This is a genomic window from Variovorax sp. RO1 (assembly GCF_002849325.1).
Classification (GTDB): domain Bacteria; phylum Pseudomonadota; class Gammaproteobacteria; order Burkholderiales; family Burkholderiaceae_C; genus Variovorax.
In genome coordinates this window covers 225,883-280,633 of record NZ_PKMT01000006.1, presented here as the reverse complement: position 1 = coordinate 280,633, position 54,751 = coordinate 225,883, and the positions used below count along the sequence as shown (strand labels likewise).

The 54,751-nt window shown below is 68.6% G+C and carries 55 protein-coding genes, 1 tRNA gene and 1 riboswitch (2 of these 57 running past the window's edge); of the genes, 18 read left to right on the top strand and 38 right to left on the bottom strand.

Annotation, left to right across the window (positions count from 1 at the left end; all coding sequences use genetic code 11):
- The 6 genes from rimO to CY658_RS26380 form a co-directional block, all read right to left on the bottom strand.
- Nucleotides 1–583: the start of a 30S ribosomal protein S12 methylthiotransferase RimO gene (gene rimO, locus CY658_RS26405; RefSeq protein ID WP_101493007.1), read on the bottom strand. Its footprint begins 824 nt before the window's first position; 583 of the gene's 1,407 nt are visible here — the first part of the coding sequence; it begins with the start codon at nucleotides 581–583; its stop codon lies beyond the left edge, outside the window.
- Between the two features lie 82 nt (nucleotides 584–665).
- Entirely contained in the window at nucleotides 666–1,226 is a 561-nt protein-coding gene (gene phaR, locus CY658_RS26400) for a polyhydroxyalkanoate synthesis repressor PhaR (protein ID WP_101493006.1), read from the bottom strand.
- A gap of 69 nt (nucleotides 1,227–1,295) precedes the next feature.
- The gene (locus CY658_RS26395) at nucleotides 1,296–1,619 is read right to left on the bottom strand and encodes a hypothetical protein (protein ID WP_257884998.1); all 324 of its coding nucleotides are present in this window, start codon (nucleotides 1,617–1,619) and stop codon (nucleotides 1,296–1,298) included.
- A gap of 266 nt (nucleotides 1,620–1,885) precedes the next feature.
- A tRNA-Val gene (locus CY658_RS26390) sits at nucleotides 1,886–1,962 on the bottom strand.
- A gap of 38 nt (nucleotides 1,963–2,000) precedes the next feature.
- The gene (locus CY658_RS26385) at nucleotides 2,001–4,190 is read right to left on the bottom strand and encodes a RelA/SpoT family protein (RefSeq protein ID WP_257885002.1); all 2,190 of its coding nucleotides are present in this window, start codon (nucleotides 4,188–4,190) and stop codon (nucleotides 2,001–2,003) included.
- 58 nt (nucleotides 4,191–4,248) lie between these two features.
- Nucleotides 4,249–5,202: an alpha/beta fold hydrolase gene (locus CY658_RS26380; RefSeq protein WP_257884997.1), complete on the bottom strand. Its 954-nt coding sequence runs from the start codon at nucleotides 5,200–5,202 to the stop codon at nucleotides 4,249–4,251.
- Nucleotides 5,203–5,270: 68 nt separating this feature from the next.
- Here CY658_RS26380 and CY658_RS26375 point away from each other — a divergent pair, with 68 nt between their 5' ends.
- On the top strand, nucleotides 5,271–6,041 hold the full coding sequence (locus CY658_RS26375) for a 3-hydroxybutyrate dehydrogenase (protein WP_101493095.1): 771 nt from the start codon (nucleotides 5,271–5,273) through the stop codon (nucleotides 6,039–6,041).
- 65 nt (nucleotides 6,042–6,106) lie between these two features.
- Here CY658_RS26375 and CY658_RS26370 read toward each other — a convergent pair whose 3' ends face one another.
- Nucleotides 6,107–6,739 carry an SIMPL domain-containing protein gene (locus CY658_RS26370; RefSeq protein ID WP_257884996.1) on the bottom strand — a complete coding sequence of 211 codons (633 nt, stop codon included), beginning with the start codon at nucleotides 6,737–6,739 and terminating at the stop codon, nucleotides 6,107–6,109.
- On the opposite strand from CY658_RS26370, the gene CY658_RS33080 reads away from it, so the two are divergent.
- Nucleotides 6,738–6,875: a hypothetical protein gene (locus tag CY658_RS33080; RefSeq protein WP_225617024.1), complete on the top strand. Its 138-nt coding sequence runs from the start codon at nucleotides 6,738–6,740 to the stop codon at nucleotides 6,873–6,875. The two genes, CY658_RS26370 and CY658_RS33080, sit on opposite strands and share 2 nt — an antisense overlap.
- Here CY658_RS33080 and CY658_RS26365 read toward each other — a convergent pair.
- On the bottom strand, nucleotides 6,869–7,252 hold the full coding sequence (locus tag CY658_RS26365; RefSeq protein WP_257884995.1) for a hypothetical protein: 384 nt from the start codon (nucleotides 7,250–7,252) through the stop codon (nucleotides 6,869–6,871). The two genes, CY658_RS33080 and CY658_RS26365, sit on opposite strands and share 7 nt — an antisense overlap.
- Nucleotides 7,253–7,401: 149 nt before the next feature.
- Here CY658_RS26365 and ompR point away from each other — a divergent pair, with 149 nt between their 5' ends.
- On the top strand, nucleotides 7,402–8,133 hold the full coding sequence (gene ompR / locus CY658_RS26360; RefSeq protein ID WP_007837017.1) for an osmolarity response regulator transcription factor OmpR: 732 nt from the start codon (nucleotides 7,402–7,404) through the stop codon (nucleotides 8,131–8,133).
- Between the two features lie 77 nt (nucleotides 8,134–8,210).
- Entirely contained in the window at nucleotides 8,211–9,632 is a 1,422-nt protein-coding gene (locus tag CY658_RS26355) for a sensor histidine kinase (RefSeq protein ID WP_101493001.1), read from the top strand.
- A 12-nt stretch (nucleotides 9,633–9,644) separates the two neighbouring features.
- Here CY658_RS26355 and ispF read toward each other — a convergent pair whose 3' ends face one another.
- Complete coding sequence (gene ispF, locus CY658_RS26350) at nucleotides 9,645–10,136, bottom strand: 2-C-methyl-D-erythritol 2,4-cyclodiphosphate synthase (RefSeq protein WP_070060518.1); 492 nt, start codon at nucleotides 10,134–10,136, stop codon at nucleotides 9,645–9,647.
- Nucleotides 10,133–10,846 (bottom strand): 2-C-methyl-D-erythritol 4-phosphate cytidylyltransferase, encoded by a 714-nt coding sequence (gene ispD / locus CY658_RS26345; protein WP_101493000.1) that lies wholly within the window; start codon nucleotides 10,844–10,846, stop codon nucleotides 10,133–10,135. The genes ispF and ispD overlap by 4 nt, the downstream gene beginning before the upstream one ends.
- 118 nt (nucleotides 10,847–10,964) lie before the next feature.
- On the opposite strand from ispD, the gene mfd reads away from it, so the two are divergent.
- From mfd to CY658_RS26330, 3 genes are read left to right on the top strand one after another with little or no spacing between them, the layout of a single operon-like run.
- Complete coding sequence (gene mfd, locus CY658_RS26340; protein ID WP_101492999.1) at nucleotides 10,965–14,447, top strand: transcription-repair coupling factor; 3,483 nt, start codon at nucleotides 10,965–10,967, stop codon at nucleotides 14,445–14,447.
- A complete protein-coding gene (gene serB, locus CY658_RS26335; protein ID WP_101492998.1) occupies nucleotides 14,444–15,154 on the top strand; it encodes a phosphoserine phosphatase SerB in 711 nt (236 codons plus the stop codon). Before mfd ends, serB begins: the two co-directional genes overlap by 4 nt.
- Nucleotides 15,151–16,230: an Ldh family oxidoreductase gene (locus CY658_RS26330; RefSeq protein WP_101492997.1), complete on the top strand. Its 1,080-nt coding sequence runs from the start codon at nucleotides 15,151–15,153 to the stop codon at nucleotides 16,228–16,230. The genes serB and CY658_RS26330 overlap by 4 nt, the downstream gene beginning before the upstream one ends.
- A 6-nt stretch (nucleotides 16,231–16,236) precedes the next feature.
- On the opposite strand, the gene CY658_RS26325 is transcribed toward CY658_RS26330, so the two are convergent.
- Nucleotides 16,237–16,563 (bottom strand): DUF6172 family protein, encoded by a 327-nt coding sequence (locus CY658_RS26325; protein WP_101492996.1) that lies wholly within the window; start codon nucleotides 16,561–16,563, stop codon nucleotides 16,237–16,239.
- A gap of 111 nt (nucleotides 16,564–16,674) precedes the next feature.
- On the opposite strand from CY658_RS26325, the gene CY658_RS26320 reads away from it, so the two are divergent.
- Nucleotides 16,675–16,902 (top strand): hypothetical protein, encoded by a 228-nt coding sequence (locus tag CY658_RS26320; RefSeq protein ID WP_056581383.1) that lies wholly within the window; start codon nucleotides 16,675–16,677, stop codon nucleotides 16,900–16,902.
- A 10-nt stretch (nucleotides 16,903–16,912) separates the two neighbouring features.
- Here CY658_RS26320 and CY658_RS26315 read toward each other — a convergent pair whose 3' ends face one another.
- Entirely contained in the window at nucleotides 16,913–18,100 is a 1,188-nt protein-coding gene (locus tag CY658_RS26315; protein ID WP_101492995.1) for an aminotransferase-like domain-containing protein, read from the bottom strand.
- Nucleotides 18,101–18,231: 131 nt separating this feature from the next.
- Between CY658_RS26315 and CY658_RS26310 the strand changes: the two genes are divergently transcribed.
- The 4 genes from CY658_RS26310 to CY658_RS26295 are packed head-to-tail and all read left to right on the top strand — an operon-like array spanning nucleotide 18,232 to nucleotide 21,346.
- The gene (locus CY658_RS26310; protein WP_101492994.1) at nucleotides 18,232–18,495 is read left to right on the top strand and encodes a helix-turn-helix domain-containing protein; all 264 of its coding nucleotides are present in this window, start codon (nucleotides 18,232–18,234) and stop codon (nucleotides 18,493–18,495) included.
- Complete coding sequence (locus tag CY658_RS26305; protein ID WP_101492993.1) at nucleotides 18,489–19,826, top strand: type II toxin-antitoxin system HipA family toxin; 1,338 nt, start codon at nucleotides 18,489–18,491, stop codon at nucleotides 19,824–19,826. The genes CY658_RS26310 and CY658_RS26305 overlap by 7 nt, the downstream gene beginning before the upstream one ends.
- A complete protein-coding gene (gene nth / locus CY658_RS26300; protein ID WP_101492992.1) occupies nucleotides 19,823–20,470 on the top strand; it encodes an endonuclease III in 648 nt (215 codons plus the stop codon). Before CY658_RS26305 ends, nth begins: the two co-directional genes overlap by 4 nt.
- 21 nt (nucleotides 20,471–20,491) lie before the next feature.
- Nucleotides 20,492–21,346, top strand: coding sequence for an Ivy family c-type lysozyme inhibitor (locus tag CY658_RS26295; protein ID WP_101492991.1), 855 nt, complete (start codon nucleotides 20,492–20,494; stop codon nucleotides 21,344–21,346).
- A 10-nt stretch (nucleotides 21,347–21,356) separates the two neighbouring features.
- On the opposite strand, the gene CY658_RS26290 is transcribed toward CY658_RS26295, so the two are convergent.
- Genes CY658_RS26290 through CY658_RS26275 form a run of 4 tightly spaced genes read right to left on the bottom strand, consistent with a single transcriptional unit; the run spans nucleotide 21,357 to nucleotide 25,220 of the window.
- Nucleotides 21,357–21,926 (bottom strand): histidine phosphatase family protein, encoded by a 570-nt coding sequence (locus CY658_RS26290; protein ID WP_101492990.1) that lies wholly within the window; start codon nucleotides 21,924–21,926, stop codon nucleotides 21,357–21,359.
- Entirely contained in the window at nucleotides 21,923–22,717 is a 795-nt protein-coding gene (locus CY658_RS26285) for an adenosylcobinamide-GDP ribazoletransferase (protein ID WP_101492989.1), read from the bottom strand. The genes CY658_RS26290 and CY658_RS26285 overlap by 4 nt, the downstream gene beginning before the upstream one ends.
- Nucleotides 22,714–23,757, bottom strand: coding sequence for a nicotinate-nucleotide--dimethylbenzimidazole phosphoribosyltransferase (cobT, locus tag CY658_RS26280; protein ID WP_101492988.1), 1,044 nt, complete (start codon nucleotides 23,755–23,757; stop codon nucleotides 22,714–22,716). Before cobT ends, CY658_RS26285 begins: the two co-directional genes overlap by 4 nt.
- Nucleotides 23,754–25,220, bottom strand: coding sequence for a cobyric acid synthase (locus tag CY658_RS26275; protein WP_101492987.1), 1,467 nt, complete (start codon nucleotides 25,218–25,220; stop codon nucleotides 23,754–23,756). Before CY658_RS26275 ends, cobT begins: the two co-directional genes overlap by 4 nt.
- Before the next feature lie 92 nt (nucleotides 25,221–25,312).
- Between CY658_RS26275 and CY658_RS26270 the strand changes: the two genes are divergently transcribed.
- Entirely contained in the window at nucleotides 25,313–25,543 is a 231-nt protein-coding gene (locus CY658_RS26270; RefSeq protein ID WP_101492986.1) for a hypothetical protein, read from the top strand.
- A 10-nt stretch (nucleotides 25,544–25,553) separates the two neighbouring features.
- Here CY658_RS26270 and CY658_RS26265 read toward each other — a convergent pair whose 3' ends face one another.
- Nucleotides 25,554–26,543 carry a tripartite tricarboxylate transporter substrate-binding protein gene (locus CY658_RS26265; RefSeq protein ID WP_101492985.1) on the bottom strand — a complete coding sequence of 330 codons (990 nt, stop codon included), beginning with the start codon at nucleotides 26,541–26,543 and terminating at the stop codon, nucleotides 25,554–25,556.
- Between the two features lie 134 nt (nucleotides 26,544–26,677).
- Between CY658_RS26265 and CY658_RS26260 the strand changes: the two genes are divergently transcribed.
- Nucleotides 26,678–27,223, top strand: coding sequence for a MarR family winged helix-turn-helix transcriptional regulator (locus CY658_RS26260; protein ID WP_101492984.1), 546 nt, complete (start codon nucleotides 26,678–26,680; stop codon nucleotides 27,221–27,223).
- Between the two features lie 16 nt (nucleotides 27,224–27,239).
- Here the strand turns inward: CY658_RS26260 and CY658_RS26255 are convergent, their stop codons facing one another.
- The 4 genes from CY658_RS26255 to CY658_RS26240 all read right to left on the bottom strand — a co-directional run bounded on the left by CY658_RS26255 (nucleotide 27,240) and on the right by CY658_RS26240 (nucleotide 34,362).
- Nucleotides 27,240–28,733, bottom strand: coding sequence for an efflux transporter outer membrane subunit (locus tag CY658_RS26255; RefSeq protein ID WP_101492983.1), 1,494 nt, complete (start codon nucleotides 28,731–28,733; stop codon nucleotides 27,240–27,242).
- A 25-nt stretch (nucleotides 28,734–28,758) separates the two neighbouring features.
- Entirely contained in the window at nucleotides 28,759–32,031 is a 3,273-nt protein-coding gene (locus CY658_RS26250) for an efflux RND transporter permease subunit (protein WP_101492982.1), read from the bottom strand.
- A gap of 40 nt (nucleotides 32,032–32,071) precedes the next feature.
- Complete coding sequence (locus tag CY658_RS26245; protein WP_101492981.1) at nucleotides 32,072–33,325, bottom strand: efflux RND transporter periplasmic adaptor subunit; 1,254 nt, start codon at nucleotides 33,323–33,325, stop codon at nucleotides 32,072–32,074.
- Nucleotides 33,326–33,480: 155 nt separating this feature from the next.
- Nucleotides 33,481–34,362 carry an alpha/beta hydrolase gene (locus CY658_RS26240; RefSeq protein ID WP_101492980.1) on the bottom strand — a complete coding sequence of 294 codons (882 nt, stop codon included), beginning with the start codon at nucleotides 34,360–34,362 and terminating at the stop codon, nucleotides 33,481–33,483.
- Between the two features lie 181 nt (nucleotides 34,363–34,543).
- Between CY658_RS26240 and CY658_RS26235 the strand changes: the two genes are divergently transcribed.
- Nucleotides 34,544–35,458 carry a LysR family transcriptional regulator gene (locus CY658_RS26235; RefSeq protein ID WP_101492979.1) on the top strand — a complete coding sequence of 305 codons (915 nt, stop codon included), beginning with the start codon at nucleotides 34,544–34,546 and terminating at the stop codon, nucleotides 35,456–35,458.
- Nucleotides 35,459–35,477: 19 nt separating this feature from the next.
- On the opposite strand, the gene CY658_RS26230 is transcribed toward CY658_RS26235, so the two are convergent.
- The 17 genes from CY658_RS26230 to CY658_RS26150 all read right to left on the bottom strand — a co-directional run bounded on the left by CY658_RS26230 (nucleotide 35,478) and on the right by CY658_RS26150 (nucleotide 52,816).
- Nucleotides 35,478–36,104 (bottom strand): FMN-binding negative transcriptional regulator, encoded by a 627-nt coding sequence (locus tag CY658_RS26230; RefSeq protein WP_101492978.1) that lies wholly within the window; start codon nucleotides 36,102–36,104, stop codon nucleotides 35,478–35,480.
- Nucleotides 36,105–36,188: 84 nt separating this feature from the next.
- A complete protein-coding gene (locus CY658_RS26225; protein WP_101492977.1) occupies nucleotides 36,189–36,653 on the bottom strand; it encodes an OsmC family protein in 465 nt (154 codons plus the stop codon).
- 43 nt (nucleotides 36,654–36,696) lie between these two features.
- A complete protein-coding gene (locus CY658_RS26220) occupies nucleotides 36,697–37,425 on the bottom strand; it encodes an LrgB family protein (protein WP_101492976.1) in 729 nt (242 codons plus the stop codon).
- The gene (locus CY658_RS26215; protein ID WP_099796764.1) at nucleotides 37,422–37,775 is read right to left on the bottom strand and encodes a CidA/LrgA family protein; all 354 of its coding nucleotides are present in this window, start codon (nucleotides 37,773–37,775) and stop codon (nucleotides 37,422–37,424) included. The genes CY658_RS26220 and CY658_RS26215 overlap by 4 nt, the downstream gene beginning before the upstream one ends.
- 53 nt (nucleotides 37,776–37,828) lie before the next feature.
- Nucleotides 37,829–38,839, bottom strand: a complete 1,011-nt coding sequence (locus CY658_RS26210; RefSeq protein ID WP_101492975.1) for an aminotransferase class I/II-fold pyridoxal phosphate-dependent enzyme — start codon at nucleotides 38,837–38,839, stop codon at nucleotides 37,829–37,831.
- The gene (cbiB, locus tag CY658_RS26205; RefSeq protein WP_101492974.1) at nucleotides 38,836–39,816 is read right to left on the bottom strand and encodes an adenosylcobinamide-phosphate synthase CbiB; all 981 of its coding nucleotides are present in this window, start codon (nucleotides 39,814–39,816) and stop codon (nucleotides 38,836–38,838) included. Before cbiB ends, CY658_RS26210 begins: the two co-directional genes overlap by 4 nt.
- An 18-nt stretch (nucleotides 39,817–39,834) precedes the next feature.
- Entirely contained in the window at nucleotides 39,835–43,779 is a 3,945-nt protein-coding gene (gene cobN / locus CY658_RS26200; protein ID WP_101492973.1) for a cobaltochelatase subunit CobN, read from the bottom strand.
- A 53-nt stretch (nucleotides 43,780–43,832) separates the two neighbouring features.
- Nucleotides 43,833–44,186: a DUF2149 domain-containing protein gene (locus tag CY658_RS26195; protein ID WP_101492972.1), complete on the bottom strand. Its 354-nt coding sequence runs from the start codon at nucleotides 44,184–44,186 to the stop codon at nucleotides 43,833–43,835.
- Nucleotides 44,183–44,656: a MotA/TolQ/ExbB proton channel family protein gene (locus CY658_RS26190; protein ID WP_101492971.1), complete on the bottom strand. Its 474-nt coding sequence runs from the start codon at nucleotides 44,654–44,656 to the stop codon at nucleotides 44,183–44,185. Before CY658_RS26190 ends, CY658_RS26195 begins: the two co-directional genes overlap by 4 nt.
- Entirely contained in the window at nucleotides 44,656–45,354 is a 699-nt protein-coding gene (gene bluB, locus CY658_RS26185) for a 5,6-dimethylbenzimidazole synthase (RefSeq protein ID WP_101492970.1), read from the bottom strand. The genes CY658_RS26190 and bluB overlap by 1 nt, the downstream gene beginning before the upstream one ends.
- A gap of 5 nt (nucleotides 45,355–45,359) precedes the next feature.
- The gene (gene cobO / locus CY658_RS26180) at nucleotides 45,360–45,929 is read right to left on the bottom strand and encodes a cob(I)yrinic acid a,c-diamide adenosyltransferase (RefSeq protein WP_101492969.1); all 570 of its coding nucleotides are present in this window, start codon (nucleotides 45,927–45,929) and stop codon (nucleotides 45,360–45,362) included.
- A 320-nt stretch (nucleotides 45,930–46,249) separates the two neighbouring features.
- Nucleotides 46,250–47,032, bottom strand: coding sequence for an ABC transporter ATP-binding protein (locus CY658_RS26175; protein WP_101492968.1), 783 nt, complete (start codon nucleotides 47,030–47,032; stop codon nucleotides 46,250–46,252).
- Nucleotides 47,029–48,039: a FecCD family ABC transporter permease gene (locus CY658_RS26170; RefSeq protein WP_101493093.1), complete on the bottom strand. Its 1,011-nt coding sequence runs from the start codon at nucleotides 48,037–48,039 to the stop codon at nucleotides 47,029–47,031. Before CY658_RS26170 ends, CY658_RS26175 begins: the two co-directional genes overlap by 4 nt.
- Nucleotides 48,040–48,044: 5 nt before the next feature.
- Nucleotides 48,045–48,926 (bottom strand): ABC transporter substrate-binding protein, encoded by an 882-nt coding sequence (locus tag CY658_RS26165; RefSeq protein WP_101492967.1) that lies wholly within the window; start codon nucleotides 48,924–48,926, stop codon nucleotides 48,045–48,047.
- On the bottom strand, nucleotides 48,923–49,504 hold the full coding sequence (locus CY658_RS26160; RefSeq protein ID WP_101492966.1) for a bifunctional adenosylcobinamide kinase/adenosylcobinamide-phosphate guanylyltransferase: 582 nt from the start codon (nucleotides 49,502–49,504) through the stop codon (nucleotides 48,923–48,925). Before CY658_RS26160 ends, CY658_RS26165 begins: the two co-directional genes overlap by 4 nt.
- The gene (locus CY658_RS26155; RefSeq protein ID WP_101492965.1) at nucleotides 49,491–50,891 is read right to left on the bottom strand and encodes a cobyrinate a,c-diamide synthase; all 1,401 of its coding nucleotides are present in this window, start codon (nucleotides 50,889–50,891) and stop codon (nucleotides 49,491–49,493) included. The genes CY658_RS26160 and CY658_RS26155 overlap by 14 nt, the downstream gene beginning before the upstream one ends.
- Nucleotides 50,876–52,816, bottom strand: a complete 1,941-nt coding sequence (locus CY658_RS26150) for a TonB-dependent receptor domain-containing protein (protein WP_101492964.1) — start codon at nucleotides 52,814–52,816, stop codon at nucleotides 50,876–50,878. Before CY658_RS26150 ends, CY658_RS26155 begins: the two co-directional genes overlap by 16 nt.
- 72 nt (nucleotides 52,817–52,888) lie before the next feature.
- Nucleotides 52,889–53,128: riboswitch (cobalamin riboswitch) on the bottom strand.
- A 132-nt stretch (nucleotides 53,129–53,260) separates the two neighbouring features.
- On the opposite strand from CY658_RS26150, the gene CY658_RS26145 reads away from it, so the two are divergent.
- From CY658_RS26145 to CY658_RS26135, 3 genes are all read left to right on the top strand, one after another.
- Entirely contained in the window at nucleotides 53,261–53,488 is a 228-nt protein-coding gene (locus CY658_RS26145; protein WP_101492963.1) for a DUF904 domain-containing protein, read from the top strand.
- Nucleotides 53,485–53,832 (top strand): cell division protein ZapA, encoded by a 348-nt coding sequence (locus CY658_RS26140; RefSeq protein WP_101492962.1) that lies wholly within the window; start codon nucleotides 53,485–53,487, stop codon nucleotides 53,830–53,832. Before CY658_RS26145 ends, CY658_RS26140 begins: the two co-directional genes overlap by 4 nt.
- Nucleotides 53,833–54,121: 289 nt before the next feature.
- On the top strand, nucleotides 54,122–54,751 hold the 5' portion of the coding sequence (locus CY658_RS26135) for a sulfite exporter TauE/SafE family protein (protein WP_101492961.1). Its footprint extends 198 nt past the window's final position; 630 of the gene's 828 nt are visible here — the first part of the coding sequence; its start codon is at nucleotides 54,122–54,124; its stop codon lies off the right edge, out of view.

Genomic DNA, 54,751 nt, shown 5'->3' with positions numbered 1-54,751 from the left:
TGGCTTCGCTGAGCACATCGCCCACCGGACGCGAGACCAGGTCGCCGCGCATCGAGGGAATGATGCAGAAGGTGCAGCGATGGTTGCAGCCTTCGCTGATCTTCAGATAGGCGTAGTGCCGCGGCGTCAGCTTGAGGCCTGCGACACCGAAGGTGTTCGGCACGAGATCGATGAATGGGTCGTGCGGCTTCGGCAGGTTGGCGTGCACGGCATCCATCACCTCCTGCGTGGCATGGGGGCCGGTGACGGCCAGCACGCTGGGGTGCATTTGGCGCACCAGGTTGCCACCCTGGTCGCCGGTCTTGGCACCCAGGCAACCGGTGACGATCACACGGCCGTTCTCGGCGAGTGCTTCGCCGATGGTGTCCAGGCTTTCCTTCACGGCATCGTCGATGAAGCCGCAGGTGTTGACGATCACGAGGTCGGCGCCCTCGAAAGTCTTGGAGGTTTGATACCCCTCGGCACTCAGCTGGGTCAGGATCAATTCGGAATCGGTCAAAGCCTTGGGGCAACCAAGGCTGACGAAGCCGACCTTGGGGGCGGTCGGCGTGACAGTACGTTCAGGGGAGGCAACTTCGCTCATAGGCCTCTATTGTCCCAGCTATCGGTGACAGCGGGGCATTCATCGGGCAGTCGCCCCATTCGGGCGAGCCGCCGCGCGGCACTCAGGGGCGTTTGATGCCAAAGGCGCCCAGCACCTGCTCGGTGTTTTTCTGCATCTGCTCCTGCATCTGCAGGAAGACGTTCTTCGATTGCTCGACGTAGTTGCCCATCAGCCCCTGAATCATTGGCGACTGCATGGTCATGAAACGCGACCACATCTCGGGCGTCAGGCCCTCGGCCTTCTCGGTGAGCTGGGCCTGCATCTCGGTCATGGCCTGGATGTTCTTCTCGAGGTAGGGGCCCATGTAGCCCTGCATGGCCTGCCCGTAGAAACGGATGATGTTGGCCAGCACCTGCTCGGTGAACATCGGCGCGCCACCCGCCTCTTCTTCCAGAATGATCTGCAGCAGGATGGTGCGCGTGAGGTCGTCGCCGGTCTTGGCGTCGCGCACCACGAACTGCGCGTTCTGGATGACCAACTGCTTGACCTCGGTCAGCGTGATGTACGTGGATGTCTCCGTGTCGTAGAGCCGTCGGTTGGGGTACTTCTTGATCACACGCTGGACCGGCTTCACCCCGGACTTCTTGCTCTGCACTACAGACTCCTTCACATGGACGCCCATGTCATCGGATGATTCTAGGGAGCGGTTTTGCTGCATCGCGACAAGGTTTACCCTGACCGTGATTTTTCTTCACGCGTCCTGCGCGGTCGCGTACTCGGCGCCACACGCATGACACGCAGCCGTTTCAGGACGCTCCGCAGCGGACAGACGAAAACGCAGCGGAATTTTCTGCCCGTAGACAACCCAGCACCGAGGACAGTGCTCCTGCCCCACCGTCGGAAGATAGGCACGTGCGCGCTGCTCGGCGCGCTCTTCGGTCACCGGCATGCCCTGTCGTTGTGCGCGCGCTACTTCACGTGCGGCCATGGTGTCGGCGCGGCCAGCGGCAAGGTCATTGATGCCGTAAACCGCGCGTGCAAATTCGAGAGGGGCTTGCTTGAGCAATGCGGCCACGCGGTGGTCGGCGTGCGCCCGATCAACAGGCGTTGATCGCGTATTCATCAGATCGCTTATCAAGGAAATTCGAGAAGGTTGGCAGACCGCTCAAGGTAGCACAACCAGATGGCTCAGGCGCTTTGCCAGCACCGCGCGAAGGGGCGTCCGTAAAAGCGGTTTTTGCTTGCGCCGATCACTCATGACGCCCCGGCTGATCCAGAGACAAACACGTCGTCCAAACGACGAACGGGTTGCAGCGAAATCGCTGCAACCCGTGTTTGTTTTGGTAGGCGCGATTGGATTCGAACCAACGACCCCCACCATGTCAAGGTGGTGCTCTAACCAACTGAGCTACGCGCCTAAGAGAAGCATCGAGTATAGCAGGAGAAATGGCCCTTTTCAGCGCCGGCGTGCAGATCGCACGCCAGCCACTGCAGTCACCACGCCCAACACTTGCGTCAGGCGCGCGGCATCGGCGATTTCCACGGTGAAGGTCATCCACGCCGTGCCCTTGATCGACTGCGTCTGCACGCCGATCACGTTCATCTTCTCGCGCGCAAAGACATCAGAGATATCGCGCAGCAGGCCCTGACGGTCGGCCGCTTCCACGGCCACGTCGACCGCATAGACCGGCGCATCGGCGCCCTTCTTCGGCACGCCCCATTCGACATCGATCACGCGTTCGCCATCCTTTGTGGCCATCGTGCGGAAGTTGCTGCAATCCGCGCGATGCACGCTGACACCATGGCCGCGCGTGACGAAGCCGCGGATCGCATCCGGCGGCGCCGGCTTGCAGCACTTGGCGAGCTGCGTCATCAGCGACGACACACCTACCACGAGCACGCCGCCCTTGCCCGACTTCTCACTGCCACGCGCCTTCTTGATCTGCACGCCGTCGTCGGGATTCAGCGCCGGCTCGGGTGGACGCAGCAGCGTCTCGATGTTGCGCAACGAGAACTCGTCCTTGCCGACCACCTCGAACAGATGGTCCGCCGACTTGAAGCCGAGCTGCGAAGCCAGGTCTTCGAGCCGCATGGCCGTCTTGCCTTCACGCTGCAGCAGCTTCTCGACGGCCTCGCGTCCGCGCGCCACGGTCTCGTGCGTGATCTGCGCGTTGAACCAGGCACGCACCTTGGCACGCGCGCGATGGCTTGCGAGATAACCCAGCTCCGCATTCAGCCAGTCACGTGACGGACCGCCTTCCTTGGCCGCCATGATCTCGACGGTCTGCCCATTCGACAGCGGCGTGTTGAGCGGCACCATCGCGCCATCGACACGCGCACCGCGGCAGCGATGTCCCAGCGTCGTATGCACCGTGTAGGCGAAGTCGACCGGCGTCGCGCCCTGCGGCAACTCGACGATGGCGGCATCGGGCGTGAGCACATAGATGCGGTCGTCGAACAGGCCCTGCCCCTGCAGTCCGCCCGACAGGTCGCGCTCCCAGGCCAGCAGCTGGCGCAGCACGGCGATCTTGGCGTCGTACTCGCCGCTCGCCCAAACACCCGCGTAGCCCTTGTGACCCGCTTCCTTGTAGGCCCAGTGCGCGGCCACGCCATGCTCGGCATGGTCGTGCATTTCCTCGGTGCGGATCTGGATCTCGATCGGCTTGCCCACCTTGCCGTCGACGATCTCGCGCACCACCGTGTGCAGCGACTGGTAGCCGTTCGGCTTGGGTCGCGCGATGTAGTCGTCGAACTCTTCGTCGATGGGCTGGAAGTGCGAGTGCACCCAGGCCAGCGCGGCATAGCAGTCCTTCACGTCCTGCACCACCACACGCAGCGCAAGGATGTCGAAGACCTGCTCGAAGTCGAGCGACTTGCCGCGCATCTTCTTGACGATGCTGTAGATGTTCTTCGGCCGCCCCTGCACCGTGGCCTTGACGCCCTCGGCCTGCAGTTCGTGCTCCAGCTGCGAGCGCAACTGCTCGACGTGGCCTTCGCGCTCGATGCGCTTCTCGTCGAGCAGTCGCGCAATCAGCTTGTAGGTATCGGGTTCGAGAAAGCGGAACGAGAGGTCTTCGATCTCCCACTTCACCTGCCAGATGCCCAGCCGGTTCGCGAGCGGCGCAAACACCTGCAGCGACTCGCGCGCCACGCTCTCGGGCGCGGGCTGCTTGCTGGCCGCCGCGTGCCGCAGCGTCTGCAGGCGCGAGGCCAGCCGCAGCATCACGACACGCAGGTCACGCGAGAACGCGAGCAGCATCTTGCGCACGTTCTCGGTCTGTGCGCCGGCGCCTTCGGCGTGGTGCCCTTGCGAGGCCGTGCGCGCCTGCTCCTGCACGCGCACGAGCTTGGTGGTCTCGACCGCGAGCGCCGCGAAGTTGTCACCGAAGACCTTGGCGATCACTTCCTGCGGGCGGTTCAGGTGCTGGCACGAATACACGAGGTAGCTCGCGGCCTGCATCGCCTCGGAGCCGCCCATCTTCGCGACGATGGCGGCCACCGCATCGGCATGCGCCAACGTGTTCTCGCCGGTGTCGAGTTTTTCATCGGCGATCAGCGGCTCGGCAAACGCGCGGGCGCGTGCCAGCATGTTCTCCATGACCGGCGAGCGGTCGGCCGTGGCGGCCGACAGCGGGTAATCGACCATGACGCCATCGGACACAGGTGCCGTCTGAAGGTTCGCAGACTCTCGCTTCACGATGCCCTCAATCGAACAGGAAATTCGTGACGACGGCGACCTGTACGGGATCGACAAAAGTCGGTGCGTGGCCCACGCCCTCGAACTCGACGAGCGTGGCGCGCGGGCCGCGTTGCGTCATCGCCGCCGCCGTCTCGGGCGACAGAAGGTCGGACACCGCGCCGCGCGTGAGCAGCGTGCGCGCCTCGATGGCGTCGTACAGGCTCCACATCACCGCCCCGCCCTGCGCCGCGATTTCGGGCGTGATGGCGCGCAACGGCACGCCGATGGCCGGGTCGTAATGCAGCACCCACGCGCCCTCGCCGGTCGCGCTGGCACTGGCCGTCTTGGCGGCACCGTCGGCGCTGCGTTCGGACGCCGGCACCACCATGTGCTGCGAGAGCGCGCGCCACTGATCGGGCGTGTGCGGCCCGAAGGTGGTCGACAGGGCCCACATCGCATCGGCCGCAGCCTGCACGCTCGAAAACTGACCGCTCTTTCCCACATACGCGCCGATGCGCTGGATGGCAGCAGGCTCGACCGTGGGGCCGACATCGTTCGCGACGAAGCGGCGAATGGGCCGGGGCAGCGGCAGCTCCTTGTGGCCGGCCAGCACGAAGCCGATCAGCCCGCCCATGCTGGTGCCGACGTAGTCGAGCGTGTCGATCGGCTGTTCGCCGTGCAGCTGCGCGATCAGCGCCACCATGTCCGCGGCATACACCGGCACTTGATAGAAAGCGGGGTCGCGCAGCCAGTCGCTGCGCCCGCGCCCGACAACGTCGGGGCAGACCACGCGCACATCGCCGCCCGCGCGCGCCACGATGGCTTGTGCGAGAACATCGAAATCGCGCCCCTGCCGGGTCAGTCCGTGCACGCAGACCACGACGTGCGCGCTGTGCGCGTCGCCCCATTGCCAATAGGCCATGCGATGACCGCCCTGGGCGTCGTTGCAGGCCACGTCGTGAAGGGTCGGTTCTGTCATGGAAACGGAGGGGTTCAGGTGCGGATAATGGTCTCGTTGCATCCTAATTCATCCGGAGATTGATCTTCATGCTCAAAGGCAAAACCGCGCTTGTCACGGGGTCCACCAGTGGCATTGGCTTCGCCATCGCCAAGGCGCTGGCCCAACAGGGCGCACACATCGTGCTCAACGGCTTCGGCGACGCCGAAACCCCCAAGGCCCAGATCGAGGCGCTCGGCGTGCGCGCCGAGTACCACGGGGCCGACATGAGCAAGCCCGACCAGATCGAGGACATGATGAAGTTCGCCGCGTCGAAGTTCGGCCGCGTCGACATCCTCGTGAACAACGCCGGCATCCAGCACGTCGCCAAGGTCGAAGACTTCCCGACCGAACGTTGGGACGCGATCATCGCCATCAACCTCACGAGCGCCTTCCACACGACGCGCCTGGCGATTCCCGCGATGCGCGAGGCCAACTGGGGCCGCATCATCAACGTCGCATCGGCGCACGGGCTCGTGGCCTCGGCGCAGAAGTCGGCCTATGTCGCGGCCAAGCACGGCATCGTGGGGCTGACCAAGTCGGTGGCGCTCGAAACCGCCACCACCGGCGTCACCTGCAACGCGATCTGCCCGGGCTGGGTGCTCACGGCACTGGTGCAAAAGCAGATCGACGACCGCGCGGCACGCGAAGGCATTTCGGCCCTCCAGGCGCAGAACGAATTGCTGGGGGAAAAGCAGCCCTCGCTGCAGTTCACGACGGTCGAGCAACTGGGCGGGCTGGCCGTCTTCCTGAGCTCTCCCGCAGCCGATCAGGTGCGGGGCGTCGCCTGGGCCATGGATGGCGGGTGGACGGCTCAGTAAATAAATAGAGAGATCCGAAAAACGCCGGCGGCATTCGCCCGCCGGCGCCGTGCTCTTTTTTCTTCTTACTTGAGCTGCACCGAGCCGGAAACGTTCACGACCACGCTGGTCTTGCCCGCCTCCACCGGCACGGCCGAATCGGCGGCCGAGAACGATTTGGCCTGCATGGCCATCACGCGCGGGCGGATCGGACCGCTGTCGTTCGCGTTCACCGACACCTCGCGCAGCGTGTAGCCGCCGAAGCCGAAGCCCTTGGCCAGCTCGCCGGCCTTCTGCTTGAAGTTGTCGATGGCGATGTTCTGCGCCTCGGTCTCGGTCTTGGCGCGCTGTTCGCGGCTCAGGCCGAAGCCGACGTTGCCCACGCTGAGCGTGCTGATGCGCCCGGCCGTCTGGGTGATGCGCGCGAAGTCGCGGCCTTCGAGCACGAGTTCGGTCGAACCCTGCCAGCCGTTGATCTTGCCGTCCTTGGTGTAGCGCGGCGAAAGGCTGAAGTTGCCCGTGCGCACATCGAGCTGGCCCGGCTGCGCATTCTTCTTGGCTTCGGCCAGCGCGGCGTCAAGCGCGGTCTTGAGCTGGGTCTGCACGGTGCCCGCCTCGGCGGCATCGCGCGTGGTCACGAGGGTCATGCTCAGCAGGTCTTGCTGAACTTCGACGGTGCCGGAGGCCGACAGCTGGAGCACGTTTTGTGGAGCAGGCATGACGGCATTCTGGGCCAAGGCGGCGCCGGCAAAGGTCAGCGCGGCGCAGGCCGCGATCAATCGAACAGTCTTCAAGACAGATTTCTCCCTGGTGGATGCGAGGAAAAGCCCTCGCCTGCGCCCTCTTCTTCAGTGACGCAGGCTGCGCGGCGCGGTTTGCGGACTGGCAACGGGCTGCGGTACCGGCACGATGCGCTCGGCAGGCTGTGATTCTGCCGAATTCAGCAGGACGCCCGTTCCTGCGGGCACCCACTGTCCCCGGACCTGCTGGCGCAATTCGAACAGTTCGCCCGCCGTGAGACGGCGTCCGGCCAGCGCTTCGCCGCGGCGCTGCTCTTCCCGCTGGGCCGCCCGGTGCGCGGCCACGGCGTCGCGCACTTCGCTGCGGCGCCCTTCACTGACCCGTAAAAACCCTTCGGAAACGGCGGACGTCGCACCACAAGCGCAAGCGCAAAAAAGCAGAGGCAAGGCGAAAAAAGAAGGTCTCATCGAGCAATCGTCATAAGGCAGCACGGACTGTGCCACCGCTGGGCAAAGCCCGGATGACCAGAGCGCGAGCGCCCGCAAGTTGTGTAACTTAGTGTCAACCACTACGGAATTCGGCAGCAATGGGGTCCTAACGCCTTCAGAATCGGCGCTGTTACAAATTCAACGTTGTAGAAATGACTCAAGTTCCCGCTCGCACCGACAAGATCGTGATCGTCGACGACGACGCCCGCATCCGCGACCTCCTGCGCCGCTACCTGACACAGGAAGGATTCGAAGTGATCGTGGCCGAGGACGGCAAGGCGCTCAACCGCATCCTGTTGCGCGACACGGTCGATTTGATCGTGCTCGACCTGATGATGCCCGGCGAAGATGGTCTCTCGGTGTGCCGCCGCCTGCGTGCCGCCAACGACCGCACGCCGATCATCATGCTCACCGCCAAGGGTGAAGACGTGGACCGCATCGTCGGTCTCGAAGTCGGCGCCGACGACTATCTCGGCAAGCCCTTCAACCCACGCGAACTGCTGGCCCGCGTGCACGCCGTGCTGCGCCGCCGTCCGCCGCTCGAGGCGCCGGGTGCCCCCTCCACCGAGAACGAGACCGTCACCTTCGGTCCGTTCGCCTTCGACCTCGGCTCGCGCACCCTGAAGAAGGACGGCGAAGAACTCTCGCTGACCACCGGCGAGTTCGCGATGCTGAAGGCGCTGGTGCGCCACCCGCGCCAGCCGCTGTCGCGCGAAAAGCTGGCCCAGCTGGCACGCGGCCGCGAGTTCGAACCCTTCGACCGCAGCCTGGACGTGCAGATCTCGCGCCTGCGCAAGCTGGTCGAGTCCGACGCCGCGGCGCCGCGCTACATCCAGACCGTCTGGGGCGTGGGCTACGTGTTCGTGCCGGACGGCACGGCCTGACGCCCCGCTGAGAGGTGGCCATCGGCCTCCATTCCGCCCGACCTGACCCGGCCCAGGAGGACGGTGCGCAGGTCACGATGCCGAGCCCGCTCGAAGCGAGCGCGCAACGTGACCGCCGCCCCGGCCTCAAGCTGGGCTTCAGCCTTTTCTGGCGCACTTTTTTCCTGCTCGCACTGCTGCTGATCGGCTGCACGGTCGCCTGGCTGCAGACCTTCCGCTCGCTCGAGTACGAGCCACGCGCGATCCAGACCGGGCACCAGATCGCCTCGCTCGTGAACCTCACGCGCGCGGCGCTGGTGTATTCGGACGCGATCACGCGGGTCTCGCTCATCAAGACGCTGGCCGACCAGGAAGGCGTGCGCATCCTGCCGCGCGAACCCAACGACCGCTTCCAGCCCTACACCAGCGGCGCGCTCGACGAGCGCGTCACCGAAGAGCTGATCGCGCAATTGGGCGAAGGCACCACCGTGGCCAGCCGCGTGAACGACGAGGCCGGCCTGTGGATCGGCTTCACCATCGAGAGCGACACCTACTGGCTGCTGCTCGATCCCACGCGCTTCAGCCGCGTGGGCGGGCGCACGTGGCTGGTCTGGCTCAGCACGGCGATGGCGCTCTCGCTCGCCGGCGCGGCGCTGATCACGCGGCTCATCAACCTGCCGCTCAAGCAGCTGTCGCGCGCCACCTTGCAGGTGCGCGAGGGCGAGTACGAGGCACACCGGCTCGACGAGCGTGCGCGCACCAACGAAATCCGCGCGGTGAACATCGGCTTCAACCGCATGGCCGACCAGCTCGCCAAGATCGAGCAGGACCGCGCCATCATGCTGGCCGGCATCTCGCACGACCTGCGCACACCGCTGGCGCGGCTGCGGCTCGAAACCGAGATGAGCGTGGCCGACGAAGACGCGCGCGACCACATGGCCGCCGACATCGCGCAGCTCGACGCGATCATCGACAAATTCCTCGACTACGCCCGCCCCGACCATGTCGACCAGCGCCCGGTGCTGCTGCGCGACGTGATCGACGCCTGCACCTACGCCGTGCAGGACTACGAAGAGATGAACATCCACGTCGACGTGCCCGCCGACCTGAAGGTGATGGGCGACGAGGTGGAGCTCACGCGCGTGATCTCCAACCTGGTCGAGAACGCGCGGCGCTACGGCAAGACGCCGTCGACCGGCGTGGCCGACGTGACGATCCAGGCGCAGGCCAACAACGATGCGGTGCTGATCAAGGTGCGCGACCATGGCGCGGGCGTCGAGCCTGCCCTGCTCGTGCAGCTGACCAAGCCCTTCTTCCGCGGCGACGCGGCACGCACCTCGGCGGCCGGTGCCGGCCTGGGGCTGTCTATCGTGGCGAAGAACATCGAGCGCATGGGCGGCACCTTCGCGCTCACCAGCACGCCGGGCCGGGGCCTTGCGGCCCACATCCGGATGCCGCGCGCGATGCCGGCGAGCATCAACAAGCCCAGCGACCTGCCGGGCAAGAAGCAGGTCGCCTGAAAAGCCCGGCGCTCAGCGGTGCAGCAGCACCGCGGCGCGGGCCTCCATCGCCCGCCCCTCGCCCACCGGGCCGAGCTTTTCGGCCGTCTTGGCCTTCACATTGACCTGATCGAGCGCGATGCCCAGCGTGTCGGCGATGCGCTGGCACATGGCCGGGATGTGCGGCGCCAGCTTCGGCGCCTGCGCGATCACGGTGCTGTCGACGTTGCCAATCTCCCAGCCCGCCGCGCGCACGCGGCGCGCCGCCTCGGCCAGCAGCACGGCCGAGTCGGCGCCGCGGAACTGGGCGTCGGTGTCAGGAAAATGCCGGCCGATGTCGCCCAGCCCGGCCCCGCCGAGCAGCGCGTCGGTGATGGCGTGCAGCAGCACGTCGGCGTCCGAATGCCCGAGCAGGCCGGTGGTGTGCGGCACCTCGATGCCGCCCAGGATGAGCTTGCGCCCCGCCACCAGCTGGTGAACGTCCCAGCCTTCGCCGATGCGGATGTTGAACGGGGTCGTCGTCATGCCATGGCCTTCTTGCGGCCGAGCAGAATCGCCTCGGCCAGTGCGAAATCTTCGGGGAACGTGACCTTGAAATTTTGTGCGCTGCCGGGCACCAGCAGCGGCGCCAGGCCGATGGTCTCGATGGCGCTGGCCTCGTCGGTCACCACGTCGCCCACGCGCTCCAGCGCGTCGAGCAGCATGCCGATGCGGAACATCTGCGGCGTCTGCGCGAGCCACTTGTCGGCGCGCGGCAGGGTCTGCGTCGAACGGCTGTCGGTCGACGACACCTTCAGCGTGTCGGCCAGCCGCTGCGCCAGCAGGCCGCCGACGGCGTCGTGCTCGCAGGCGGCAATCAGCGCCTCGATCTGGCTGGACGTGACCAGGCAACGCGCCGCGTCGTGCACCAGCACCCAGTCGTGCGCGCCCGCGCCCTTCTGGCGCAGCGCCGCCAGCCCGTTGCGCACCGAGGCGGCGCGCGTCAGGCCGCCCACGCGCAGCAGGTGCTCGCCGGTCGCGGGAAAGCGCGGCAGCGCCGTCTGCACCTCGCGGTCGTCGGGCGACACCACCACGGCCACGCCCGCGAAACGCCCGGCCAGCGCGCGAAATGCGTCCACCGTGTGGGCCACCATCGACTGGCCCGCCAGGCGCCGGTACTGCTTGGGCTGCGTGCCGCCGGCACGGTGGCCGGAGCCGGCACAAGGGATCAGCACGTAGAAACGGGAAGATGACATGGAAGGTGCGGCACGGGCCAATGGCCGACAAGCGAATAAGGGGCCGCCATTCTAGAATTGACATTCGTACACCCCTCGCCGTCCGGCGCGGGGTGTCGTGCATTTTTCGAGCCGCTCCATGGACCTCCCCCTTCTCCCGGCGGGCAAGCGTTTCACGCTGCCGCGTCCCCCGTTGTCCGCCGATGCGCTGATGCTGGCCCAGCTCGGCATGCGCGAGAAGGCCGCGGGCCGCGCCACCGCGATGTTCACCGCCGACGCGAACGACGCGCAGCGGCTCATCGACGAAATCGCCTTCTTCGCCCCCGAGCTGCGCTGCGCTCTCTTCCCCGACTGGGAAACGCTGCCCTACGACAGCTTTTCGCCGCACCAGGACCTGATCAGCGAGCGCCTGGCCACGCTGTGGCGCATCAGCCAGAAAGAGGCCGACGTGGTGCTGGTGCCCGCCACCACCGCGCTGTATCGGCTGGCGCCGCCGGCCTTCCTGGCCGGCTACACCTTCCAGTTCAAGGCCAAGCAGAAGCTGCAGGAGTCCAAGCTCAAGGCGCAGCTCACGCTGGCCGGCTACAGCCACGTGACGCAGGTCGTGAGCCCGGGCGAGTACGCCGTGCGCGGCGGCCTGATCGACCTGTTCCCGATGGGCTCGCTGGTGCCGTTCCGCGTCGACCTGTTCGACGACGAGATCGACTCCATCCGCACCTTCGACCCCGACACCCAGCGCAGCCTCTACCCCGTGCCCGAGGTACGCCTGCTGCCGGGCCGCGAGTTCCCGATGGACGACGACGCCCGCGCGCGCTTTCGCAGCCGCTGGCGCGAACTGCTCGAAGGCGACCCGACCAAGAGCCGCATCTACAAGGACATGGGCAACGGCGTGGCCACCGCCGGCATCGAGTACTACCTGCCGCTGTTCTTCGACGAGACGGCCACGGTGTTCGACTACCTCGGCGCCGACGCCACCGTGGTGCTGCACGGCGACCTCGAACCCGCGTTCCAGCACTTCTGGCAGGACACCAACGAGCGCTACCGCCTGGTGCAGGGCGACCCCGAGCGCCCCGCGCTGCCGCCCGAGGCGCTGTTCCTCAACGCCGAGCAGTTCTACCAGCGCGCCAAACCGCATGCGCAGCTCGCCATTCGCGGCGACATCGCCACCGACGCGCCCTATGCCGAGTTCGACAAGCTGCCGCCCTTCGCCGTCGTGCGTGGCGCCGAAGACCCGCTGGTCGGCCTGAAGGCCCACATCGCCGCCACGCCGCACCGCGTGCTGCTCATCGCCGAGAGCGACGGCCGCCGCGAGAGCCTGCTCGACTTCCTGCGCGCCAGCGGCGTGAACCCGCCGGCCTTCGACTCGCTGGCTGAGTTCGAAGCCTCGGGCGACGAAAAGATCGGCATCGCCACCGCCGCATTGGCCTCGGGCTTCGCGTGGCGCGAACAGGCGATCGACTTCGTCACCGAGACCGAGCTGTTCGCCACCGCGCCCACCACGCGCCGGCGCAACAAGAAGCAGGAACAGGTCAGCGACGTCGAGGCGCTGATCAAGGACCTGTCCGAACTCAACGTCGGCGATCCGGTGGTGCACTCCGCGCACGGCATTGGCCGCTACCGCGGCCTGATCCACATGGACCTGGGCCAGGGCGTCGACGAAGCGGGCAAGCCGCTGTTGCAGGAAATGCTGCACCTGGAGTACGCCGACAAGGCCACGCTCTACGTGCCCGTGTCGCAACTGCACCAGATCAGCCGCTACACCGGCGTCAGCGCCGACGAGGCGCCGCTGCACAAGCTGGGCTCCGGCCAGTGGGAAAAAGCCAAGCGCAAGGCCGCCGAACAGGTGCGCGACTCGGCCGCCGAGCTGCTCAACATCTACGCCCGCCGCGCCGCGCGCGAAGGCCACGCCTTCCGCTATTCGCCGGCCGACTACGAGGTGTTCGCCAACGACTTCGGCTTCCAGGAAACCGCTGACCAGAAGGCCGCGATCCACGCCGTGGTGCAGGACATGATCTCGCCCCAGCCGATGGACCGCCTCGTGTGCGGCGACGTGGGCTTCGGCAAGACCGAGGTCGCGCTGCGCGCCGCCTTCATCGCCGTCACCGGCGGCAAACAGGTCGCGTTTCTCGCGCCGACCACACTGTTGGCCGAGCAGCACTACCAGACGCTGGTCGACCGTTTTGCCAAGTGGCCGGTGAAGGTGGCGGAGATGAGCCGCTTTCGTTCCGCCAAGGAAATCTCGGCCGCCGCCAAGGGCTTGGCTGAGGGCCAGGTCGACATCGTGGTCGGCACGCACAAGCTGCTCTCGCCGTCGATCAAGTTCAAGAACCTGGGCCTGCTCATCATCGACGAGGAGCACCGTTTCGGCGTCCGCCACAAGGAGGCGATGAAGGCGATGCGCGCCGAGGTCGACGTGCTCACGCTCACCGCCACGCCGATCCCGCGCACGCTGGGCATGGCGCTCGAAGGCCTGCGCGACCTCAGCGTGATCGCCACCGCGCCGCAGCGCCGACTGGCCATCAAGACCTTCGTGCGCAACGAGGGCACCGGCGTGATCCGCGAGGCCGTGCTGCGCGAGCTGAAGCGCGGCGGGCAGGTCTACTTTCTGCACAACGAGGTCGAGACCATCCAGAACCGGCGCCAGAAGCTCGAAGAAATCTTGCCCGAGGCCCGCATCGCCGTCGCCCACGGCCAGATGCCCGAGCGCGAGCTGGAACGCGTGATGCGAGACTTCGTGGCCCAGCGCTACAACATGCTGCTGTGCTCGACCATCATCGAGACCGGCATCGACGTGCCCACCGCCAACACCATCGTGATGAGCCGTGCCGACAAGTTCGGCCTGGCGCAGCTGCACCAGCTGCGCGGCCGCGTCGGGCGCTCGCACCACCAGGCCTACGCCTACCTCATGGTGCCGGACACCGAAGGCCTGACCAAGCACGCCGCGCAACGGCTCGAAGCCATCCAGCAGATGGAAGAACTCGGCTCGGGCTTCTACCTCGCGATGCACGACCTGGAGATACGCGGCACGGGCGAGGTGCTCGGCGAGAACCAGAGCGGCAACATGATGGAGATCGGCTTCCAGCTCTACAACGAGATGCTCAGCGAAGCCGTGCGCTCGCTCAAGGCTGGGCAGGAGCCCGACCTGCTGTCGCCGTTGTCGGTCACGACCGAGATCAACCTGCACGCCCCCGCCCTGCTGCCCGACGACTACTGCGGCGACGTGCACCTGCGGCTGTCGTTCTACAAGAAGCTCGCCACCGCGAAGACGCCTGACCAGATCGACACCCTGCTCGAAGAAATCGTCGACCGCTTCGGCAAGCTGCCGCCGCAGGCCCAGACACTCATCGACACGCACCGCCTGCGCGTGCTCGCGCGGCCCTACGGCGTGATCAAGGTCGATGCCGCGCCGGGCATCATCAACATCACGTTCAAGAAGGACGCGCCGGTCGACGGCATGGCCATCATCCAGCTGATCCAGAAGAACAAGCACATCAAGCTCGCCGGCAACGAGAAGCTGCGCATCGAGCGCGAACTCAAGGAGCCGAAGGACCGCGCGCAGATGGTGCGCGATGTGCTGCGCAGCCTCGGACAACCCCTCGTCAAGGAAACCGCCCCCGCATGAGCGCTACAGAATTTTCTCCCGGCCTCGTCCTCCAGCGCGTGAAGCCGCCGCTGAAGCTCGCCGACTTCAAGCTGATCGCGTTCGACATGGACTCGACGCTCATCAACATCGAGTGCATCGACGAGATCGCCGATGCGGTCGGCAAGAAGGCCGAGGTGGCCGCAATCACCGAGGCCACGATGCGCGGCGAGATCAAGGACTTCAAGGAAAGCCTGCGCCGCCGCGTGGCGCTGCTGCAGGGCGTGCCCGTGGCCGCGCTGCAGCAGGTGTACGACGAGCGCCTGCAGCTCAACCCGGGCGCGACCGAACTGGTCGCGGCCTGCAAGGCGGCCGGCCTCAAGGTGCTGCTGGTGTCGGGCGGCTTCACCTTCTTCGCGAACCGCGTGAAGGACCGGCTGGGCATCGACTTCGCGCGCTCCAACCTGCTCGACGAAGCCGACGGCCAGCTCACCGGCCAGGTCGTGACGCAGAACTGGGGCGATATCTGCGACGGCGCCGAAAAACGCCGCACGCTGCTCGAAGTGGCGTCGCTCATGGGCATCTCGCCACAAGAGACCATCGCCGTGGGCGACGGCGCGAACGACCTGCCGATGATGGGCGAGGCCGGGCTTTCGGTGGCCTATCACGCCAAGCCGAAGGTGCGCGAGCAGGCCATGGTGGCGATCAACGAAGGCGGTCTCGACCGCGTGCTGGAGATCCTGAAATGACATCTTCTGCAGCAGCTGCCGCCCCGCTCTACCGCGCCGACGCGCTGCGCGACTACGCCAGCGCCCTGCTGCAGAAAGCGGGCCTCGCGGCCTCGATGGCCGACAGCGTGGCACGCACGCTGGTCGAAGGCGACCTGCTGGGCCACGACACCCACGGCCTCGCGCTGCTCGCCGGCTACGTGAAGGAAATCGAATCGGGCGGCATGACCCGCGACGGCACGCCCGAGGTGCTGTCCGACCGCCCCGCCGCCGTGCTGTGGGACGGCAAGCGCCTGCCCGGCCCCTGGCTCATGGACCAGGGCATGGACCTGCTGGTGCCGCGTGCGCGCGAGCTGGGCACGGCCTCGCTCGTGATCCGCCGCAGCCACCACATCGCCTGCCTCGCGGTCTACATGCTGCGCGCACTGCAGGAAGACATGCTAATGCTGCTCGCCTGCTCCGACCCCAACACCGCCAGCGTCGCGCCTTTCGGCGGCACGCAGGCCGTGTTCACGCCGAATCCGCTGGCAATGGGCTTTCCGCTGTCGCAGGGCGGCGTGATGGTCGACATCTCGGCCTCGATCACCACCAACGGCATGAGCAACCGCAAACGCGCGGCCGGCGAGACCTTCGCCGAGGAATGGCTCATCGATGCATCAGGCCAGCCGTCGAACAACCCGCAGGTGCTGTTCGACCAGCCGCCCGGCACGCTGCTGCCCGTCGGCGGCCTGAGCCACGGCCACAAGGGCTACGGCATGGCGCTATTGGTCGAGACGCTCACGGCCGGCCTCGCGGGCCACGGCCGCGCCGACCCGCCCGAAGGCTGGGGCGCGACGGTGCACCTCACGCTGCACGACCTGAACGCCTTCGGCGGCAAGGCCGCCTTCCTGCGCCAGATGGACCACGTGGCGGCGAAATGCCGCGACAACACGCCCGTCGACCTGGCCAAGCCTGTGCGGCTGCCGGGTGAAGGCGGGTTGAAGCGTCGGGAAGCGCAATCGGCGAACGGGGTGCGGCTGCACCCGTCGATTGCGCGCTCGCTGCAGGAGGCGGAGCAGCGGCATGGCCTGCGGCTGGCGCAGGCGCTGATCATCTGACGGGGTTTATTCCTCGTCGTCGTTCTCGGTGTGTTCGGGCGCACCCGCGGGCCGCGGCTGGCGCTTGCCGGGCTTAGCCAGGATCTCGATGTAGAACTGTTTGCCGCCCTCTTTCACCACACCGTCGATGAGGCCGGTGATGGCCGTGAGGTGGATGGTTTCGGCGGATTCCTGGGCGGTGCCGAACTTGCAGTCGAAGTCCCAGAAGTCGGCGCCTTCGGGCAGGTCGCGGCGGCGCTCGCGCTTGATGTACTTGCGGATCTCGTGCTTGACGGCTTCGAGGTGACGGTCGGGGTGCTTGCCCTCGACCTGAAGCTGGAAGGTTTTTCTCATGGTCGATGGTAACCCGGCCCCGCCTTGGGGCGGCCCGGCGGCGATGGCAGGCCCTTCACGGGTCTGGCCGCTGTGTACAGTCGGCGCATTCAACGGATTACAGGTGAAAGCATGGCACGCGCAAACGACTGGGCAAGCAAGGTGATGGCATTGGTGAACGGCGGCAACGCCCCGGCGGCGATCGCGCAGATCAAGGTCGCGCCCTCGGTCAAGGACCTGAAGGCGCTGCAGACCATCATGACGCTCTCCAAAATGAAAGGCCGCTATCCGAACGTGGATGCGGCCATTTCAGAGAACCTGGACCTGCTGGCAGCACCTCGCCTGCACCGGTCCCCCTGAACGTCAGCGTTTACAGGGCCTGGCCGAGGCGCTTCACGCCTTCTTCGATCTTCGCGATGTCGGCCGTCGCAAAGCTCAGGCGCAAGGTCGCCACATCGGGCTTCTCGGCGAAGAACGGCGCGCCGGGCACGAAGGCCACCAGCTTCTCGATCGCACGCTTGGCCAGCTCGTTGGCATCCGCCAGCTTGCCGTTGGCGCCCGTGAGGCGCGCCCAGAAGAACAGGCCGCCGTTGGGCTGCGTGAAGCTCACCGCATCGCCCAGCTCGCGCGTCAGCGCCGCACCCATCGCTTGCGCACGCTGGCCGTAAACCTCGCGCACATGCGCCAGTGTGCCGGGCATGCGACCGCTCTTGAGGTACTGCGCGGCCGTGGCTTGCGCGAAGGTGCTGGTGTGGGCGTCGCTGAACTGCTTGCACATCGTCGCCTTGGCCAGCAGCTCGGGCGGCGCGATCATCCAGCCAATGCGCAGGCCTGGGCTCAGCACCTTGCTCAGGCTGCCGCAATGCGCCAGCAGCTCGCGGCTGCCGGGCACGCCCTTGCTCAGCGACATGATCGACGGCGGCGGCGCTTCACCGAAGTACAGGTCGCCGTAGGGGTCGTCCTCGACGATCAGCGTCTGGTACTTCACGGCCAGTTCGAGCACCTTCTTGCGACGCTCCAGCGTCAGCATCGCGCCGCTGGGGTTGCCGAAAGTCGGGATCAGGTAGACGAACTTGGGCTTGTGCTCGGCGATGAGCTTCTCGAGCTCGTCGGTCTTCACGCCGTTGGCGTCGATGGGCGCGCTGATGAGTTGCGCGCCGTACAGGCGGAAGCACTGGATGGTCGCCAGGAAGGTCGGGCCTTCGACGATCACCTTGTCGCCGGGCGAGATCATGGTCTTGCCCAGCAGGTCCAGCGCCTGCTGGCTGCCGGTGGTGACGATCAGGCCGCTGGGGTCGACGTCGACGCCCTTGGTCTTCATGAAATCGGAGAGCTGGTTGCGCAGCGGCTCGTAGCCTTCGGTGGCGCCGTACTGCAGGGCCCCGCCGGCCTCTTCGGTGAGCGCTTTCTGGCTCGCCTCCTTCAGGCCCTCGACGTCGAACATGGCGCTGTCGGGAAAGCCGCCCGCAAAACTGATGATGCCGGGCTTGCCCAGCAGCTTGAAGAGTTCGCGGATGGCGGAGGTTTCGACGTTGTCGAGGCGGGAGGCGAATTGCATGATGGTCAGTCTCACTTTCTGGGCGCTATTGTCTGTCGGGAAGGCGCGCGGTACTTTACGACCCACAGGTAGTTTCTTGAATTTACTACTCAAATGGAGTATTCTGAAATTACCCCTTAAAGGTAGTAATCATGACCACCTACCCGATCGAAACGCCACAGCAGCTACGCACCCTGCTCAAAGCCTTGCGGCAATCGAGCCAGCTGACGCAGACAGAACTCGGCACGCGCCTGGGCGTCAGCCAGAAGCGGATCGCCCGCATCGAGGCCGAGCCCGGCGTCACCAGTTTCGACCAGATGGCAAGGTTGGCCGCTGCCATGGGCTATCGCTTCGTGCTCGAGGAAGTGCCGGCATCGCAGCCCGCCACCCCGGCCGCTGGAGAGGCGCAGTGGTAGCCACGCACGCGCTGACCGTCTGGACCAACGGCCAGAAGGTGGGCGACTGGGAGGTGCGCGATGGCGAGCATCGGTTCCAGTACGCCGAAGCGTGGGTGGCCTCGCCCGCCGCGCGCCGCATCTCGTTGTCGTTGCCGTTCATGCCGGGCAATGCGGTGCATCGCGGCGAGGTGGTGCGCAACTACTTCGACAACCTGCTCCCCGACAACGATGCCATTCGCGAACGGCTGCGGCTGAAGTTCGCCACGCGCAGCATCGGCGCCTTCGACCTGCTCGGCGCCATCGGCCGCGACTGCGTGGGCGCGGTGCAGTTGATGCCGCAGGGCGAATCGCCCGTCGGTTTCGATCGCATCGAAGCCGAACCGCTCGACGAGGCCGGCGTCGAACGCGCCATCGACGCCTCGCTGTCATCGGGCCATGTCCTGGGCCAGCGGGACGACGAGGAGTTCCGCATTTCCATCGCCGGCGCGCAGGAAAAAACCGCGCTGCTGCAACAAGACGACCGCTGGTACCGGCCCATGGGCGCCACGCCGACCACCCACATCCTCAAGCTGCCGCTGGGGCTGGTCGGGAACATGCGCGCTGACATGCATTCGTCGGTCGAGAACGAATGGCTCTGCTCGCGCATCGTCGAGGCCTTCGGCCTGCCCGTGGCGCATTGCGGCATCGAAGTGTTCGGCGCGCGCAAGGTCCTCGTGGTGCGTCGCTTCGATCGCGCCATGCAGCACGCGAGCACACCGCGGGAATGGATTGCACGGCTGCCGCAGGAAGATTTCTGCCAGGCCCTCGGCGCGCCGGGCACGCTGAAATATGAAGCGGACGGCGGCCCCGGCATGCGCGAGATCCTGCGCGTGCTCGATGGCAGCACGCAGGCAGCCGCCGACAAGCTCCACTTCGTGAAAGCGCAGATGCTGTTCTGGCTGCTCGCCGCCACCGACGGCCACGCGAAGAACTTCTCGATCTTCCTGGAGCGCGGCGGCGGCTACCGCCTCGCGCCGCTGTACGACGTGCTGTCCGCGTGGCCGGTCATCGGCGCGGGCCCGAATCACATCAGCTGGCACAAGGCCAAGCTCGCCATGGCGATCCGCGGGCGCAACGCGCATTGGAAGCTGGCCGACATCCAGCCGCGCCACTGGGACGTCATCGCCAAACTCGCGGGCCTGGGCGATGCACAGGCCCTGCGCGCGGACCTCATCGATGCGGTGCCAGGCGTCATTGCACGCGTCGAAGCGCAACTGCCCCCTCAATTCCCCGAACAGGTGGCGAGCGCCATCTTCGACGGCATGAAAGCCAATGCCAAGCGCCTTGCCGTCGCCTCCCAAGCCCCATGAAAAAATCCGACATCCCCCTCTTCTTCGCGACCCTGCAGGCCGCCAACCCCGAGCCGCGCACGGAGCTCGAATACACCACACCCTTCGAGTTGCTGGCCGCAGTGCTGCTGTCGGCGCAGGCCACCGACGTGGGGGTGAACAAGGCGACGCGCCGGCTCTATCCGGTGGCGAACACGCCGCAGGCGATCCTCGACCTCGGAGTGGAAGGGCTGGAGTCGTACATCAAGACGATCGGGCTGTACCGCAGCAAGGCCAAGCACCTGACCGAGGCCTGCCGGATGCTGGTCGAGCTGCACGGCGGCGAGGTGCCGCGCACGCGCGCCGAGCTCGAGGCGCTGCCGGGCGTCGGGCGCAAGACGGCGAACGTGGTGCTCAACGTGGCCTTCGGCGAAGAGACCATCGCGGTCGACACGCACATCTTCCGCATCGGCAACCGCACCGGACTTGCGCCCGGCAAGACGCCGCTGGACGTGGAACTCAAGCTCGAAAAGCGCATCCCACCCGAGTACCGCCTGCACGCGCACCACTGGCTGATCCTGCATGGGCGCTATGTCTGCGTGGCGCGCAAGCCGCGCTGCTGGGAATGCGCGGTCTCCACCTTCTGCTCGTTCAAGCCCAAGACGCCGGCACCCAAGACCGCCTGAGCGGCACCACACACATCGCACATGACGACAACAACGATCTTCAAGACGACACCACCCGCCGCCCTCCTCCTGCTCGCGGCACTGTGCAGTGCGGGCACCGCCTGGTCGCGCGACGGCGTGCTGCCACCGGAGACGATGGCGCTCTACGGCGGGCGCTGGTCGTCCAACTGCGCCGACGCAGCAGCGCCGACGCTGCAGGTGCGCGAAGACATGCTGATCGCCGAGCGCGGCAAGCGCCGCGTCGTGGGCCGCGAGCCGGACACGGCGCACAGCTTCTTCGGCAACCAGGCGCCGCCGCCGAACTTCGATGTGGCGCTGATGAGCCGTGTGGACAAGGGCGACCACGCGATGCTGAATTTTCTGGTCTTTCGCGATGCGCGCGGCCAGTCGATCACGCTGAAGGCCGACAAGCCGGTCATGGGCCAGTTGGGGCCGGAGCTGGTGAAGCCACGCTACTGGCGCTGCGACGGCGCGGCACGCGCTGCAACGCCGCCCGCCGAACCTGCTGCCGCGGCCAAGCCACCGGCACCGGCCACGGGCAGCCCGGCCGCCCTCGCCCGGGGCCCCGCGATGGACAAGGCCTGGCGCGCCGCGCTGGGCACGCGCGAAACCGAGCGCTGGCTGGTGCGCCGCGAAGGTCCGGCGCCCGAACCGCAATGGGTGACAGTGGACGGCACGCGCTACCTGCTGCATGCCTTCTGCAAGCCGCATGATTGCTTCGACCACAACGCGATCGCGCTCTACGACCAGGGGTCGGGCCGGCTCTATGGCCTGGTGCAGCGCAACGGGCAGAACCAGCTCGTGGGCGGGCCTTCGCCGCAGTTCGCGGGGCAGCTCGACCGGCTCTGGCGCGAGCAGTGGCGCGCCAAGAACTGACGAGATTCCCTCAGATCGGCGCCGCGACCACGCGCCAGTCGCCGAAAGCCGCCGCGTCGTTGGGCCATTGATCGGCCCGCTCAGGGCACGACACACCCTGCGACAGCAACTGCACAGCCCGCAGCACGCCCGCATGCGTGACCCACAGCGCATCCGCGCCGGTCGCCAGCCAGTCGGCATGCGCCGAGGCCACGCGCTGCATGAAGACGCGCACGCTCTCGCCGTCACCGCCGGCCGGGGCATCGGCAAAGCGATTCGTCCAGGCCTCGAATTCTTCGCGGGCCACGGCAGACCACAGGCGCCCTTCCCAGGCACCGAAATTCATCTCGGCCAGGCGTACATCGCGGCGCACCGTCAGATCGGGCCGCAGCGCGGCGATGGCGTCCGCCAGCAGGGTGCAGCGCCGCAGCGGCGAACTCCACAGCACGATGCCGGCCGGCAGCTCCGACGCGATGCGCTCGGCCGCTGCCTGCGTGCCGTCAGCGTGCGCGTCGAGGTCGGTGGCGCCGTAGCACAGGCCCATCGGCGCGATCACCGGCGCGTGGCGCTGCAGCCAGAGCTGGGCCGTCGCCATGCTCATGCCTTCCACGCCAATGCCAGATAGATCGCCAGTTCGCACACCTGCTGCGTGGCGCCGAGCCCATCCCCAGTGAAGCCCTGCAGGCGACGCACGAAAAGCCGTGCCATCCAGCCGCCCGCGAGCACCAGCAGTACGAGCGCCACACCCACATGCACCGCGTCGTGCGCGCACAGCAGCAGCGCCACGGCGGGCGCGGCCCAAAGCACGGCGACGAGCAGCGCACCGCCGCTGATCGCGTCGGCCAACGGCTTGGCCTTGCTGCCGCTGCTGTCGCCCACATAAGGCAACCAGCGGATCAGGAACAGCGGCACCAGCCGCGACAGCACATGCGCGCCAACGATGGACACCGCCACCACATCCAGACCGCGCGCGGCCAGCGCAGCGAGCAGGCCGAACTTCAGGCCCAGTGCCAGCACCAGCGCGACCGCGCCAAAAGCGCCGATGCGCGAGTCCTTCATGATCTCCAGCGCCCGCTCACGGTTGGCCGAACCGCCGAGGCCGTCGGCCACGTCGGCCAAGCCGTCTTCGTGAAAAGCGCCTGTGAGCATCACAGTGGCGACAGTGCTCAGCACAGCCGCCGCGAAGGCCCCGCCGACGCCGGGCAGGCCGGCACCCACTGCCACGAACACCGCTGCGGCCACCCCGCCCGCAATCCATCCGATGGCCGGCAGGTGCGCCGCGGCAGCGCGCAGCATCTGCGGGCTGAAGCCGACCCAGGCAGCGAGCCGCCCGGTCACCGGCACCCGGGTGAAGAACTGGATGGCCAGCAGGAAATGGCGCACGCCGTTCATTGCTGGCGCGACACGCCCGCCGATTCGAAGCTCGCCATCTCGCGCAGGATGCGACAGGCCGATTCGAGCAACGGCCACGCCAGCGCGCCGCCCGAGCCTTCGCCCAGCCGCAGGTCGAGGTTCAGCAAGGGCTCGAGCCCGAGATGCTTCAGCAGCAGCACATGCCCCGGCTCGGCCGAGCTGTGCGCCGCCACGCAGCGCTGCGTCACCTGCGGGCGGATCGCCTGCGCGACCAGCACGGCGGCGCTGGCGATGAAACCATCGACCACGATCACGCGCCGCTCCTGCGCCGCCTGCAGCACCGCGCCGACCAGCGTCGCCACCTCGAAGCCGCCGAACGCGGCCAGTGCCTCGAGCGGCGTGGTCGCGCCGGCATGAAGTGCGAGCACCTCGCGCAGCACCTCGCGCTTGCGTGCGAGGCCGTCGGCATCGAGCCCCGTGCCGGCGCCGGTGCACAGGCCGATCTCCAGCCCGGCCAGGCGCGACAACAGCAGCGCCGCGGACGAGCTGTTGCCGATGCCCATTTCGCCGAGCAGCAGCGCGTTGCCCGGCAGCGCGCGCACCACCTCGCGGCCGTTGGCGATGGCCTGGGCGCACTGTTCGTGCGTCATGGCGGGGCCGGCCGAGGCGTCGGCCGTGCCGGCGGCGATGCGCCGCGACACCAGACCGGGTCGCGGCTGAAAGTCGCGCCGCACGCCGCAATCGACCACGGTGAGCGCCAGGCCGTGCTGGCGCGCCAGCACGCTCACGGCCGCACCGCCGGCCAGGAAGTTCTCGAGCATCTGCCAGGTCACGTCACTCGGGTAGGCCGACACGCCGCGCGCCGCCAGCCCGTGGTCGCCCGCGCACACCAGCATCTGCGGCGCGTCGAGCACGGGCTGCTCGGTGCCGAGGATGGCGCCGATGCGCAGCGCCAGCGCTTCGAGGCGGCCCAGTGCGCCGACCGGCTTGGTCTTGTTGTCGAGCGCGGCCTGCAGGCGCGCCGCGAGTGCGGCGTCGGCAATGTCGGGAACGGAGGGAATCAGGTCGGTGTCGGTCATGCGATCAGGCCGGCGAGCACGCCGGCGTCGAAGTGGGTGTCGATGAAGTCGGCCAGGCCGTCGAAGGTGGCGTCCAGCGTGGGCGCCGTGGTGCCGAACAGCGCCTGCAGCGCGGCCGGGTCTTCGAACAGGCCGTGCAGATACAGGCCCAGCACGTTGCCGCGCGCGTTCTGCCAAGCCAGGCCCTCGGGCATCACGGCACGGCCGTCGTGGGCCAGTTGCGGATGGGCGGCCGTCTGGCCGTGGTGAATTTCATAGCCGGCGATGCGCACGCCCGACAGCGCGGCCCACGGGCCGTCGACCAGGTCGGCCGAAAAGGTCGCCTCGCGGTGCCGCACGGTCTTCTCGCGCTCGAACACAGTCACGAGCGGCAGCAGGCCGAGCCCGGGCGCGTTGCCGTCAATGCCGTGCGGATCGACCAGCGCTTCGCCCAGCATCTGCAGTCCGCCGCAGACGCCCAGCACCGCGCCGCCGCGCCCGGCGTGCTCGGCCACCGCGCGGTCCAACCCCTGCGCACGCAGCCAGGCCAGGTCGCCGCTCGTGTGCTTGGAGCCGGGCAGCACGATCCAGTCGGCGCCCGCCACGTCGGCGGGCGTGCGAGCCCAGACCAGGCGCACGCCGGGCACGTTCTTCAGCGCCTGGAATTCGTCGAGGTTGCTCAGGCGCGGGTACGCGACCACCGCCACGGTGCGCGTGACCACGCCGCTGGCGCGGCTGCGGTCGTCGAACACGCCGTCTTCCTCGGGCAGGCCGTGCTGCCACCACATCGGCAGCGTGGCCACGGTGGGCACGCCGGTCAGCTCCTGCAACTGCTGCGGCGCGGGCGCCAGCAGCGAGACGTCGCCCCGGAACTTGTTGAGCACGAAGCCCTGGATGAGCGCCCGGTCAGCCTCGGGCAACAAAGCCCAGGTGCCGTAAAGATGGGCGAAGGCGCCGCCGCGGTCGATGTCGGTCGCGAGCAGGCAGCGCGCCTGCGCATGGCGGGCGACGCGCATGTTGACGATGTCGCTGGCCATGAGGTTGATCTCGGCCGGCGAACCGGCGCCTTCGATCACGACCACGTCGTTCTCGGCGCGCAGCTCGTCGAAGGCCTGCACGATCTGCGGCCAGACGCGTTCGCTGCGCCCGCGCCACGGCAGGGTCGAGAGCGATTCGCTCACCTGCCCCATCAGCACCACCTGGCTGTGGGTGTCGCGCTCGGGCTTGAGCAACAGCGGGTTCATGCGCACATCGGGCACGGCGTTGGCGGCCAGGGCCTGGAAGTACTGGGCGCTGCCGATCTCGCCGCCCTCGACCACGCGGGCGTTGTTGCTCATGTTCTGCGCCTTGAACGGCGCCACCCGCAACCCCTGGCGGGCATACCAGCGGCACAGCGCGGTGGCCAGCCAACTCTTGCCGGCGCCGCTCGTGGTGCCCAGGACCATGACGCAGCGCGCCGGCCCGTTTGTCGCTCTAGAACTCATCGGAGGATTGTCGTTGAGCGCCGAACTGAAACCGGAAGGCCGACTCAGACGTACCAAGGGAGGCGGCCCCTTCGGGCTGCCTCCGGAAAATCATGTCCGCCCTCAACCACCTGGCGCTCACCGTCGAAGAAACCGAACCGGGCCGGTTCCGCTGGGTCCTGCTCGAAGCGCAGGACAACGGCGACGGCGACGCCGAGGCGCTCGACTACCGCGTCTACCGCCGGGCCGTGCGCGCCGAAGGCAGCTATTCGAACGCGCTGGCGATGGGCGTGGCGCAGTTGCAGAAGCTCAGCGCCATGGCCTCACCCGACGCCGGCGACTGAGCCTGCGCCGTCAGGGCGAGAAGCCCGAACGCCGCACCACCGGCTCCCACTGCTGGCGGTAGGCCTTGAGCATCTGCACGGTCTCGGCATTGCTGCTGACCACCGGCCGGATGTACAGCGCATCGGCCGCCTTCTGCAGCCCCGGGTCCTGCATCACCTCGCGGATCTTGCTGGCCAGCAACTGCACCTTGGCCGGCGGCATGCTGCTCGGCGCGAAGAAGGTGTTCCAGCCGTCGGCATCGATCTTCATGCCGGCCTCGCGGAAGGTCGGCACCGCGGGCGCGAAGCTCGCGCGCTTCTTGCCCGACACGGCCAGGATGCGGATCTTGCCGGCCACGTGCTGCGCATAGAGCGAGTCCAGCGTGTCGATGGCGATCGGCAGCGAACCACCGCTCAGGTCGGCCAGCAGCGGCGCCGAGCCGCCGTAGCCCTTGATCTGCGGCTGCACGCTCAAGGCATCGCCCACCATCAGGCCGAAGAAGTGCGGCAGGCTGCCCGTTGCCGGCACGCCGAACACCGCCTCCTCGGGATGCGCCCAGAGCCGGCCCACGAGGAACATCGCGCGGTCGAGCTGCAGCTTCTGACCCACGGCCAGCGCGAAGTCGTAGCTGCTGACCTGCGTGACCGGCACGAAGTCCTTGTCGGGGTCGTAGCCGGCGTCCTTGAGCACCAGGGGCGCCACCATCATCACGGCGGGGTTGCCGAGCATCAGCACGTTCTCGCTCGCGGGCGCGCGCCGCAATTGCTTGGCCGCCAGACGGCCGCCCTCGCCCGCACGGTTCTCCACCGTCACCGCCACGCCGAGCTGGGGGCCGAGGCGCTCGGCAATGAGCCGCGCGATCCGGTCGGTGCTGCCGCCGGGCGCGTAGCCGACGACCAGCGTGAGCGGGCCCTCGAGCGCGGGCGCTGGCGTCTGTGCCTGCGCGGGCACCACGGCGCCACCGATCGCGAGCGCGAGGCAGCTGGCGGCGAGGCTTCGCCGGGACCAAAGAAAGGGCATGGGATCTCCTGTATCGCCGGCGGCAGGTGGCCGGCTTTTGTTACGTTGTTTATATTCAGGTAACAAATAGTTGATCTAATCCATCATTGCCCGCCGAGGCGGCGCCACCACACCCTGCACCCGTGAGTTCTTCCGTGCCAGCCTTCCCCGACGCGGCCGCGCTGCTCGCGCCCCGCACCCTCGACGACCTTCTGCTTTACCGGCTCTCGCGCGCCGCGCGCGCCGGCAGCGGCATGGCCACGCGCCTTGTCGAAGGCGGTTTCGGCATCACGCGCCGCGAATGGGGAATGATCGGCACGCTCGCGCAGACCGGAGAGATCACCTCCTCCACGCTGTCGGAGCAACTGAACCTGGACCGCGTGCGCACCTCGCGCGGACTGGGCAGCCTGGTCGAAAAGCAGTTGGTGGAACGGCGCCGGGACGCCAAGGACCGCCGCGAAGTGCATGTCCAACTGAGCCCGGCAGGACGCCAGCTCTATGACGACCTGTTCTCGCGGGTCGCCGACCTCAACACCGGCCTGCTCGAAGGCATGGACCCCGCGCACATCGAGGTCCTGCTGCAATGCCTGCAGCGGCTCGAGCAGCGCGGCAGCGCGCTGAGCGCGCAAGGCCTGGTGCCCGAAAAGGCCGACCGCCGTTCGGGCGGCACGCGCCACCGCTGGCCGATGCGGGGCGCGTAGGGCCTGCGGGGCCCGCTCAGCTCTGCGGGCCGCGCGCGCCGTCGGCCGAGGCCACGGCGCCCGGCACTTCCCAGCCGCCACCGATGGCGCGGATCAGCCCCACGGTCGCCTGGTACTGCGCCGACTTCACCTGCAGCGCCTGGCGCCGGTTGCGCAGCTCGCTGCGGCGCGCGTCGAGCAAGTCGAGCTGGCTCACGTAGCCGTTGCGGTAGCGCGTGTCCGACAGGCTGGTGGCGCGCTGTGCCGAAGTCACGGCCTGCGCCTGCACCACCGACTGCTCCTGCAGGATGCGGATGGCGGCCAGCTGGTCTTCGACCTCCTGGAACGCCACCAGCACCTGCGAGCGGTAGCTGGCGAGCGCACCGTCGAGCTGGGCATTGGCGCCCTGCACGCCGGCCTCGCGGCGGCCGCCGTCGAAGATCGGCAGCGACAGCAGCGCGCCCACGCCCCACGAGCGCGCCGACCACTTGAACAGGTCGCCGATCTCGGGCGAGGCGTAGCCGGCCGCGCCGGTCAGCGAGATGTTCGGGAACCACGCGGTCTGCGCCACGCCCACGCGGGCCTGCGCCGCCATGACAGCGCTCTGCGCGGCCGACACGTCGGGCCGGCGCGTGAGCACGGTGGACGGCACGCCCGGCGGGATCACCGGCAGCGCGGTGCCCCAGTCGTCGGGCCGCATGCCGAAGCTGGAGGCCGAATCGCCCACCAGCACGGCCAGCGCATGTTCCACCTGGGCGCGCTGGCGGTCGAGCGCGAGCGCGTCCGATTCGGTGGACGACACCTCGGTCTGCACGCGCGCCACGTCGAGCTCGGCGATGTCGCCGGCCTGCTGGCGGCGCTGCGTCAGGCGCAGCGTGTCGCGGTAGGCGGCGACCGATTCGCGCACCAGCACGCGCTCGGCGTCGAGCGCGCGCAGTTGCAGGTAGGTCTGCGCCACTTCGGCCTGCACCGCGAGCCGGGTGCTCTGCAGCAGCGCCTCGCGGCCCGCCGCGTCGAGCTTGGCCGCATCGGCCGCGCCCGAGAGACGACCGAACAGGTCGACCTCGTACGAGAACGTGGCGCCGATGTTGGTCATGGTGCCGGGCCGGGTGCTGGCCGTGGCCTTGTCCAGGCCCGCACCGCGGTTGGCGCCGGCGCCCAGGCCGATCTGCGGCAGGCGGTCGGCCTGCGCGCTGCGTGCCAGCGCGCGGGCCTCAGCCAGCCGCGCGGCGGCGGCCTGGATGTTGGCGTTGTCGACCGCGGCACGCTCGATCAGCGTGTTGAGCACCGGGTCGTTGAACGCCAGCCACCATTCGCCGCGCGGTTGCGCCTCGGCGGGCGTGGCCCGGGTGAAGCCGGCCGGCGCCGTGGCGCCCGGTTGCTGCTGCGGCTGTTCCTTGAACTGGGCCGCGGTCGGCACCGAGGGCATGCCCGAAGGCACGCTGGCGCAACCGGCCAGCACGAGGGCCGCCACCAGCGGCAGCATCGCGGTGCGCAAGGGGCGCATCAGGGTTGGGATTCCGAATGTCATGGAAAACCTTCTTTCTTCTTGTCGATCAGTCATGCGCGCCATGCGAGGGGCGCGGCGAGGCCGGCACCGGGTGCAGACCGCCACCACCGCCACCGTGCGAAGGCGCCACGGGATGGTCGGCCGACACGAAGTCGTCGCCGTGCGGCACTTCGCCGTGCAGCTTGAGCGGCCGGTTGCCCGCCAGGCGGCGCATCAGCACATAGAACACCGGCGTCAGGAACAGGCCGAAGGCCGTCACGCCGATCATTCCGGCGAACACCGCCACGCCCATCGCCTTGCGCATCTCGGAGCCGGCACCGGTCGAGAGCACCAGGGGCAGCACACCCATCACGAAGGCCAGCGAGGTCATCAAGATGGGGCGCAGGCGCAGGCGACTCGCTTCGATCGCGGCCTGAATGGGCGTGCGTCCGGCGAACTCCAGCTCCCGTGCGAACTCCACGATCAGAATCGCGTTCTTCGCACTCAGCCCCACCAGCACGATCAGCCCGATCTGCGTGAAGACGTTGTTGTCGCCCCCCGAGATCCACACGCCCGCCATCGCGGCCATGATGCCCATCGGCACGATCAGGATGATCGCGATCGGCAGCGTCAGGCTTTCGTACTGCGCAGCCAGCACCAGGAACACCAGCAGGATCGCCAGCGGGAACACCAGGAAGGCGGAGTTGCCGGCCAGGATTTCCTGGTACGTCAGCTCGGTCCACTCGAAGCTCACGCCCTTGGGCAGCGTCTCGGCCGCGATCTTGGTGATCACGTCCTGCGCCTGGCCCGACGAATAGCCGGGGGCCGGGCCGCCGTTGATGTCGGCGGCCAGGTAGCCGTTGTAGCGCATGGCGCGTTCCGGGCCGAAGGTCGAGTTGACCTTCATCAGCGCGGCCAACGGCACCATTTCGCCACTCGTCGAGCGCACCTTCAGCATGCCGACGTCTTCGGCACGGGCGCGGTACGGCGCATCGGCCTGGACGCGCACGGAGTACGTGCGGCCGAACTTGTTGAAGTCGTTGGCGTACAGGCTGCCCAGGTAGATCTGCATCGTGTCGAAGATGTCCGTCACCGGCACACCGAGCTGGCGCGCCTTGGTGCGGTCGATGTCGGCATACAGCTGCGGCACGTTGACCTGCCAGCTCGTGAACATGCCCGTCAGCTCGGGCGCTGCATACGCCTTGGCCATGAAGGCCTTCACCGCGACGTCCATCTGGTCGTAGCCGACCGAGGCGCGGTCTTCGATCTGCAGCTTGAAGCCGCCGGTCGTGCCCAGGCCTGCCACCGGCGGCGGCGGGAACATCACGATGAACGCGTCCTGGATGCTCGAGAACGCACCGTTGAGCTGGCCCGCCACCGCACCACCGCTCTGGTCTTCGCGCTTGCGCTGGTCGAAGGGCTTGAGCGTGGCGAACACGATGCCCGAGTTCGAGCTGTTGGTGAAGCCGTTGATCGACAGGCCCGGGAAGGCAATGGCGTCTTCCACGTTCGGGTTCTTCTTCATGATCTCGCCCATGCGGGTGATCACCTCTTCCGTGCGGTCGAGCGTGGCGCCGTCGGGCAGCTGGGCAAAACCGATGAGGTACTGCTTGTCCTGCGCCGGCACGAAGCCGCTGGGCACCGCCTTGAAGAGGCCGAAGGTCACGCCGACCAGCGCCAGGTAGATCACCAGCATCAGCGTCTTGCGCGAGATCACGCGCTTGACGCCGCCGCTGTAGGCCTCGGAGCCGCGATGGAAGAACTTGTTGAAGCCGCGGAACAGCCAGCCGAAGGCCTTGTCCATGCCGCGCGTCAATGCGTCCTTGGGCTGGTCGTGGCCGCGCAGCAGCAGTGCTGCCAGAGCCGGCGACAGCGTCAGCGAGTTGATGGCCGAGATCACCGTCGAGATCGCGATGGTCACCGCGAACTGCTTGTAGAACTGGCCCGTGAGACCGCTGATGAACGCCAGCGGCACGAACACGGCCACGAGCACCAGCGCGATGGCGATGATGGGGCCCGACACTTCGCGCATCGCACGGTACGTGGCTTCACGCGGCGTGAGCCCGGCCTCGATGTTGCGCTCGACGTTCTCCACCACCACGATGGCGTCGTCCACCACGATGCCGATCGCCAGCACCAGCCCGAACAGGCTCAGCGCGTTGATCGAGAAACCCAGCACATGCAGCACCGCGAAGGTACCGATCACCGACACCGGCACGGCCAGCAGCGGAATGATGGAGGCGCGCCACGTCTGCAGGAACAGGATCACCACCAGCACCACCAGCGCGATGGCTTCGAGCAGCGTATGGATCACCGACTCGATCGACGCACGCACGAACTGCGTCGGGTCATAGGCGATGCGGTATTCCAGGCCTTCCGGCATGTTCTTGTTGAGCTCTTCCATCGTCTTGCGAACGTTGGACGAGATGTCGAGCGCGTTGGAGCCCGGGGCCTGGAACACGCCCATGCCGACGGCCGGGTCGTTGTTCAGCAGCGAACGCAGCGAGTAGTCGGCGGCACCCATTTCGAGGCGGCCGATGTCGCGCAGGCGGGTCACGGCGCCGTCGGTGCCGCTCTTGACGATGATGTCGCCGAACTCTTCTTCGCTCTGCAGGCGCCCTTGCGCATTGATCGACAGCTGCATGTCCACGCCCGACAGGCCCGGCGAAGCGCCGACCACGCCGGCCGCGGCCTGCACGTTCTGGCCACGGATCGCAGCCACCACGTCGGAAGCCGAGAGGCCACGCTGCGCGACCTTCTGCGGGTCGAGCCAGACGCGCATCGAGTAGTCGCCGCCGCCGAAGATCTGCACCTGGCCCACGCCTTCGATGCGCGCCAGCGGGTCCTTCACGTTCAGCACCGCGTAGTTGCGCAGGTAGTTGATGTCGTAGCGGTTGTTCGGCGAGACGAGGTGGACCACCATCGTCAGGTCGGGCGCGCTCTTGACGGTCGTGATACCGAGGCGCCGCACTTCTTCGGGCAGGCGCGGCTCGGCTTGCGAGACGCGGTTCTGCACCAGTTGCTGGGCCTTGTCGGGATCGGTGCCGAGGCGGAAGGTGACGGTGAGCGTCATCACGCCGTCGGTCGTCGCCTGGCTGCCCATGTAGAGCATGCCTTCGACGCCGTTGATCTGCTCTTCGAGCGGCGTGGCCACCGTTTCAGCGATCACCTTCGGGTTGGCGCCGGGGTACGTTGCGCGCACCACCACCGAAGGCGGCGCGACTTCCGGGTACTCCGAGATCGGCAGGCCGCGCAGCGCAATCAGGCCCGCGATCAGCATCAGTAGCGACAGCACGCCGGCAAAGATCGGCCTGTCGATGAAGAATTTTGAGAGATTCATGTTGGTTCTCCGGCGGGCGCCAGGGCGCCCTCCTCCGAAATCAGGACTTCGCGGCCTCGGCCACGCGTTCCGGTTGTTGTTGCTTCGTGTCCGCCTTGGCGTCCATGGTCACGGTCTGCGGCACCACCAGCGCACCCGGGCGGATGTGCTGCAGGCCGTTCACCACCACGCGATCGCCGGCCTTCAGGCCCTTGCTCACCACGCGCAGGCCGTTGATGGGCCCGCCCAGCGTCACCTCGCGGTACATGGCCTTGTTGTCGTCACCCACGACCATCACGAACTTCTTGTTCTGGTCGGTGCCGATGGCACGCTCGCTCACCAGCAGCGCGGTGTCGTTGCGGGCCTGGCCCATGCGGATGCGGGCGAACTGGCCGGGAATGAGCGCGCCGTCCTTGTTGTCGAACGAAGCACGCACACGCACGGTGCCGCTGCGGGCGTCGACCTGGTTGTCGATCAGCTGCAGCTTGCCGGTGAAGGGCGTGCCTTCGAGGCCGGCGGTGCCCATCTGCACGGGGATCGTGTCGATCTGGCCGCGGGCGCCGGCGTTGGCCGGCAGGTCCTTCAGGGCGCGGGTGATGACCTGCTCGTCGGCGTCGAAGCTCGCGTAGATCGGGCTCACCGACACCAGCGTGGTCAGCACGGGCGCGCCGGGGCCCGCGGCGACCAGGTTGCCCACGGTCACTTCGAGCTTGCCGATGCGGCCCGACACCGGTGCGCGCACCTGGGTGTAGCCCAGGCTCAGGCGTGCGGTCTGCAGCGAGGCTTGCGCGGCGCGCAGGTTGGCTTCGGCTTCGCGGCCGGCGTTCACGCGCTCGTCGAGTTCACGCTGCGCGATGGCCTGCTCGTCCCACAGGCGCTTGGCACGTTCCTGCTCGCTGCGGCTGAAGGCCTGGCGGGCTTGCGCCGAGGCGACCTGCGCTTCGGCACGCTCCACCTCGGCAACGTACGGTGCGCGGTCGATGGTGATCAGCAGGTCGCCCTGCTTCACCAGCGCGCCTTCGCGGAAGTGCACCGACTGCACGGCGCCTGCCACGCGGGAGCGCACATCGACGCGCTCCACGGCTTCGAGGCGGCCCGAGAACTCGTCCCAGGCGTTGATCTCGCTCGACGCCACGGTGGCGACCGACACCGGTGTGCCCTGTTGCGCGGCCACCGGGGCGGTCGCCTCGGCCTTGAAGCTGTACATGCCCACCACCGCGGCGGCCACGGCCAGCACCGCGGTGAGGCCGGTCACGGCGGGCCACAACCCCTTGCGGGCGGCGGAAGACAGCAATTGTTCGTTCTTGTTCGACATGATGGTTCGTCCTTCTCGATGACTTTTTCGGGATGCAACAGGCCATCCCGGCGCCGGCGGCGTCAGGAGGCGGAATTCAGAGAACAGAAAGCCCTGCCACCCGCCTCGGTGGAGGCGGCGGCTTGGTTCAGGGGGCGGAGCGGACCCTCGCGGGTCTAGCTGGGCTCAGGGACCGCCGGGGGCGGTGTGGTGGCGCTGAAGAACTCGCGGAAGTGCTGCTGCACGCTGGCTTCGCAGGATGCGCATCCCACGGCCTCGGTGTCGTACAGCGCCTTGGGCCAGTTGTCGGCGCCGGTCAGCACGCTGCTCGTGACCTCGATGCCCGCCGACCGCAGCCGGCCTGCGAAGGTCATGGCCTCGTCGCGCATCGCGTCGTCGGGCCCCACCAGCACCAGCGCCGGTGCGAGCGAGGCCAGCCGCAACGATCCACTCGGCACCGCGTAGGGGTGCGTGGCGTTCGAGGGACAGCTCAAATACTTGGCCCAGCCCGTGGCCCAGCGGCACTCGGCCTCGTCGTTCGTGGCATTGCGCAGCGAGGCGGTGCCGGCGCACGGGTCGAGCATGGGCGACAGCAGGATCTGGCCTGCCAGCGGCGGATGGGCGCGGTCGCGGGCCACCAGCGCCACGCTGGCTGCCAGGTTGCCGCCGGCTTCTTCGCCGGCCAGGTACACCTGGGCGCCCTTGCCGCCGAGCTTCACGCGCTGCTTGTAGAGCCACTCGAGCGCCGCATAACCCACCTCGACCGGCTCCGGGAACGGGGCCGCCGGGGCCAGCGGGTAGTCGAGCGACACCACCACCGCACCCGCGCCGGCCAGCAGCCGGGCCACGTTGCGGCCGTTGTCGAGGTTGCCGCAGATGAAGGTGCCGCCATGGAAGTGCAGCACCAGCGGCACGGTCTCGCCCCGCGGACGCTGACCGTAGACACGGGCAGCCACGGGCTCGCGGCCGGGCAGCTCGATCGACAGATCGGACTCCACGCCTTGTGCCGCGGCAAGCGCAGCAGCTTCAGCGGACCGGGACGATGGACGGGGTGACATGGGCGACCTCAGGGATATGGGCGATGGTTGAAATATAAGGCGCTACATGCGCGTTGAAACAGGAAACACAGCCCTACTCTGTTTCCAAACGGAGAACAATCGGACACACCATAGGGGTGCGTCCCTTGTGTGAGAATCCGCCTCCTTCCGGCATAAGCCGGTCTCCCTGAACAGGCACTCGATGGATCAAATCCAGGCAATGCGGATCTTTGTCCGCGTGGTGGAAGCCGGCACCTTCACCCGTGCCGCCGACTCTCTGGCCCTGCCCAAGGGCACCGTCACCAAGCAGATCCAGGCGCTGGAAGCGCGCCTGCACGTGAAGCTGCTCAACCGCACGACGCGGCGCGTCACCGTCACGCCCGACGGCGCCGCCTACTTCGAGCGCGCCGCACGGCTGCTGAACGACTTCGACGACATGGAAGCCAGCATGACGAATGCGCAGGCCAACCCCACGGGGCGGCTGCGCATCGACGTGGGCACCTCGGTGGCGCAGCAGATCATCCTGCCCAACCTGGCCAGCTTCTGCGACCGCTACCCCGACATCCAGGTCGACCTGGGTGTGAGCGACCGCACCGTCGACCTGATCAGCGACAACGTCGACTGCGTGATCCGCGCGGGTGAACTCAGCGACCAGTCGCTGGTGGCGCGCCGCATCGGCACCCTGCACTTCGTCACCGTGGCCTCGCCGGCCTACATCAAGCGCTATGGTGCGCCGCAGCATCCCAACGACATCGAGAAGCGCCACCACGTCGTGAGCTACTTCTCGGGCACCACCCGGCGCGTGTACCCGCACGAGTTCAAGAAGGGCGACGAGTACATCGAGCTGAACGGCCCCTACCGTGTGTCGGTCAACGAGAGCAACGCGCACATGACGGCCGTGCTCGCGGGCTTTGGCCTGTCGCAGTGCATCACCTTCACGGCCGAGCCACTGCTGGAAAGCGGCGAACTCGTCGAGGTGCTGGCCGACTGGCAGCGCGACCCGCTGCCGATCCACGTGGTGTACCCGCCGAACCGGCACCTGAGCGCGAAGGTGCGGGCGTTTGTGGACTGGGCGGCGGATCTGTTTGCGAAGAATCCACGGTTGCAGAAGCGCTGAGGGGCCCTCTTCTCAGCCTTCAGGGCTGGATCAACGCTGCCAGCGCACGCGCCGAGGGTGATGCTTCCCGCCCCAGGTGCTCGACCAGGCTGCGCCGGTCGGCCTCGGTGCGCTGCTGCGAAAGAAAGCGCTTGCCGGTCAGCGCGAGGATGTCGATCTCGAATCCGACCAGCCGCTGCAGCGCGTCGTCGACGAACTCGGGCGATGCATCGGCGAGCGACCAAGGCTCTTCGCGATTTGCTTCCTGCGACTGTGTCAGCGCTTCGAGGTGCGAGCGCAGCCAGGCGCCGTCTTCAATGAACCGCAAGCGCCCCGTCGCCTGCACCGCGATGTAGTTCCAGCTCGGCGCCAAGCGCCCGCTGCGCTGGCCGTTGACGTACCAGCGCGGGGAGATGAACGCGTTCGGGCTCTGGAACACGACCGTGACGTCGCAACCGTTGCGCGCCTCGCTGGTCCATAGCGAATGGCTGCGAGCCACGTGGCCTGCCAGCGCGCCGTGCGGGCCGCGGTCGATCACTTCCAGCGGCAACAGGTTGGCATCGACCGAGGTGCCCGCGACCGTGAAGAGCGTGGCCAGCGGATAAGCGCGCATGAGCCGGTGAAGCTCATCGCGTGCTTCGATGGCGAACAAGGGCTGGATGTGCACGGGGAGAACCTTTCGGGGGATCGATGCCCGCCAAGTATTGCGCTCCCTCCCCTCCCTCACAGTCGCATGGAGGTCACCCCGGCGTCAGTAGACCGGCTCGCACCGCACGTCAGTCTTCACCGAGTTCGCAATGAAGCATTCCTCATGCGCCCGGTGATGTAAGTGCGCGACCTGCTCCCGCGTCGGCAGGTTCTCGCCCGAAAAGCTCACCTGCGGACGCAGCGTGACCACAGTCATCGCCATCTTTCCCTCGGCGTTCTTCTCCATCACCCCCGTGGCCGCGTCGACATAACGGTCGACCACGAACTTGCGCTTCACCGCCATCGTGAGAAACCACAGCATGTGGCAGCTGGACAGCGAGGCCACGAACATCTCTTCCGGATCGACGGCCGACGCATCGGAGAACGGCAGCGGCACCACGTGCGGCGACGAAGAGCCCGGCACCTCGGCACCACCATCGAAGCGCAGCACATGGTGGCGGCTGTAGGTGTTGGCCAGGAAGTCCTGGTCGCCGCGCTCCCAGACGATTTCGGCGGTGTACTCGGACATGGGTCGTGCTCCTCGATGGATGGATGGAATGAATGATCGAATGTCAGACGCTCATCAGCTTCACGATCAGCGGCACCAGCAGCGCGGTCGCGATGCCGTTGAGCCCCATCGCGAGCGCCGAGAACGCGCCCGCGGTTTCGTTCACCTGGATGGCCCGCGCGGTGCCGATGCCGTGCGCCGCCATGCCGACGGCGAAGCCGCGCACCGCGGGTTCCTTGATGCGCAGAAGGTTCAGCAAACCGGTGGCCATGATCGCGCCCGAGATGCCGGCGATGGCTGCAGCCACGGCCGCCAGCGACGGCAGGCCGCCGATTTTTTCGGCCACGCCCATCGCGATCGGCATGGTGGCCGACTTGGGCGCGAGCGACATCAGCAGTTCGTGCGAACCACCGAGCACCCAGCCGATGCCGATGGCCGAGGCGATGGCAGCCACCGAGCCCACCAGCAGCGCCACGCCGATCGGCAGCCACAGGCGCCGCAGGCGACCGACCTGGCTGTACAGCGGCACGGCCAGCGCCACGGTGGCCGGGCCGATGAGGAAGTGGACGAACTTGGCGCCCTCGAAGTAGGTGTCGTAAGGCGTGCGCGTGAGCAGCAACACGCCCACGATGACGATCACCGACACCAGCACCGGGTTGACCATCGGATTGCGCCCGCTGCGCGCATGCAGCCACAGCGCGCCCAGATAGGCCAGCAGCGTGAGCGACAGCCACAGCAGCGGCGACTGGGCGAGAAAGACCCAGATTTCAGAGAGCTTGGCGGGCGCGTTCATTCAGCGTCCTTGCCGGTGATGCGGATCATCCAGCGCAGCGTGAGCGCAGTCACCGCCATGGTGAAGGCGCCGCCCACGACACCGGCCGCAAGGAACGGCAGCCACTCGCGCCCCACGCGCTCGAAATGCAGCATGACGCCGGTCACCGCCGGGATGAACAGCAGCATCAGGTTGCGCAGCAGATGGCCCGAGGTGTCGGTCAGCGCTTCCGGCACGCCGCCGCGCACGAGCAGGCCGACGAAGAGCAGCAGCATGCCGATCAGCGGACCGGGGATCGGCAGCGACAGCCACTGCACGAGCAGTTCGCCCGCGAGCTGGCACAGAAAGAGCGTGGTGATGGCGTAGAGCATGGGCCTCGTTGTTTTCCTTTTTTGCGACGGCCCTATTGTGGTGCGAGGTGCGTTCAGCCGCTGTGTCGTGCAGCCCGTGCCCACGCGGCCTTCAAGGCCTGCTGGCTGGCCGGCGGCAGCACGCCCAGGCGCAGGTGCCCCGGCAGGCCGAAGGAGGCGCAGTCGCGCAGCTTGATGCCCTCGGCGCGCAGCGCGGCGGCACGGGGCGGGTATGGCGTGTCAGGCCGTGCGCCGAAGAAGTTGGCGTCGCCGGGCTGCACCTCCCAACCGAGCGATTCGCACACGGCGCGCTGCCGCGCTTTCCAGTCGCGCAGGATGTCGAGGCTGCGCGCGAGCCAGCCTTGCGCTTCGTCGGTAGTCCAGGTCGTGAGCAGCGCCACGCCGTGCGTGCCCAGCGGCCACGACGGCGCGAGGCGTTCGAGCCGCTCCAGCAGCGGCCCGGCGACGTCGCTGTTCGCAGGCGCGATGGCGTAGGCAGCGCGGATGCCGGTGAGGCCCATGGCCTTGTTCGGTGTCCACAGCTGCCAGACGCGGTCGCGCTGCGCGTCGTCGTGCGAGGGCTGGCCTTCGAGGCGCAGCGGTTCGTAGGCCATGTCGAGCACGCAGACCGCATCGCTCGCGGCATGCTGCGCGATGTCCGGCTGCGGCTGGCCGAAAGGGCTCGACGGTTCGCAGCACCAGCGCAGCGCGGCGCCTTCGGCCTCTTCGGGCGCGCGCCGCACGCCGAGGCCCCAGGCCCCGGCCGCGCGTTCGTAGTCGCCGTAGCTATGCGCGGGCAGCCAGACATCTCCGCCACCGCTTTGTGCCACGACCGCGCTGATGCGGTGGATGAATTCGCTCGCGCTCGCGGCGATCCCGATGCGCTCCACGGCCACGCCGTGGAAATCGGCGAGCGCAGCGCGCAGTGCGGTGTAGCGCGGATCGGGATAGTGCGCCGCGTCGGCCTCGCGCAATGCCGCCAGCACGGCGGGACACGAGCCCACCGCGTTGCCGTTGGTCGAGAAGTCGTGCGGCGCGGCGCCCGTCTCGTCGGGGCCGCCGTGCACCATGGATTGATTCGTCATGCCCACCTCGCCAACAGCGGCGACAGCATCGCCAGCGAGGCGATCACCGCCAGCCCCCACGCCGCACGCTCGCCGAGTTGTGCGGTGCGCGCGGTGTCGGTCGACGTGGCGGCGCGCCCTTCCCCGTTCAGCGCATAGACGCCCGGCTTCGCCAGCCGCGCACCCAGCAGCAGCGCCATCGCGCCCATCGGCCAGCCGCTGTTGGGCGACGGGGTACGGCGCGCCTCACGGACCACGCCGCGCGGCCAGCGGGCCGCCGCAAGCGCCAGCAGCAGCACGGTGAGGCGCGCGGGCAGCCACGAGAGCACGTCGTCGGCGCGTGCGGCCCACTTGCCGAACCAGGTCCAGTCGCGACCGCCGCGTTCGCCGCGGTAGCCCCACATGGCGTCGGCGGTGTTGGCGAAGCGGTAGAGCGCCGCGCCGGGCAGGCCGAACAGCACGAACCAGAACACGGGCGCTACCAGCGAGTCGTTGAGGTTCTCGGCCAGCGATTCGATGGCGCTCTCGCGCACCTCGCGCTCGCTCAGCACCGAGACGTCGCGGCTCACGAGGCGCGCGAGCCGTGCGCGGCCCGCGTCGAGCGATTCGCCGAGCGCGGCCTCGACCGCCAGCACCTCGTCGCGCAGCATGCGCCATGCAAAGAGCGGCTTGAACGCGAGTCCGAGCACCACGGCCATCGCCCAGACCGGCAGCCATTGCATCGCCAGGCTCTGCACCGCCGACGCGACGGCGAACGCGGCCATCGCGCCGACGCACCAGCCGAGCGCGCCCATGGCAAAGCCCGGCAGGTCACGCGGCTTCGCGTCGGCGGCGCGCGGCGCGAGGCGGCTGCCGATCCAGTCCAGGTAGCGGCCCATCCACACGACCGGATGCAGCGGCGCGGGCGGCTCGCCCAGCCAGCGGTCGACGGCCAGCGCCAGCCACAAGGCGGCGACCAGCGCGAGGGCGAAGACGGTGAAAGGATCGAGCGCGGGCATGGAAGGCATTCTCGTGAATCAGGCGGCAGGCATGGCCCGGCCGCGCCGCCATTGCACCAGCGCGCCGAGGAGCAGCAGCAATGCGGCGCCGAACGCGGCGAGCAGGCGCGGCAGCACGGCGGACGGCGGCGGGGGCGGGGGCGATGGGGTGTCGGTGATGGGCTTCAACTGGAGGCCGGTCACGGGCTGGGCTAGGTCTGGCGTGGTGGGCGATTCGGGTGCGGGTGTGGCCGCTTCGACGGGCGCGATGGGCGGTGCAGCGGCAACCGGCGCAGGCGCAGTCACAGCCGATGGCGAAGGCACCAACGCAGCCTGCGCAAACCGCTGCACCGCCTCGTTCCGCTCCCGCAGCCCCGTGGCGCGCACCGCCTCCGTGTAGGCCTGCGCCAGCTCGCGCCGCGTCGCGGCATCGGGCTTCCAGTAGTTCAGCCGCACGGCATCGAGCATGCGCTCCAGCGTCTGCGCGAAGGCGGCGCGGTTCTCGCGCTCCAGCCACTGCCGCGTACCGAGCTTGTAGGTGTCGCGCACATACACCTCGTGCAACGACTGCCAGTGGTCCGCGCGCACGGCCGCGGGCGCGGTCGCCTGCCAGCCCCAGAGAAACTGCGCGGTCTTGAGCACCTGCAGCGCGCCGCTGTAGCCCTCGGCCTTCTGTGCCTCGATCCATTGGGGGTGCAGGTAGCGCGTCTGCATCTCGCGCGCGATGGCGCCAGCGGCGGTGTCGGTGCGCACGGCCGCGCCGTCGCGCAGGTTCTGCACGTACAGCGCCGGGTCCTTGCCCCTGAGGTGGCGCACGGCGAGCGCGATGCCGCCCAGGTACTGGAACGGGTCGTCGTTGGTCAGCACGCCGTAGAGGTTGGAAGTGCGCGCCATCAGCGCCGCATCGACCTGCGCGAGGTTGCCGGCGAACGCGCCCGTGCGTGTCGCGCCGTCGAGGCCGCGCCCGTAGGCGTGGCCCATGCGGTCCATGTAGAGCCCGGCCATCTGCGCGTCGCCGCCGCCGCGCTGCTGGCCCTTCCAGAGTTCGGTGGCGAGCACTGCTTCTTCGAGTCCGGCGCCGTAGCTGCCCTGCTCGTTCGAGAACACGCGCGCGGTCGACCAGCGCCGCGCCTCGGCCGCCGTCGCGCCCCCGGCACGCAGCGTGCGCGCCATCGCTTCGCTGTGCTGCGCGACGGCGTTGCCGGGCTCGTCGAGCGCGGCGACCTGCTGCACGGCCTCGTCGAGCCAGCGCATCACGTGCGGGAACTGGTCGCGGTACGAACCGGTGACGCTGACCAGCACGTCCATGCGCGGCCGTTTCAGCACCGCGGCCGGCACGATCTCGATGCCGACCATGCGCCCGGCTTCGTCCCAGCGCGGCTTCACGCCGAGTGCGTGGAAGGCCTGGCTCTCGGTCACGCCCTGGTGGCGCGAGGCCTCGCCGGCCCAGAGCGTGAAGGCGATCTTTTGCGGCGGACGGCCGCCGTGGGTGCGGGCATGTGCAGCAATCCAGTCGTCCATCGCGGCGACGCCGGTGTCCCAGGCGGCACGCGTGGGCACGCGGCTGGGGTCGAAGCCGTAGAGGTTGCGGCCGGTCGGCAGGCTGTCGGGGTCGCGCACCGGGTCGCCGCCGTAGCGCGATTTCAGGTAGCGGCCGTCGAGCGCGGTGAGCAGGCCTTCGATTTCTTCGTTGTGGGCCAGCACCGCCTCGAGCGCGCGGGCCCGTGCGGCCAGGGTGCGCAGAGGTTCAGCGTCGGCGGTGTCGTTGCCCGCCAGCACGGCTTCCAGCCAGCGCGCAGGCTTCGACGCTGCAATGCCCTGCGTATCGGTGAGGAACATCTCGTCGAGGTCTTCGCCCATCGCCTGCGCCACGGGCTTGCCGAGGATCTGCAGGATGGTCTGGCGCCGCCGCTGCGCATCGGGCGCCTCGCCGAAGGTCGCCAGGCCCAGCGGCTGCGCGGTCTGCGCCAGCTCGTCGAGGTACGGATGCAGCACGGCGATGAAGCCTGCAAAGTCGGCGCGGATGCGCGCGGGCGTCCATTGCAGGTCGCGGTCGTAGTGCTGGGCGACGAAGTCGGCGGTGAGGCGCCGCTCCATCGCAGTCTTCACCGCGCCAGGCGACAGCGTTTCCCAGTCATGCAGGCGGTCGTGCATCTCCCGCACGCCGGGGCGGAAGCCCGCGGGCGTGAACATGGGTGTCGAATGGCTCACCATCGTCGCGCGGCCGCGGCGCTTCGCAGTCGTCGCCTCGCCGAGGTTGTCCATGATGTACGGGTAGACGTTGGGCACGTCGCCCAGCGCGAGCAGCGGATCGTCCTGCACCGAGAGCCCGCGCTCCTTGCCCGCTGACCATTCGACCGTGCCGTGCGTGCCCACATGCACCACCGCATCGGCACCGAAGCGGCTGCGCAGCCAGAGGTAGGTCGCGAGGTAGCCGTGGCTCAGCGGCACGGCGGCACGGTGGTACACCTGCTGCGCCTTGTCGGCCACCTGCGTGCCGGGCTCGAAGCGCGGCGGCTGGCGCAGCACGACCACCTGGCCGAACTGCACGCGCGGCACCACGAAGGCCGGCGCGCCGGCCACGGGCCGCAGCATCGCGGAGGCTTCGGGTGGCCCCCAGTAGGCGTCGATGCGGCGTTGCGTCTCCACGGGCAGCGCGTGGAACCACGCGAGGTACTGCGACAGCGGCAGCGTGTCGGCCAGCCCCTGGTCGAGCAGCGGCTGCAGCGCATCGCCGCCTTGCGCCATCGGGTAGTAGGCCTTCATCGTGGCCTGCACCTGCGCGATGACCGCGTCCGCGCCGGGTGCCTCGGTGCGGTAGCCGGCCGCCTGCATCGCGGACAGCATCCGGTCGACGCTGCGCGGCACGTTGAGGAACGATGCACCGAAGTTGGCCTCGCCCGGCGGGTAGTTGTAGACCAGCATCGCCACGCGGCGCTCGGCGGCGGGCGTGCGACGCAGGCGCAGCAGCGCGGCGGCCTTGTCGGCCACGGCATCGATCTGCGCGGGCAGTGGCTGCAGGCTGCCAGTGACTGCGTCGCGTGCCGTCACGAGCATCGGGTCGGTCATGCCCGCGAGTTCGCTCGGGCTGTAGTAGGCCGCGATGTCGGTCTGCGCGAGGCCGTCCTTGCTGCGCGCCCATTGCGACGCGTCCATGGCCAGCGACGGCAGCGTCTGCAGCACGGGCACGCCGATGCGTTCGAGTTCGGCCTTGCGTTCGTTCGGGCTGAACACCAGTGCGGCGTTGATGAGGAGGTCGGCCACGCGACGCTCGCCCTCGCCGGCGTGCGTCATGCGGAAGAACAGGTCCTTCTGCTGGCGCGGGCCGTAGAAGGCGTAGGCGCGCAGGCCGCGCTGCGCGAGCGTGCCGATCAGGCGGTCGAGCCAGTCGGTGTCGTCGCCGGTGAGCGTGGCGCTGTTGACCGCGATGGCGACGGTGCCCTGTCCGCCCGGCAGTGCTTCGACGGCCGCGATGCTGCTTTCGACGCGCGGCCAGTCGGGGTGATAGAAGCCGGCGAGTGGCAGCGGCACGGGGTCGGGCAGCCCGGCGGCATCGCCGACGCGCGCCATCGCCTGCATCGAGGCTTTCAGATTCGCCTCACCCGGAAAGCGCCAGTAGGCGCGCAGCCGCTGCGCCCAGGCTGCATCGACGCCGCGCTCGGCCGCGAACGGCGGCACCTCGGGTGGTTTCTGGCCTTTCGCCACGAGGGCGAACTCACCGATCTGCACATAGGGAACGGCGCTGCGCGCAATGACGTCGCCGAAGCGCGCCGCCGCCGACTGGGCGACGCTGAGGTGCGGTGCATCGATGACCAGCAGGCGCGCACCATCGAGCGCGGCGGCCAGCGCATCGGGCGTGTCCTGCGCGGCCGACACCACCTGCAACGGCACGTCGGTCGCACGCGCTGCCGTCTGCAATCGCACCACGCGCGCCGGCGACACCAGCGCCGTGCTCAACACGACCACACGAGACTCGGCCGCCATCGCAGGCTGCACCCCAAGGCACAAAAGCCAGAGCCAGAAGACGAAAAGCCGCGTCACTTCCCGCCCGACGCCGGCACCGCGTCCGCCGGCACGTAGATCATCGTGCCGTCCTTCAGGCGCCAGGCGGTGCCGGCCTTTTCGCCGTCGCCCTGCCCCGTCGTGCCGCTGGCCTTGAAGCGCGTGACCTTCTGGCCTTCGCGCGTGATGATCTCCATGTCGGGCTGGCCTTCGTGGCGAATGACCGTCACCTTGTCCTGCGAGAACGGGTTCACCGGGTTGTTGATGACCGCGATCATCAGCATGCCGATGACGACCATGAAGACGTCGATCAGGTTGATGGTCGAGAGCACCGGGTCGTCGTCATCGCTGTCGAGGCTGCTCAGGATCGAGAACTGCCTGCGGCTCATGACAACCTGTCCCGCGCATCGAGCAGCATCACCAGCTCGCGCATGAGCCAGCGGCGGCGCACGGTGTAGACCACGAAGGTGATCGAGGCCGAGGCCAGCGCCACGATCACCGCCGCGAACGCGGGCGCCAGGCTCTGCGCCACGCCCTGCGATTCGCCCGAGGCCACGGCCACGAGCGCCGGGCCCATGGGGATCATGGTCGCGATCAGCCCCAGCATCGGCGCCACGCGGCTGCACAGGCGCACGCCTTCGAGCTGCTTGAGCACGACCAGCTCCATCTGCTCCTGGCTGGCCTGCGCGTGGCGTTGCAGCACCAGCGCGCGCGACGGGTCGCGGCGGCGCTGCCACCACTCGATGCCGAAGGCGCCGAGGCTGTACACCGCATAGACAAAGGACAGCAGCACGCCGAGCGTCACGGGCCAGAGGAACAGGCGCGCAAGCTCGAAGAGAACGGTGTCGAAGGCCAGCATCAGGTGGGCTCCACGGAAGAAGATGAAGTGGAAGAAGGATCGAACAGGTCCGACGGCCGGCCCCAGCTTTCGTCGAACACCAGCGAGGCAAGCGGCGCGCGCTTCGCCCAGCGTTCGCGCTGCAGCATCGGCTCTTCGTAGAACGCATGCACCGGCCCCAGGCACAGCAAGGCAATCGGCTCGGCGCCTTCGGGCAGACCGAGCAGCACGCTCAGCTCGGCAGGCTCGAACAGCGACACCCACCCCATGCCCAGCCCTTCGGCACGCGCCGCGAGCCAGAGGTTCTGGATGGCGCAGGAGGCCGAGGCCAGGTCCATCTGCGGCAGGGTGCGGCGCCCAAAGACATGTTGCTCGCGCCCGTCGGCCAGCGTCACCACCAACAGTTCGGCCGCATCGAGCACGCCCTGCACCTTGAGGCGCATGAACTCGTCTTCGCGTTGGCCGAGCGCGCGGGCGGTGAGCACGCGTTCGCGCTCGACCACCTCGTGCAACTGCCGGCGCAGCCCTTCGCCGCGCACGCGGATGAAGCGCCATGGCTGCATGAAGCCGACGCTGGGCGCATGGTGCGCGGCGTCGAGCAGGCGGCGCAGCACCTCGGGCGGCACCTCACCCCCTGCGAAGTGGCGCATGTCGCGCCGCTCGTGGATGGCGCGGTACACCGCCTTCGCCTCGTCGGCCGCGAACGCATGCGCCACCATCGGGTTCAGTCCTCGATGCCGCGCTGCGCCGGAATGCCGGCCTTGAACGCGTGCTTGACCATCTGCATCTCGGTGACCGTGTCGGCCAGCTCGATGATCTCGGGCGGGCAGCGGCGGCCGGTGAGTACCACGTGCACATGCTTCGGCCGCGCGCGCAGGGTCTCGAGCACGCCTTCGAGCGGCAGCCAGCCGTAGATCAGCGGATAGGTGATCTCGTCGAGCACCACGAGAAAAAAGTCGCCCGACAGGATCGCGGCCTTGGCCTTTTCCCAGCCGTCGCGCGCCAGCTGGCCCGAGCGTTCGAGGTCCTGGCTCTTCCAGCTGAAGCCGTCGCCGAGGCCTTCGATGGGAATGCCGATCTGTTCGAACATGCGGTGCTCGCCGAAGCGCGCCGAAGGCACCTTCATGAACTGATAGATCTTCACGGCCTTGCCGCGGCCGTGTGCGCGCAGCGCGAGACCGAAGGCTGCGGTGCTCTTGCCCTTGCCCTTGCCAGTGTTGACGATGACGATGCCGCGGCGTTCGCCTTCGGGCTTTTCGTACGGCTTTTCGCTGGGAGGGGTTTCTATTTGCATGAGGGGTTCCGTTCTGGGGTGTTCTTGTGTCCGTTGTTCAGGGCGTGTGCACAGGCCACCGGGTACTTCCCTCCGCGAATGTCCCCCGGGCTTCGCCTCACGCCCTCCTCCTTGGTTTCGCTGCGGGAAGCACCCAGTGTCCTGCGCACACCGAGCGCGGTCGTTGTGCCGGTCGATCAACAACCGCACTGTCCACCGCTCACGTCGATGGGGTGCCTTGCGCAGCGAAATTAAGGGGGAGCCCGAAGGGCGGAGGACATTCGCGGAGCAAGGTGCCCCGTCGGCGGGAGCGCGCCCTGAATGACTCGATGTACGAGGCGTCATAGCGGCAACGCGATCCATTGGTCTGCCACGCGATGCACGCGAATCCGATGGTCGAACACCTGCTCCAGTGCTTCGTGCGTCACGGGGTCGGAGCAAGCACCGTGGTGCACCACCCGCCCCCGATTCATCACCACCAATTCGTCTGCAGCCAACGCCATCGGCAATTCATGCAACACGCTGACCACGGTGCGGCCTTGAGCGACCAGTTCGCGTGCCGTCTTCATCCAGTCCGCTTGATGCGGCGGATCGAGATTGGCCAGCGGTTCGTCCATCAGCAGCAGCTCGGCCTCGACCGCCAGCGCACGCGCCAGCAGCACACGTTGACGTTCGCCGCCCGACAGCTGCCCCAGCGGACGGTCGCGCCAGTCCCAGGCCTGGGTGCTGCGCAGTGCGCGTTCCACGGCGTCGCGGTCGGCGTCGCTAGGTGCCGCGAGCCATCGCTGGTGCGGCAGGCGCCCGAGCATGGCGACGTCGTAGACCATCAGGTCGTCGGCGCTGCCCTCGCCCGTGCCGCTCTGACCGAGCCATGACAGACGCCGTGCGCGAACGCGGGCCGGCACAGCAGCCTGTGCCTCACCGAAAAGCCGCACCTCGCCGCGATGTGCGAGCAACCCAGCCAGCGCTTTCAGCAGCGTCGACTTGCCGGCGCCGTTCGGTCCGACGATGCTGGTCCAGCGCCCCGCTGCAAGCGACAGGTCGATGCTGTGCAGCACCTCGACAGACCCGAGCGTCGCGCTGAGGCCATGCGCTTCGAGCGCGGCGGATGGGGTACGGCTCATAGGCCGCCTCCCTTCGCGCCGCGCCGGTGCATCAGCCACAGCAGGTAGCTGCCGCCGAGCACGGCCGTGAGCACGCCCACCGGCAGTTCCTGCGGCGCGATCAGCCAGCGCGCCAGCAGGTCAGCCGCCATCAGCAGCAGCCCGCCCATCAACGCCGACAGCACGATCAGCCGCGCATGCGTGGTCTTGACCACCGAGCGCACCAGGTGCGGTGCGGCCAGGCCGACGAAAGCGATCAGGCCGGTCTGCGCGACGGCGGCGCCAGTCGCCAGCGCCAGCACCGCCACCAGCGCGGCGCGCATGCCACCGAGCGGCAACCCGAGGCTGCGCGCCGTGGCCTCGCCGAGCGCGAGCCCGTCGAGCACCGGCGCGAGCGCCCAGGCCAACAGCAGGCAGACTGCACCGACCGCCGCCATCACGGCGCAGGCGGTCCAGCCGACCAGGCCCGTGCTGCCGAGCACGAAGCCCTGCAGCGCCTGCAGGATGTCGGCCGAGGCGATGGTGATGAGGTCTTTCGCGGCGCCCAGCACCACGCCGACGATCACGCCTGCGAGCAGCAGCCGCAGGGTCTGTTGCACGCCGCGCGCCAGCGTCAGCGTGAGCAGCACCGCGGCCACGGCGCCGACGAAAGCCGCGCCGGTGAGCCCGATGCGCATCACCCATTGCGTGCTGGTGACGGAGCCGCCGAACAGCATCAGCGCCAGCGCCACGCCGAGCGACGCGCCCGAGGCGCTGCCCAGCAGGTACGGATCGGCCAGCGGATTGCGGAACAAGCCCTGCGCCACCGCGCCCGCGAGCCCGAGCAGCGCGCCCGCAAGCCAGGCGCCGAGGGTGCGCGGCAGGCGGATGTCCCAGACGATCTGCAGCGCCACCGGATCGTGCCGCGCAGACAGCAGGCTCTGGAAACCAGTGCTGCCGATGCCCAGGCCGAAGAGCAGCAACGCACCGCCCAGCACCAGCAAGCCGGCACCGAGCAGCAGCACGCGACGCAGATGAGCGGAATGCATGCCGCTCACCGCCCCTTGTCCGACAGGCACTGCGCCATCAGGCGCGCGGCCTCGTCCATGCGCGGGCCGGGGCGCACGACCACGTCGGTCTGTTCGGCGTCGAAGCGGCACACGCGCCCTTCGCGCACCGCGCGGATGCCGGCCCAACCGGGGCGCTGTTCCAGCCCCATCGCGCTGCGCACGCTGACCATGATGAGGTCGGGGTTCGCGCGCACGACGAACTCGGGGTTGAGCTTGGGAAAAGGGCCGAGCGACGCGGGCACGATGTTCTTCACGCCGAGCCGCGCGAGCGTCTCGCCGATGAAGGACGAATCGCCCGCCGCATAGGGGCCGGTGTTGACCTCGAAGTACACGCGCAAGCCTTTGGCGCTGGCGGGCAGCGACTGCGCCGCGGCCGACACGGCCGCATCGATCGCGCGCCAGACGGCGGGCGCCTCGTGCGTGCCGAGCACCTGGTCGAGCGCGTTCAATACGCGGCGCACGTCGGCGTGGCTCTTGGGTTCGAGCACGATCACCTTCAGGCCCAGCGCCTCGAGCCGCTGCGTGACGCGCGACGACTTGGCGAGCAGCACCACATCGGGCTTGAGCGCGACGATGGCTTCGACATTCGGATCGATCCCGCCGCCGAGCTGCGGCAGCGCACGCACTTGCGCGGGCGAATTGGAGTAACGGTCGACGCCGATCAGCCGGTCGCAGGCGCCGAGCGCGCAGACGCCTTCGGTCAGCGACGGCAGCAGCGAGACGATGCGCTGCGGTGGCTGCGCCAGGTGCACGGTGACGCCGCGCTCGTCGACCACGTCGATGGCCTGCGCGGCCTGTGCGCACACCACCAGCCCCAGGCCGAGTGACAACGCGCGCAGCCACGTCTTTATGGATTCGAACCTCATGCGGCAGGCGCCTTCAGCGTCAGCGGCAAGCCGGCGACCATCAACGTCGCGCGGTGGCAGGCGGCCGCGACGTCCTGGTTCAAGCGGCCCAGCACATCGACAAAAGCGCGGGTCTCGCGGCCCAACGGGATCACGCCGAGGCCGATCTCGTTGCCGACCAGCACCACGGGCCCACGCGCCTCGCGCAGCGCGATCAGCAGCAGCGTCGCGTGCGCCGAGGGCGTGCGCGTGACCACGGCGGCGCCTTCGGTGCGCAGCGGCATCAGCAGGTTGGTGAGCCACAGCGTGAGGCAGTCGACCACCACGAGCGTGTCGGGTGCGCTCTGCGTGACGATGGCGCGCGCGAGTTCGATCGGCTCCTCGAGGGTCTGCAGTCCGGGTACACGCTCGGCGCGGTCGCTCCGGTGGCGCGCGATGCGATCGCGCATCTCGTCGTCGTGGGCCTGCGCCGTGGCGATCAGCACCGCGCGGCGCGATGTGGGCGATTGGGCCAGCCAGTCGGCGGCGCGCTGCTCGGCGCGCCGCGACTTGCCGCTTTTCTGGCCGCCGAGGATGAATTCGTGCTCAATGAGGGGCATCGGAAGACGCCGGTGCGGCGTGGCTGTCGAGTTCGAGGGGCATGGCGCCAAAGAGCCGCGCGGTCGCCTCCGGGCTGGACGCGAACCACGCATGGAAGTAGCTCGCGCGCACGGGGCCATGCACGTACAGCGCCTCGCCACCGCGCGTGCCGACGGTGCGCGCGGCAGGCGCGAGCGGCGTCTCGCAGCGCGAGTAATGGAAGGTGTGGCCGCGCAAGGCATGCACGCCGAGGTCCAGCTGCTGCGGGCCCAAACCGGCGAGCCGCTTCTGCATGACCGCCCGCCCCGGCAGCACGCCCCAGAGGCGGTGCACGTCGTGCGGCTCGGCGTCGTCGCGCGTGGCGAGTTCGTCGAACAGCGCCATCATGCCGCCGCACTCGGCCCAGATGGGCTTGCCGGTGGTCACGTGGTTGGCAAGCGAAAGGCGCAGCCGGTCGCTGGCAGACAGCACCTCGGCATGCAGCTCGGGGTAGCCGCCGGGGAACCAGGCCGCGTCGCAAGGCGGCAGCGGCTCGTCCGCCAGCGGCGAGAAGAACGCCAGCCGCGCGCCGAGCGCTTCGAGCACGTCGAGGTTGGCCGGGTAGATGAAGGAGAACGCCGCGTCGCGCGCGATGGCGATGGTGCGTCCGGCCAGCAGCGGCGCGATGGGCGCAGCGGCTTCGTGTTCGAAGCGCACCTGCGGCAGCTGATCGGGCGTGCGTTGGCCGAGCGGCGTGGTCGCGAGCACGTCGGCCGCAGCATCGAGGCGCACCATGGCGTCAGCCCCCAGTTCGGCCGCGCCGACCAGCCCCAGGTGGCGTTCAGGCAGCGCGAAGTCGGCGCTGCGCGGCAAGGCGCCGAGCCAGTCGCCGGGCTCGCGCAACGCGTCTTTCAGCATGTCGGCATGGCGCTCGCTGGCCACGCGATTGGCGAGCACGCCGGCCCAGGGCAGGCCCGGCTGGAAGTTCTGCAGGCCGTACGCCAGTGCACCGAAAGTGCCGGTCATGGCCTGCGCGTCGATCACGGCCAGCACGGGCAGGCCCAGGCGCGCGGCCAGTTCGGCCGCGCTGGGCGTGCCGTCGAACAGGCCCATCACGCCTTCGACGATGACCAGGTCGGCCTCGCACGCGGCGGCATGCAGGCGCGCGCGGCAGTCGGCTTCGCCGGTCATCCACAGGTCGAGCGAATGCACCGGCGCGCCGGTGGCCAGCGCGAGCCAGTGCGGATCGAGGAAGTCGGGCCCGCACTTGAAGGCCCGCACGCGGCGGCCCTGGCGCACGTGCAGCCGCGCGAGCGCGGCCGCGACGGTGGTCTTGCCTTGGCCGGAGGCCGGCGCAGCCACGAGCACCGCAGCGCAGGTGGCAGCGGCGCCAGGCGGGAAACGACGGGTGTTTACTGCGGAGTCCACTTGAGTCCGACGTACGCGGTGCGGCCCCCGTTGGCGTAGAGCCGTGCGAACTGGTAGTCCTTGTCGCCCACATTGTCCACGCGCGCCACGAGGTTCAGGTCGCGCGTGATCTGCGTGCTGGCCGACAGGTTCAGCAGCGTGTAGCCGCCGAGCTTGACGGTGTTGGCCGCGTCGTCGAAACGCTTGCCCGAGCTCTGGATCTCGGCGCCCAGCGTCCAGCCTGCGACGCGCCAGTCGGCGCCCAGCGTGCCGTGGGCCCGCGCGCGGCGCGCCAGCAGGTTGTCGGTGGCGAGGTCGCGCGGGTCCTGGTAGTCGAGCGAGGCACGCAAGGTGACGTCGCCGATGCGGTGGCCGCCCGTGAGCGTCACGCCCTGGTAGCGCGCACGCGCCGTGCTGGCGTAGCAGCCGAACGACGACTGGCAGCCCTTGGCGCTGCCGTCGAACACGATGAGGTTCTGCACGCGGTTGCGGTACAGCACGATGCCAGCTTGCGTGGCGCCGGCCGTGTACTGCAGGCCCAGCTCGACGTTGCGGCTCGATTCGGGTTGCAGGCTCGCCAGGCCGTACTCGCTGAAGCGCTGGTACAGCGTGGGCGCGCGGAACGCGGTGCCGGCCGACACGGTGGCGCGCAGGCTCGGCGTGATGGCGTAGCCGTAGGCGGCGCTGCCGGTGGTCTTGCCGCCGAACTCGCTGTCGTCGTCGTGGCGCACGTGCAGCTGCAGCGAGTGCGGGCCTTTCACGTAGCCGTAGCCCAATGCGGCGGCGTTCTGCGAGCGGTCGCGCGAGAACAGCTTGGCCGAGGTGGTCGGCGCGTTTTCGAGCGCGTCTTCGCGGCGCTCGAGCGTGGCGGTCACCAGGTGCGCGCCGAAGCGGAATTCGTTCTGGAACAGGTAGCCGCGCAGGCGGGTTTCAGTGCGGTAGAACGACGGCTGGGTCTTGTAGACGGTCTGCGAATCGGTCACCTGCAGGCGGGTGCTGTAGATGTCGTTCCACTTGGCCGACCAGGTCAGGCCGGCGGTGCGCAGCTCGTTGGTCGACACGTCGTCACGGAAGGTGATCGGCAGCTTGGTGCGAAAGCTCACCGACGGGTCGTAGGCGGCCTCGGTGTTGCTGGTGAGCAAGGTGGCGTCGAGGCGCTGGTCGGGCGTGATCTGGAAACCCAGCTTCAGGTTGCCCGAGGTGCTGCGGTAGCCGTCGCGGTCGGGGTTGGTGAAGCCGTCTTTCGAGGGCGTGCGCTTGGCGAGGGGTTGCACGTTGAAGCCCTTGCTTTCTTCATGCGCCACACCGAACGAGTAATCAAGCAGGCCCGACTTGCCGCTCACGCCGCCTTCGATGCGGCGCAGGCCGTGGCTGCCGAAGCCGATGCCGGCGTAGGGCGACACGCCCTCTTCGCCGCGTTTGGTGAAGAGCTGGATCACGCCGCCCACGGCGTCCGAGCCGTAGACGGCGGCGGCCGGGCCGCGCAGCACTTCGATGCGATCGATCTGCGCGAGCGGAATGCCTTCCCAGCCGGCGCCGCCGGTCGATTGCGAGTCGATGCGCACGCCGTCGAGGTAGACGGCGGTGAAGCGCGATTCGGCGCCGCGGATGAACACGCTGGTGGCGTTGCCCACACCGCCGCTGCGCGAGATCTCCATGCCGGGCAGGCGCGCCAGCACATCGGCCACGCCGGTCGCGCCGCTGCGCTCGATGGTCTTGCGGTCGACGATGGAGACATCGCCCACCAGGTCCGACAGCGCCTGGGGCGTGCGGTTGGCGGTGACGACAGTCTCGTCGAGCGTGGCGGCGGTTTGCGCTTGCGCAGCCAGCGGCACCAGGGCCAGGCCGCCGAAGGCCGAGGCCAGGGCAAGCGTCAGCGGCAGGCACGCGGGACGGTTGCGGCGCACGCTGGCGCGGCCGCTGGAGAGGGAAACACAGGAAATCATGGGGTGAACCGAACGAACTTCTATGCCCTGGCCGGCTTCCCCGCCGGCGCCATGGGCGTCATGGCTGCCGATGCGGCAGCCGCCTTGTTGGCCGGTATCCGGGCTGGCAGATCGACCCTTTGCCGCCTTCCCAGGCGCCTGTTTCAGAGCGCCCAGTGGCTGGATGGAAAGGGGTGACGCCTTGCGGCGTCGTCTGCTTGACCGTTGCGGGGGCAGCGCAGGCGGCTTCGGCCCCGGGGGGCGTCCACTCCTGCTTCCCGTTGAACTGCGCCGTGCGAACCACGCCGCGAGCACCAACGGGCGAGATTTTAGGCCCACGGGGCGCACACGCCACACCGGGTTTGATCACCGGCGGCGCAGGCCCCAGAATCTCGGCCACGTCCGGCGTGCGCCCGCGCGGTGCGCCGGACCTTCCGAATTCCCGGGAAACTACAATCGCCAACCATGCCCGCCTCCAGCCCCATCGACCAGATCGCCGAGCGTGTGGAACGCCTGCTTGTGCGTCACGAAGAGGTGCAGCGCACCAATGTGCTGCTGCAGGAACAGGTCGATGCGCTCACACGTGAACGCGACGGCCTGAAGTCGCGGCTCGCCGCGGCCCGCACCCGCCTCGATGCCCTGCTCGAACGGCTGCCGGCCGAACCCCCTTCCGAAGATTCCCATCACGCATGAAGCAGATTGAAGTACAGATCATGGGCCAGAGCTACCTGCTCGGCTGTCCCGACGGCGGCGAGGCGCAACTGCGCGAGGCCGTCGACCGCGTGGACGCGGCCATGTGCAAGATCCGCGATGCAGGCAAGGTGAAGGCCCGCGATCGCATCGCCGTGCTCGCCTCGCTGAACCTGGCTTTCGATCTCGCGGCACAACAGGCCGCTGCTGCCGCCGCACCGGCCCCTGCGGTTGCCGTTGCAGCCGCCGTCAGCACCGGCGAAACCTCCGGTGACACCGACCCGCAGGCCGCCCAGCTCATTCAAAGACTCGATCAAGCCCTGGCGGGCGATGGACATTTGCTCTGAAGGCACGCGGCGCGACGCAGACGGGGCGTAAAATCCACTTCGTCTGCAGACGTGTCGGGCTTAATATTTCCTTGTTCCAATGCTCTCCGGAGCCGGGCTTGGTACATCGCTAGACGGGCGTGATCATCTCGCGTCAGATGAACCCGAAGTCTTGCTGCCCTCGCCCACCTGAACCCTGGTTCAGGATGCGGGTCCGGCACACCATCTGCAGACACCTTTTCCCGCCACGGCCCCCTGCTTCACCGCACGGGGCCGTTGCTTTTTCAGCCGCTCTTTTTCTCGACACCCCGTGAATTTCACCGCACTGCTCGACCCGCTCCTGATCGCCGAACTCGCCGCGCTCGGCCTGGGCACCGGTTTCCTCGCGGGCCTCTTGGGCATCGGCGGCGGCATGCTGATGGTGCCGTTCATCACGATCATCATGGGCCAGCGCGGCGTGCCGGCCGACCTCGCAGTGAAGATGGCGATCGCGACCTCGATGGCGACGATCATCTTCACGTCGGTGTCCAGCGTGCGCGCACACCACAAGCGCGGCGCGGTGCGCTGGGACATCGTGCAGCGCCTGGCACCCGGCATCGTCATCGGCAGCCTCGCGGGCAGCCTGGGCGTGTTCGCACTGCTCAAGGGCACGGCGCTTGCCATCTTCTTCGCGCTGTTCGTGGGCTTCTCGGCCACGCAGATGTTCCTCGACAAGAAGCCCAAGCCCACGCGCCAGATGCCCGGCACCGGCGGCCAGCTCGCGGCGGGCGGCACCATCGGCTTCATCTCGGGCCTGGTGGGCGCGGGCGGCGGCTTCATCAGCGTGCCATTCATGACCTGGTGCAACGTCGCGATCCACAACGCGGTGGCGACCAGCGCGGCGCTGGGCTTTCCGATTGCGGTGGCCAATGTGCTGGGCTATGTGCTCGCCGGCCAGTCG

Bases quoted from the DNA above. Each gene is read 5' to 3' on its own strand.
- phaR (WP_101493006.1), bottom strand. From the start codon at position 1,226: ATGGGCGTCCATGTGAAGGAGTCTGTAGTGCAGAGCAAGAAGTCCGGG.
- CY658_RS26385 (WP_257885002.1), bottom strand. From the start codon at position 4,190: ATGGTCGATTACCCGCTGTCGGCCGCCACGGCCGACCGCTCGCCGGTC.
- CY658_RS26380 (WP_257884997.1), bottom strand. From the start codon at position 5,202: ATGACAGAACCGACCCTTCACGACGTGGCCTGCAACGACGCCCAGGGC.
- CY658_RS26375 (WP_101493095.1), top strand. From the start codon at position 5,271: ATGCTCAAAGGCAAAACCGCGCTTGTCACGGGGTCCACCAGTGGCATT.
- CY658_RS33080 (WP_225617024.1), top strand. From the start codon at position 6,738: ATGACGGCATTCTGGGCCAAGGCGGCGCCGGCAAAGGTCAGCGCGGCG.
- CY658_RS26370 (WP_257884996.1), bottom strand. From the start codon at position 6,739: ATGCCTGCTCCACAAAACGTGCTCCAGCTGTCGGCCTCCGGCACCGTC.
- ompR (WP_007837017.1), top strand. From the start codon at position 7,402: ATGACTCAAGTTCCCGCTCGCACCGACAAGATCGTGATCGTCGACGAC.
- CY658_RS26355 (WP_101493001.1), top strand. From the start codon at position 8,211: ATGCCGAGCCCGCTCGAAGCGAGCGCGCAACGTGACCGCCGCCCCGGC.
- ispF (WP_070060518.1), bottom strand. From the start codon at position 10,136: ATGACGACGACCCCGTTCAACATCCGCATCGGCGAAGGCTGGGACGTT.
- ispD (WP_101493000.1), bottom strand. From the start codon at position 10,846: ATGTCATCTTCCCGTTTCTACGTGCTGATCCCTTGTGCCGGCTCCGGC.
- mfd (WP_101492999.1), top strand. From the start codon at position 10,965: ATGGACCTCCCCCTTCTCCCGGCGGGCAAGCGTTTCACGCTGCCGCGT.
- serB (WP_101492998.1), top strand. From the start codon at position 14,444: ATGAGCGCTACAGAATTTTCTCCCGGCCTCGTCCTCCAGCGCGTGAAG.
- CY658_RS26330 (WP_101492997.1), top strand. From the start codon at position 15,151: ATGACATCTTCTGCAGCAGCTGCCGCCCCGCTCTACCGCGCCGACGCG.
- CY658_RS26325 (WP_101492996.1), bottom strand. From the start codon at position 16,563: ATGAGAAAAACCTTCCAGCTTCAGGTCGAGGGCAAGCACCCCGACCGT.
- CY658_RS26320 (WP_056581383.1), top strand. From the start codon at position 16,675: ATGGCACGCGCAAACGACTGGGCAAGCAAGGTGATGGCATTGGTGAAC.
- CY658_RS26315 (WP_101492995.1), bottom strand. From the start codon at position 18,100: ATGCAATTCGCCTCCCGCCTCGACAACGTCGAAACCTCCGCCATCCGC.
- CY658_RS26310 (WP_101492994.1), top strand. From the start codon at position 18,232: ATGACCACCTACCCGATCGAAACGCCACAGCAGCTACGCACCCTGCTC.
- nth (WP_101492992.1), top strand. From the start codon at position 19,823: ATGAAAAAATCCGACATCCCCCTCTTCTTCGCGACCCTGCAGGCCGCC.
- CY658_RS26295 (WP_101492991.1), top strand. From the start codon at position 20,492: ATGACGACAACAACGATCTTCAAGACGACACCACCCGCCGCCCTCCTC.
- CY658_RS26290 (WP_101492990.1), bottom strand. From the start codon at position 21,926: ATGAGCATGGCGACGGCCCAGCTCTGGCTGCAGCGCCACGCGCCGGTG.
- CY658_RS26285 (WP_101492989.1), bottom strand. From the start codon at position 22,717: ATGAACGGCGTGCGCCATTTCCTGCTGGCCATCCAGTTCTTCACCCGG.
- cobT (WP_101492988.1), bottom strand. From the start codon at position 23,757: ATGACCGACACCGACCTGATTCCCTCCGTTCCCGACATTGCCGACGCC.
- CY658_RS26275 (WP_101492987.1), bottom strand. From the start codon at position 25,220: ATGAGTTCTAGAGCGACAAACGGGCCGGCGCGCTGCGTCATGGTCCTG.
- CY658_RS26270 (WP_101492986.1), top strand. From the start codon at position 25,313: ATGTCCGCCCTCAACCACCTGGCGCTCACCGTCGAAGAAACCGAACCG.
- CY658_RS26265 (WP_101492985.1), bottom strand. From the start codon at position 26,543: ATGCCCTTTCTTTGGTCCCGGCGAAGCCTCGCCGCCAGCTGCCTCGCG.
- CY658_RS26255 (WP_101492983.1), bottom strand. From the start codon at position 28,733: ATGACATTCGGAATCCCAACCCTGATGCGCCCCTTGCGCACCGCGATG.
- CY658_RS26250 (WP_101492982.1), bottom strand. From the start codon at position 32,031: ATGAATCTCTCAAAATTCTTCATCGACAGGCCGATCTTTGCCGGCGTG.
- CY658_RS26245 (WP_101492981.1), bottom strand. From the start codon at position 33,325: ATGTCGAACAAGAACGAACAATTGCTGTCTTCCGCCGCCCGCAAGGGG.
- CY658_RS26240 (WP_101492980.1), bottom strand. From the start codon at position 34,362: ATGTCACCCCGTCCATCGTCCCGGTCCGCTGAAGCTGCTGCGCTTGCC.
- CY658_RS26235 (WP_101492979.1), top strand. From the start codon at position 34,544: ATGGATCAAATCCAGGCAATGCGGATCTTTGTCCGCGTGGTGGAAGCC.
- CY658_RS26225 (WP_101492977.1), bottom strand. From the start codon at position 36,653: ATGTCCGAGTACACCGCCGAAATCGTCTGGGAGCGCGGCGACCAGGAC.
- CY658_RS26220 (WP_101492976.1), bottom strand. From the start codon at position 37,425: ATGAACGCGCCCGCCAAGCTCTCTGAAATCTGGGTCTTTCTCGCCCAG.
- CY658_RS26215 (WP_099796764.1), bottom strand. From the start codon at position 37,775: ATGCTCTACGCCATCACCACGCTCTTTCTGTGCCAGCTCGCGGGCGAA.
- CY658_RS26210 (WP_101492975.1), bottom strand. From the start codon at position 38,839: ATGACGAATCAATCCATGGTGCACGGCGGCCCCGACGAGACGGGCGCC.
- cbiB (WP_101492974.1), bottom strand. From the start codon at position 39,816: ATGCCCGCGCTCGATCCTTTCACCGTCTTCGCCCTCGCGCTGGTCGCC.
- cobN (WP_101492973.1), bottom strand. From the start codon at position 43,779: ATGGCGGCCGAGTCTCGTGTGGTCGTGTTGAGCACGGCGCTGGTGTCG.
- CY658_RS26195 (WP_101492972.1), bottom strand. From the start codon at position 44,186: ATGAGCCGCAGGCAGTTCTCGATCCTGAGCAGCCTCGACAGCGATGAC.
- CY658_RS26190 (WP_101492971.1), bottom strand. From the start codon at position 44,656: ATGCTGGCCTTCGACACCGTTCTCTTCGAGCTTGCGCGCCTGTTCCTC.
- bluB (WP_101492970.1), bottom strand. From the start codon at position 45,354: ATGGTGGCGCATGCGTTCGCGGCCGACGAGGCGAAGGCGGTGTACCGC.
- cobO (WP_101492969.1), bottom strand. From the start codon at position 45,929: ATGCAAATAGAAACCCCTCCCAGCGAAAAGCCGTACGAAAAGCCCGAA.
- CY658_RS26175 (WP_101492968.1), bottom strand. From the start codon at position 47,032: ATGAGCCGTACCCCATCCGCCGCGCTCGAAGCGCATGGCCTCAGCGCG.
- CY658_RS26170 (WP_101493093.1), bottom strand. From the start codon at position 48,039: ATGCATTCCGCTCATCTGCGTCGCGTGCTGCTGCTCGGTGCCGGCTTG.
- CY658_RS26165 (WP_101492967.1), bottom strand. From the start codon at position 48,926: ATGAGGTTCGAATCCATAAAGACGTGGCTGCGCGCGTTGTCACTCGGC.
- CY658_RS26160 (WP_101492966.1), bottom strand. From the start codon at position 49,504: ATGCCCCTCATTGAGCACGAATTCATCCTCGGCGGCCAGAAAAGCGGC.
- CY658_RS26150 (WP_101492964.1), bottom strand. From the start codon at position 52,816: ATGATTTCCTGTGTTTCCCTCTCCAGCGGCCGCGCCAGCGTGCGCCGC.
- CY658_RS26145 (WP_101492963.1), top strand. From the start codon at position 53,261: ATGCCCGCCTCCAGCCCCATCGACCAGATCGCCGAGCGTGTGGAACGC.
- CY658_RS26140 (WP_101492962.1), top strand. From the start codon at position 53,485: ATGAAGCAGATTGAAGTACAGATCATGGGCCAGAGCTACCTGCTCGGC.